At 59.1% G+C, this 56,544-nt stretch carries 50 protein-coding genes, 1 tRNA gene, 1 pseudogene and 1 riboswitch (2 of these 53 running past the window's edge); of the genes and pseudogenes, 25 read left to right on the forward strand and 27 right to left on the reverse strand.

The features are described from left to right. The 5 genes from CLU84_RS19985 to CLU84_RS20005 all read right to left on the reverse strand — a co-directional run. Positions 1-475: the start of a branched-chain amino acid ABC transporter permease gene (locus tag CLU84_RS19985; RefSeq protein ID WP_099739701.1), read on the reverse strand. The gene continues 608 nt to the left of window position 1, outside the view; 475 of the gene's 1,083 nt are visible here — the first part of the coding sequence; the start codon lies at positions 473-475; the stop codon falls past the left edge of the window. A 2-nt stretch (positions 476-477) separates the two neighbouring features. Continuing rightward, on the reverse strand, positions 478-1,350 hold the full coding sequence (locus tag CLU84_RS19990) for a branched-chain amino acid ABC transporter permease (protein WP_099739702.1): 873 nt from the start codon (positions 1,348-1,350) through the stop codon (positions 478-480). A 69-nt stretch (positions 1,351-1,419) separates the two neighbouring features. Next, a complete protein-coding gene (locus CLU84_RS19995; RefSeq protein ID WP_099739704.1) occupies positions 1,420-2,592 on the reverse strand; it encodes an ABC transporter substrate-binding protein in 1,173 nt (390 codons plus the stop codon). 202 nt (positions 2,593-2,794) lie between these two features. Continuing rightward, entirely contained in the window at positions 2,795-4,357 is a 1,563-nt protein-coding gene (locus CLU84_RS20000; protein ID WP_099739706.1) for a benzoate-CoA ligase family protein, read from the reverse strand. A 2-nt stretch (positions 4,358-4,359) separates the two neighbouring features. Further along, positions 4,360-5,922: a 3,4-dehydroadipyl-CoA semialdehyde dehydrogenase gene (locus CLU84_RS20005; RefSeq protein ID WP_099739708.1), complete on the reverse strand. Its 1,563-nt coding sequence runs from the start codon at positions 5,920-5,922 to the stop codon at positions 4,360-4,362. A 214-nt stretch (positions 5,923-6,136) separates the two neighbouring features. Here CLU84_RS20005 and CLU84_RS20010 point away from each other — a divergent pair, with 214 nt between their 5' ends. After that, positions 6,137-7,039, forward strand: coding sequence for a helix-turn-helix transcriptional regulator (locus tag CLU84_RS20010; protein WP_099739710.1), 903 nt, complete (start codon positions 6,137-6,139; stop codon positions 7,037-7,039). A 6-nt stretch (positions 7,040-7,045) separates the two neighbouring features. Here CLU84_RS20010 and CLU84_RS20015 read toward each other — a convergent pair whose 3' ends face one another. The 4 genes from CLU84_RS20015 to CLU84_RS20030 all read right to left on the reverse strand — a co-directional run bounded on the left by CLU84_RS20015 (position 7,046) and on the right by CLU84_RS20030 (position 11,351). Further along, the gene (locus CLU84_RS20015) at positions 7,046-8,722 is read right to left on the reverse strand and encodes an acyl-CoA dehydrogenase family protein (RefSeq protein WP_099739712.1); all 1,677 of its coding nucleotides are present in this window, start codon (positions 8,720-8,722) and stop codon (positions 7,046-7,048) included. Between the two features lie 75 nt (positions 8,723-8,797). Further along, positions 8,798-9,631, reverse strand: coding sequence for a M48 family metallopeptidase (locus tag CLU84_RS20020; RefSeq protein ID WP_099739714.1), 834 nt, complete (start codon positions 9,629-9,631; stop codon positions 8,798-8,800). 37 nt (positions 9,632-9,668) lie between these two features. Next, complete coding sequence (locus CLU84_RS20025; protein WP_099739715.1) at positions 9,669-10,586, reverse strand: DMT family transporter; 918 nt, start codon at positions 10,584-10,586, stop codon at positions 9,669-9,671. Positions 10,587-10,655: 69 nt separating this feature from the next. Beyond that, positions 10,656-11,351 carry an AraC family transcriptional regulator gene (locus CLU84_RS20030; RefSeq protein WP_099739717.1) on the reverse strand — a complete coding sequence of 232 codons (696 nt, stop codon included), beginning with the start codon at positions 11,349-11,351 and terminating at the stop codon, positions 10,656-10,658. 38 nt (positions 11,352-11,389) lie between these two features. On the opposite strand from CLU84_RS20030, the gene CLU84_RS20035 reads away from it, so the two are divergent. From CLU84_RS20035 to CLU84_RS20045, 3 genes are all read left to right on the forward strand, one after another. Next, the gene (locus CLU84_RS20035) at positions 11,390-12,817 is read left to right on the forward strand and encodes an MFS transporter (RefSeq protein ID WP_369826890.1); all 1,428 of its coding nucleotides are present in this window, start codon (positions 11,390-11,392) and stop codon (positions 12,815-12,817) included. A 126-nt stretch (positions 12,818-12,943) separates the two neighbouring features. Further along, positions 12,944-13,693 (forward strand): response regulator, encoded by a 750-nt coding sequence (locus CLU84_RS20040; RefSeq protein WP_099739719.1) that lies wholly within the window; start codon positions 12,944-12,946, stop codon positions 13,691-13,693. Positions 13,694-13,725: 32 nt separating this feature from the next. Next, complete coding sequence (locus CLU84_RS20045) at positions 13,726-14,946, forward strand: HAMP domain-containing sensor histidine kinase (RefSeq protein ID WP_099739721.1); 1,221 nt, start codon at positions 13,726-13,728, stop codon at positions 14,944-14,946. Between the two features lie 67 nt (positions 14,947-15,013). Here CLU84_RS20045 and CLU84_RS20050 read toward each other — a convergent pair whose 3' ends face one another. Genes CLU84_RS20050 through CLU84_RS20060 form a run of 3 tightly spaced genes read right to left on the reverse strand, consistent with a single transcriptional unit; the run spans position 15,014 to position 18,851 of the window. Next, positions 15,014-16,351, reverse strand: a complete 1,338-nt coding sequence (locus CLU84_RS20050; protein ID WP_099739723.1) for a UDP-glucose/GDP-mannose dehydrogenase family protein — start codon at positions 16,349-16,351, stop codon at positions 15,014-15,016. After that, on the reverse strand, positions 16,348-17,358 hold the full coding sequence (locus CLU84_RS20055; protein ID WP_099739725.1) for an NAD-dependent epimerase: 1,011 nt from the start codon (positions 17,356-17,358) through the stop codon (positions 16,348-16,350). Before CLU84_RS20055 ends, CLU84_RS20050 begins: the two co-directional genes overlap by 4 nt. Continuing rightward, the gene (locus CLU84_RS20060; RefSeq protein WP_233210318.1) at positions 17,355-18,851 is read right to left on the reverse strand and encodes a glycosyltransferase family 39 protein; all 1,497 of its coding nucleotides are present in this window, start codon (positions 18,849-18,851) and stop codon (positions 17,355-17,357) included. Before CLU84_RS20060 ends, CLU84_RS20055 begins: the two co-directional genes overlap by 4 nt. Before the next feature lie 155 nt (positions 18,852-19,006). Here CLU84_RS20060 and CLU84_RS20065 point away from each other — a divergent pair, with 155 nt between their 5' ends. Both CLU84_RS20065 and CLU84_RS20070 read left to right on the forward strand, forming a co-directional pair. Further along, complete coding sequence (locus CLU84_RS20065; RefSeq protein WP_099739727.1) at positions 19,007-20,023, forward strand: glycosyltransferase family 2 protein; 1,017 nt, start codon at positions 19,007-19,009, stop codon at positions 20,021-20,023. Positions 20,024-20,055: 32 nt separating this feature from the next. After that, positions 20,056-20,955, forward strand: coding sequence for a lysylphosphatidylglycerol synthase transmembrane domain-containing protein (locus tag CLU84_RS20070; protein ID WP_199173821.1), 900 nt, complete (start codon positions 20,056-20,058; stop codon positions 20,953-20,955). Here CLU84_RS20070 and CLU84_RS20075 read toward each other — a convergent pair. Then, positions 20,946-22,250: an O-antigen ligase gene (locus tag CLU84_RS20075; RefSeq protein ID WP_099739731.1), complete on the reverse strand. Its 1,305-nt coding sequence runs from the start codon at positions 22,248-22,250 to the stop codon at positions 20,946-20,948. The genes CLU84_RS20070 and CLU84_RS20075 overlap by 10 nt on opposite strands. Positions 22,251-22,326: 76 nt before the next feature. On the opposite strand from CLU84_RS20075, the gene CLU84_RS20080 reads away from it, so the two are divergent. Then, positions 22,327-23,091 carry a glycosyltransferase family 25 protein gene (locus tag CLU84_RS20080; RefSeq protein ID WP_099739733.1) on the forward strand — a complete coding sequence of 255 codons (765 nt, stop codon included), beginning with the start codon at positions 22,327-22,329 and terminating at the stop codon, positions 23,089-23,091. Here CLU84_RS20080 and CLU84_RS20085 read toward each other — a convergent pair. After that, positions 23,081-24,208, reverse strand: coding sequence for a glycosyltransferase (locus CLU84_RS20085; RefSeq protein ID WP_199173822.1), 1,128 nt, complete (start codon positions 24,206-24,208; stop codon positions 23,081-23,083). The genes CLU84_RS20080 and CLU84_RS20085 overlap by 11 nt on opposite strands. A 62-nt stretch (positions 24,209-24,270) precedes the next feature. On the opposite strand from CLU84_RS20085, the gene CLU84_RS20090 reads away from it, so the two are divergent. Further along, positions 24,271-25,215 carry a glycosyltransferase family 32 protein gene (locus tag CLU84_RS20090; RefSeq protein ID WP_099740075.1) on the forward strand — a complete coding sequence of 315 codons (945 nt, stop codon included), beginning with the start codon at positions 24,271-24,273 and terminating at the stop codon, positions 25,213-25,215. Positions 25,216-25,260: 45 nt separating this feature from the next. Here CLU84_RS20090 and CLU84_RS20095 read toward each other — a convergent pair whose 3' ends face one another. The 4 genes from CLU84_RS20095 to radA all read right to left on the reverse strand — a co-directional run bounded on the left by CLU84_RS20095 (position 25,261) and on the right by radA (position 28,584). Next, positions 25,261-25,470 (reverse strand): zinc-finger domain-containing protein, encoded by a 210-nt coding sequence (locus tag CLU84_RS20095; RefSeq protein ID WP_099739735.1) that lies wholly within the window; start codon positions 25,468-25,470, stop codon positions 25,261-25,263. 74 nt (positions 25,471-25,544) lie between these two features. After that, positions 25,545-26,483: a branched-chain amino acid transaminase gene (locus CLU84_RS20100; protein ID WP_099739737.1), complete on the reverse strand. Its 939-nt coding sequence runs from the start codon at positions 26,481-26,483 to the stop codon at positions 25,545-25,547. Positions 26,484-26,573: 90 nt separating this feature from the next. After that, positions 26,574-27,017 (reverse strand): glycerate kinase, encoded by a 444-nt coding sequence (locus CLU84_RS20105; RefSeq protein WP_099739739.1) that lies wholly within the window; start codon positions 27,015-27,017, stop codon positions 26,574-26,576. Between the two features lie 181 nt (positions 27,018-27,198). Further along, complete coding sequence (radA, locus tag CLU84_RS20110) at positions 27,199-28,584, reverse strand: DNA repair protein RadA (RefSeq protein ID WP_099739741.1); 1,386 nt, start codon at positions 28,582-28,584, stop codon at positions 27,199-27,201. Positions 28,585-28,763: 179 nt separating this feature from the next. Here radA and CLU84_RS20115 point away from each other — a divergent pair. After that, positions 28,764-28,840: transfer RNA gene (locus tag CLU84_RS20115), tRNA-Met, on the forward strand. Between the two features lie 167 nt (positions 28,841-29,007). On the opposite strand, the gene CLU84_RS20120 is transcribed toward CLU84_RS20115, so the two are convergent. Next, the gene (locus tag CLU84_RS20120) at positions 29,008-30,315 is read right to left on the reverse strand and encodes a Glu/Leu/Phe/Val dehydrogenase (RefSeq protein WP_099739743.1); all 1,308 of its coding nucleotides are present in this window, start codon (positions 30,313-30,315) and stop codon (positions 29,008-29,010) included. A 209-nt stretch (positions 30,316-30,524) separates the two neighbouring features. Here CLU84_RS20120 and CLU84_RS20125 point away from each other — a divergent pair, with 209 nt between their 5' ends. Next, positions 30,525-31,448: a fumarylacetoacetate hydrolase family protein gene (locus CLU84_RS20125; RefSeq protein ID WP_099739745.1), complete on the forward strand. Its 924-nt coding sequence runs from the start codon at positions 30,525-30,527 to the stop codon at positions 31,446-31,448. A gap of 204 nt (positions 31,449-31,652) precedes the next feature. Beyond that, positions 31,653-32,162 (forward strand): nuclear transport factor 2 family protein, encoded by a 510-nt coding sequence (locus CLU84_RS20130; RefSeq protein ID WP_233210319.1) that lies wholly within the window; start codon positions 31,653-31,655, stop codon positions 32,160-32,162. A 27-nt stretch (positions 32,163-32,189) separates the two neighbouring features. On the opposite strand, the gene CLU84_RS20135 is transcribed toward CLU84_RS20130, so the two are convergent. Next, positions 32,190-33,272: a PPK2 family polyphosphate kinase gene (locus CLU84_RS20135; protein WP_099739746.1), complete on the reverse strand. Its 1,083-nt coding sequence runs from the start codon at positions 33,270-33,272 to the stop codon at positions 32,190-32,192. A 108-nt stretch (positions 33,273-33,380) separates the two neighbouring features. Continuing rightward, entirely contained in the window at positions 33,381-34,295 is a 915-nt protein-coding gene (locus CLU84_RS20140; RefSeq protein ID WP_099739748.1) for a LysR family transcriptional regulator, read from the reverse strand. A gap of 92 nt (positions 34,296-34,387) precedes the next feature. Between CLU84_RS20140 and CLU84_RS20145 the strand changes: the two genes are divergently transcribed. Further along, a complete protein-coding gene (locus tag CLU84_RS20145; RefSeq protein ID WP_099739750.1) occupies positions 34,388-34,888 on the forward strand; it encodes a PACE efflux transporter in 501 nt (166 codons plus the stop codon). 111 nt (positions 34,889-34,999) lie between these two features. On the opposite strand, the gene gltS is transcribed toward CLU84_RS20145, so the two are convergent. Further along, positions 35,000-36,238 (reverse strand): sodium/glutamate symporter, encoded by a 1,239-nt coding sequence (gene gltS / locus CLU84_RS20150; RefSeq protein ID WP_099739751.1) that lies wholly within the window; start codon positions 36,236-36,238, stop codon positions 35,000-35,002. 407 nt (positions 36,239-36,645) lie between these two features. After that, positions 36,646-36,752: riboswitch (S-adenosyl-L-homocysteine riboswitch) on the forward strand. A 36-nt stretch (positions 36,753-36,788) separates the two neighbouring features. Between gltS and metH the strand changes: the two genes are divergently transcribed. Beyond that, on the forward strand, positions 36,789-39,542 hold the full coding sequence (gene metH, locus CLU84_RS20155) for a methionine synthase (protein ID WP_199173810.1): 2,754 nt from the start codon (positions 36,789-36,791) through the stop codon (positions 39,540-39,542). A 95-nt stretch (positions 39,543-39,637) separates the two neighbouring features. On the opposite strand, the gene cynS is transcribed toward metH, so the two are convergent. After that, positions 39,638-40,081 carry a cyanase gene (gene cynS, locus CLU84_RS20160; RefSeq protein WP_099739755.1) on the reverse strand — a complete coding sequence of 148 codons (444 nt, stop codon included), beginning with the start codon at positions 40,079-40,081 and terminating at the stop codon, positions 39,638-39,640. Positions 40,082-40,259: 178 nt separating this feature from the next. On the opposite strand from cynS, the gene CLU84_RS20165 reads away from it, so the two are divergent. Further along, positions 40,260-41,492 carry an ammonium transporter gene (locus tag CLU84_RS20165; protein ID WP_099739757.1) on the forward strand — a complete coding sequence of 411 codons (1,233 nt, stop codon included), beginning with the start codon at positions 40,260-40,262 and terminating at the stop codon, positions 41,490-41,492. A 49-nt stretch (positions 41,493-41,541) separates the two neighbouring features. Next, the gene (locus tag CLU84_RS20170) at positions 41,542-41,880 is read left to right on the forward strand and encodes a hypothetical protein (RefSeq protein ID WP_099739758.1); all 339 of its coding nucleotides are present in this window, start codon (positions 41,542-41,544) and stop codon (positions 41,878-41,880) included. Between the two features lie 150 nt (positions 41,881-42,030). On the opposite strand, the gene CLU84_RS20175 is transcribed toward CLU84_RS20170, so the two are convergent. Together CLU84_RS20175 and trpB are read right to left on the reverse strand one after the other, a co-directional pair. Continuing rightward, positions 42,031-43,410, reverse strand: coding sequence for a glycerophosphodiester phosphodiesterase family protein (locus CLU84_RS20175; RefSeq protein ID WP_099739760.1), 1,380 nt, complete (start codon positions 43,408-43,410; stop codon positions 42,031-42,033). Between the two features lie 121 nt (positions 43,411-43,531). Next, positions 43,532-44,734, reverse strand: a complete 1,203-nt coding sequence (gene trpB, locus CLU84_RS20180) for a tryptophan synthase subunit beta (RefSeq protein WP_099739762.1) — start codon at positions 44,732-44,734, stop codon at positions 43,532-43,534. A gap of 186 nt (positions 44,735-44,920) precedes the next feature. On the opposite strand from trpB, the gene CLU84_RS20185 reads away from it, so the two are divergent. Both CLU84_RS20185 and CLU84_RS20190 read left to right on the forward strand, forming a co-directional pair. Continuing rightward, positions 44,921-46,408 carry a DUF2868 domain-containing protein gene (locus CLU84_RS20185; RefSeq protein ID WP_099739764.1) on the forward strand — a complete coding sequence of 496 codons (1,488 nt, stop codon included), beginning with the start codon at positions 44,921-44,923 and terminating at the stop codon, positions 46,406-46,408. A 1-nt stretch (position 46,409) separates the two neighbouring features. After that, entirely contained in the window at positions 46,410-47,987 is a 1,578-nt protein-coding gene (locus tag CLU84_RS20190) for a DUF3482 domain-containing protein (RefSeq protein ID WP_099740077.1), read from the forward strand. Here the strand turns inward: CLU84_RS20190 and CLU84_RS20195 are convergent. Both CLU84_RS20195 and CLU84_RS20200 read right to left on the reverse strand, forming a co-directional pair. Then, positions 47,962-49,134 (reverse strand): cell wall metabolism sensor histidine kinase WalK, encoded by a 1,173-nt coding sequence (locus CLU84_RS20195; RefSeq protein WP_099739766.1) that lies wholly within the window; start codon positions 49,132-49,134, stop codon positions 47,962-47,964. The genes CLU84_RS20190 and CLU84_RS20195 overlap by 26 nt on opposite strands. Next, a pseudogene (locus CLU84_RS20200) lies at positions 49,119-49,867 on the reverse strand (response regulator). Before CLU84_RS20200 ends, CLU84_RS20195 begins: the two are co-directional and overlap by 16 nt. A gap of 258 nt (positions 49,868-50,125) precedes the next feature. Between CLU84_RS20200 and CLU84_RS20205 the strand changes: the two are divergent. The 8 genes in view from CLU84_RS20205 to CLU84_RS20240 are tightly spaced (at most 10 nt apart) and all read left to right on the forward strand, a layout consistent with a single transcriptional unit that may run on beyond the window. Continuing rightward, positions 50,126-51,484 carry an efflux transporter outer membrane subunit gene (locus tag CLU84_RS20205; RefSeq protein ID WP_099739768.1) on the forward strand — a complete coding sequence of 453 codons (1,359 nt, stop codon included), beginning with the start codon at positions 50,126-50,128 and terminating at the stop codon, positions 51,482-51,484. Beyond that, positions 51,481-52,629 carry an ABC transporter permease gene (locus tag CLU84_RS20210; RefSeq protein ID WP_099739770.1) on the forward strand — a complete coding sequence of 383 codons (1,149 nt, stop codon included), beginning with the start codon at positions 51,481-51,483 and terminating at the stop codon, positions 52,627-52,629. The genes CLU84_RS20205 and CLU84_RS20210 overlap by 4 nt, the downstream gene beginning before the upstream one ends. A gap of 10 nt (positions 52,630-52,639) precedes the next feature. Then, positions 52,640-53,395 (forward strand): ABC transporter ATP-binding protein, encoded by a 756-nt coding sequence (locus CLU84_RS20215; RefSeq protein WP_199173811.1) that lies wholly within the window; start codon positions 52,640-52,642, stop codon positions 53,393-53,395. Between the two features lie 3 nt (positions 53,396-53,398). Then, the gene (locus tag CLU84_RS20220; RefSeq protein ID WP_099739772.1) at positions 53,399-54,334 is read left to right on the forward strand and encodes an HlyD family secretion protein; all 936 of its coding nucleotides are present in this window, start codon (positions 53,399-53,401) and stop codon (positions 54,332-54,334) included. Next, complete coding sequence (locus tag CLU84_RS20225) at positions 54,327-55,040, forward strand: MtnX-like HAD-IB family phosphatase (RefSeq protein WP_099739774.1); 714 nt, start codon at positions 54,327-54,329, stop codon at positions 55,038-55,040. Before CLU84_RS20220 ends, CLU84_RS20225 begins: the two co-directional genes overlap by 8 nt. Further along, positions 55,037-55,948: a carboxylesterase gene (locus CLU84_RS20230; RefSeq protein WP_099739776.1), complete on the forward strand. Its 912-nt coding sequence runs from the start codon at positions 55,037-55,039 to the stop codon at positions 55,946-55,948. The genes CLU84_RS20225 and CLU84_RS20230 overlap by 4 nt, the downstream gene beginning before the upstream one ends. After that, a complete protein-coding gene (locus CLU84_RS20235) occupies positions 55,938-56,306 on the forward strand; it encodes an EamA family transporter (protein ID WP_099739777.1) in 369 nt (122 codons plus the stop codon). Before CLU84_RS20230 ends, CLU84_RS20235 begins: the two co-directional genes overlap by 11 nt. A gap of 1 nt (position 56,307) precedes the next feature. Continuing rightward, positions 56,308-56,544: the 5' portion of a multidrug efflux SMR transporter gene (locus tag CLU84_RS20240; protein ID WP_099739778.1), read on the forward strand. The gene runs 153 nt beyond the window's last position; 237 of the gene's 390 nt are visible here — the first part of the coding sequence; it begins with the start codon at positions 56,308-56,310; its stop codon lies beyond the right edge, outside the window.

Raw genomic sequence — 56,544 nt, forward strand, 5'->3', positions numbered from 1 at the left:
AGTAGCCCACGTCATGCACCACAAAAAACGCCAGCTGTGCAAACGCCAGCGTGACCATGATGAAGTACACGCCCTTGGTGCGCAGGCTGAGCGCGCCGACCACCAGCGCATACAGCCCTGATGCGCCAACGGCAGCGCCCAGCATGACGAGAAAGTTGCTGCCATCTGGTCCCGCGGCCTTTACCGCCGCATAAGCGCCCAGGCCAAAGTAAGCGGCATGTCCCAGACTCACCAGCCCCGCGCCGCCCACCAAAATATGCAGGCTTAGCGCGAAGATGGAAAGGATCATGATCTTGACGACCAGATCAGATAGATAGGCCGACCAGAAGGGCTGAGCGGCCGCCAGTAGTACGGCGCAGGCCAGCGGCAGTACAACGCCTACCCAGACGCTATTAGCGCGAATAGGGCGGCTCTGGCTGGTTACCGCGGGTGCCTCGGCATAGGCCTGATTGGTGTGGGGTAGCGGGTTGATCATGCTCAGCTCCGTTTACCCAGAAGACCTTCGGGTCGCCAGACGAGAATTACGGCCATCAGCAGGTAGATGCTCATGCCGCTGAGTTCCTGAAAAAACACCTTGCCGAAGGTATCGACAAAGCCCACCAGCAGCGAGGCAATCAGCGCACCCGTGATGGAGCCAATGCCGCCGATCACGACGACCACAAAGCAGATGATGAGCACGCTGGAGCCCATGTTGGGGTAGACCGAGCTCATGGGCGCGGCAATCATTCCGGCCAATGCAGCCAGTGCTACGCCAACGGCGAAAACGATGCGGTACAGGCGCTTGATATTGATACCCAGGCCGCGCACCATGTCGCGGTTGCTGGCACCGGCGCGAATCATCATTCCCAGCCGCGTGCGGTTGACGGTGTAGTACATCAGCAGCGCCACAACCAGGCAGGCCAGCGCTGCAAAAACGTTGTACCAGGGGTACTGCATCATGCCCATCAGCGGAAAGCTGCCAGCCAGCCACGCGGGCTTTTCCACGCCATGCACATCGTTGCCCACAAGGATGGCGCGCAGGCCTTCAAACACCAGAATCAGGCCATAGGTCATCAGCACCTGCTGCAGGTGATCACGCTCATAGAGAAAGCTGAAAAACGCCCATTCCAGCGCGTAGCCCAGCACCACGGTGATGAGCACGCCCACCAGCAGCATGGTGATGAAATGCTGGCCCAGATAGGGCGACAGCGCAAACGCCATATAGGCGCCAATCATGTAGAAGCTGCCATGGGCGAGATTGATCACGCCCATGATGCCGAAGATCAAGGTCAGGCCTGAGGCCAGCAGAAACAGCAGCAGCCCGTACTGAATCGAGTTCAGGCACTGCACCAAAAAGGTGGCGAGATCCACGGCAATCCTTGTCCTGGAGGAGGTCGGTTAAAGCGCGCATGGCCCGGTTTCACGGGCCATGCGTTGGTCTTACATGCGGCAGCCGCGGGCGGGGTCTGCCAGGCCCTTGACGGCAATGCCGATTTTCTTGTTCTCCTTGCCATCTACTTTGCGCAGATAGATGTCCTGCACCGGGTTGTGCGCCTTGCTCAGCGTGAAGTCACCGCGTGGGCTGGCAATCGTGGCTTTTTCGATGGCGGTACGGAAGGCGTCCTTCTTGCTGATGTCGCCACCGGCAGCCTTCAGACCCACGGCCAGCATCTGCGCTGCGTCATAGCCTTGCACGGCATAGACGTCGGGCTGCAGCTTGTAGCTCTTGGCGTAGTTGGTGCGGAAGGCTTTGTCGCGCGGCGTGCCCAGCTCGTCCGCATAGTGCAGCGTGGTCAGCATGCCTTGTGCGGCCTCGCCCTGGGCCTCCAGCGTGCCGTCGGTCAGGAAGCCGGGGCCGTAAAGCGGGATGGTCTTGGACAGGCCGGAGGCGTGATAGTCCTTGACGAATTTCACTGCGCCGGCACCGGCGAAGAAGGAGAACACGGCATCGGGTTTGGCCGCTGCAATTTCGGTCAGCAGGGCCTGAAATTCGACGTTGGGGAAGGGCAGCGTCAGCTGCTTGCTGACCTTGCCGCCGTTCTTTTCAAAGCCTTCCTTGAAACCGTTGACGGCCTCCTCACCGGCGGCGTACTTCCAGGTCAGGGTCATGGCATTTTTCTTGCCTTCCTTGGCGGCGACCACGCCCATGGGGTAGGCGGTCTGCCAGTTGGTGAAGGAACTGCGGAAGATATTGGGCGCGCACATGGGGCCGGTGACCGCGTCGGCCCCCGCATTGGGCACGATGAGTACGGTGCCGCTTTCCTTGGCGGCCTTGGCCATGGCCATGGCCACGCCCGAGTGCACGGTGCCGACGATCACATCGACCTTGTCGCGCTTGATCAGGCGGTTGACGTTATCGGTGGCCTTGGCGGGGTCGGATTCGTCATCGACCTTGAAGTACTCGATTTCGCGTCCACCCAGCTTTCCGCCTTGCTCGGCCACCTGCATGCGAAAGCCGTTTTCAATCGCCACGCCCAGTGCTGCATAAGTGCCACTGAAGGGCAGCATGAAGCCGACTTTGATCTTTTCCTGCGCCATGACACTGCCGCAGCTTGCGGCGGTGGCCAGTGCGATTGCTGTGGCTTTGCTCCATGTTGCCCATTGCTTGCTCATGCTTGTCTCCTGCTGGTTGATTGATGAAGGCCTGAGGTCTCTTGAATCACCGGTGCCGACTTGGCGGCGGGCGCTCTCGTACGTATCTTTCGCACGCATGTACGAGCGCACTCTAACAACTTTAGGTTTAAAGCAAAACCAGCGCTTGCCCTAGTCGGTGAATTCCTGTTTTCATAGCTGTATCCGATTGATGGACAAGGGCTCAGTGCGGTTTTGATTCCAATTCACGCAAACGAAAGCGCTGAATTTTTCCGGTGGCAGTCTTGGGAAGTTCGTCGACAAACTCGATAAAGCGTGGGTATTTGTAGGCAGCCAGACGGTCTTTGACGAATGCCTTGAGTTCTGCCTCGCTGGTGCTGTGACCGGGTTTGCAGACCACATAGGATTTGGTCTTGGTCAAGCCTTGGGTATCGGTCACACCGATGACTGCAGCCTCCAGCACGGCGGGGTGCAACTGCAGTGTGGACTCCACCTCGAAGGGCGAGACATAGATGCCGCTGACCTTGAGCATGTCGTCGCTGCGGCCCGCGTAGGTGTAGTAGCCATCGGCGTCGCGCACATATTTGTCGCCGCTCTTGAGCCATGCGCCCTGAAAGGTGTCGCGCGTCTTGTCGCGGTTGGCCCAGTACATCAGAGCTGCGCTGGGGCCTTTGATGAAAAGGTCGCCAATCTCGCCATCGGCAACGGGCTTTCCGTCTTCACCGCGCAGCTCAATCGCATAGCCAGGAACCGGCTTTCCGGTGCTGCCGTAGCGTATGTCGTCAGGCCGGTTGGAGATGAAGATATGCAGCATCTCGGTGGAGCCAATGCCATCCACAATGTCTGCGCCAAAGTGGCTCTTGAAGCGCTGCGCAATCTCGGCCGGCAAGGCCTCGCCTGCTGATGAACACATGCGCAGGCTGACCTGCTCGCGCGCTGGCAAGGCCGGGTGAGCCAGCATGCCAGCAAAGCCTGTGGGTGCACCAAAAAACACCGTGGGCTGGTGCTGCGTCCAGCGTGCAAAAACGGCCTCTGGTGTGGGGCGTTCGGCCATCAGAACCACGCTTGCACCCACGCTTAAAGGGAAGGTCAGCGCGTTGCCAAGGCCGTAGGCAAAGTAAAGCTTTGCGGCAGAAAAACAGACATCGTTTTCTTTCAAGCCCAGTACCGGTTTGCCATACAGCTCGGCTGTCCAGTACGGGTTGGCGTGGGTGTGAACTGCGCCCTTGGGTTTTCCGGTGGAGCCTGATGAATACAGCCAGAAGCCGGGATCATCACCCATGGTTCTGGCCGCATGAGGCAGTGCCGTCTGCGGCGCCAGCCAGGGCTGCAGGGGCTCGAATGCGGGGGGCAGACCCTGCGGCGCTTCTTCAGCTCTGGCGACCCAGATGTGGTTGACTTCGTGTTGCGCTTGCTTGAGTGCCTGCTGCACTACTGGAACCAGAGCGCCATTGGTCAGAATGGCCTGCGCGCGGCAGTGCTCAAGCATGTAGGCATAGTCAGCCGGTGTGAGCAAGGTATTGACCGCAACCGGCACCACGCCTGCGTACATGGCTCCTAAAAACGAGATGACCCACTCGCGCATATCGTGCATGACCAGCAGCACGCGCTCTTCGCGGTGAATGCCTGCGGCAAGCAGGCCATGGGCGATGCGGCGGGCTTGTTCCTGCAGCTGCGCATAGCTGAGCGTGCCTTGGTCATCGGTATAGGCAATCTTGTCAGCCCGGTCCTGATTGAGATCGAACAGATGCTGGGCGAGATTGAAGGGCTGGCTGAAATCAATCATGGTCAGACTCCCGTCGTTGCACTCAGTGCCTGCAGCACGCTGGGTGCGGCCTGCATGGCGCTTTTGCGGTGGTAGAAATCCAGTGCCCGTAAGCCGCCCAGCTCAGCACCGCCACCGGCGCGGCCCGGCCCGCCATGCATGGACTGGGGCATGACATTGCCGTGGCCTGTATGCAGCTTGGCGACATCCGGCGTGACCACATGCACGCGGCCATGGCTGGCAGCCAGATCGGCGCTGGCTGAAGCCAGTGCCGCTGCATCTTCGCCATACAGCGAGCAGACCAGCGAACCCTGACCCCGATGTGCAAGCGCCATACCGTGCTCGAGGTCGCGGTAGGGCATGAGCGTGGCTACAGGGCCAAAAACTTCCATGTCATGCACCAGCGCGCAGCCGTCGGGGTTTTGTGTGCCCAGCAGCACGGGCTGGGCGCAGGCGGCAATCATGGGATCGGCATCGACCAATGCATTGGCTCTGCCGTCATACAGTGCGGTGGTGTGGGCCAGTAACTGGCTCAGCCCTTGCTGCACGCTGTCGTACTGCGCACGGCTGACGAGCGAGCCCATGCGTACTGCTTCATTGCGCGGGTTGCCCACGGTGACTTTGGCAAGCTGCGCGGCGATGGCCTGCGCCACTTCGTCATACAGATTTTGCGGCACCAGAATGCGCCGTATGGCCGTGCATTTCTGACCTGATTTGACGGTCATTTCACGGGCCGCTTCACGCGCCAGCAGGGTCACGGCCTCGCTGCCGGCGGCGTGGCCGGGCAGCAGCAGTGCGCTGTTCAGGCTATCGGCTTCGATATTGCAGCGCACCGAATGGCGGGTGATGGCGTTGTGGCTGCGAATGGTGGCTGCGGTGTCGGCAGACCCGGTGAACGACACCACATCCATGGGCTGCAGCTGATCCATGAGTCCGGCAGCGCTGCCGCAGATGATGGACAAAGCGCCCGGTGGCAGCACGCCCGCATCGATCACATCCTTGACCATGCGTTGCGTGAGCCAGGCTGTGGCCGTGGCGGGTTTGATGATGATGGGCACGCCCGAGAGCAGAGCCGGGGCCGCTTTTTCCCACAGCCCCCAACCGGGGAAATTGAAGGCGTTGATGAACAGCGCCACGCCGCGCGTGGGCACCTGAATATGCAGGGACTGAAACGCCCCCTCTTTGGCCAGCGCCACGGCTGCGCCATCGCTCAGGTGCTTGGCATTGCCTAGCGCTGCGCCCCACTTGGCGTACTGGCCCAGCGTGTAGATTCCGCCATCCACATCGACGGCAGTGTCGTTCTTCACGGTGCCGCTGTTGGCGGTGGAAATTTCGTAATACGCATCGCGGTGGGCTTGCAGTACGGCGGCAACATCGGCCAGCAACTGGGCGCGCTGGGCATAGCTCATCGCCCGCAGAGCCCTGCCGCCCGTGTCACGAGCAAAGGCAAAGGCTGCGTGCAGATCAAGCCCGGTGGCATCGATGCGAACCAGCTCGGTGCCCAGAACCGGGTCCAGCAAGCGGTGGCCCGAGCCAGTGCCGGTTTGCCAGCGCCGGGCAACATGGTTGGCAAGTAGCTCGGTCATTTGCTCACCCCTTGGGTGGCAAATATGCGGGTCGTGAGGGCGGCCATAGGTGTCTCCTGAAGTGCGGCTTTGAGCTGCATCTAGTCTTCGATGAAACATGCAATATTGTGCGTGCATTCAAAAGATAAATACGGGACAATTCAGTGTCAAGCAATATATTGCATGTATGGCGTTAACCCCGACTGTTTATCATTCACCCCCTCTGAGGAGCTTTATGGATCAGTTAGTGACGGCACCAGAACTGGATATGCAAGAGGCCGAAGCAGGCAAGAGTGCGCTGCTGCAGGCGCTGGGTGAGCGGGTGCGCAATCTGCGCGCCAGCCGTGGTTTGACGCGCCGTGGGCTGGCGTCTGCCGCCGGGGTGTCGGAGCGCCATCTGGCCAATCTGGAATACGGCACGGGCAATGTCTCCATCCTGGTGCTGCAGCAGATTGCACAAGCCTTGCGTTGCAGCATGGCCGAGTTGCTGGGCGATGTAACCACCTCCAGCGCCGAATGGCTGCTGCTGCGTGAGCTGCTCGAAGGCCGCAGCGAAGCCGATCTGCAGCGCGTGCGACTTGCGGCGGGCGAGATTCTGGGTACGGCACCTAGCGGTGATCCGCATCGCGGCACCCGCATTGCATTGATCGGTTTGCGCGGTGCAGGCAAGTCCACGCTGGGACGCATGCTGGCCGATCAGCTGAACGTGCCATTTCTGGAGCTGAACCAGGAAATTGAGCGCGTAGCTGGTTGCAGCGTGCGCGAGATTTATGACCTCTACGGGGCTGGTGCCTATCGACGTTATGAGCGCCGTGCGCTTGAAGAAGCCGTGCAGATTTACAGCGATGTGGTGATCGCCACCCCGGGCGGCATCGTGTCAGACCCTGCGACCTTCAACGAGCTGCTCAGCCACTGCACCACCGTGTGGCTACAGGCCCAGCCCGAGGAGCATATGAGCCGTGTGGTGGAGCAGGGCGACACGCGCCCCATGGCCGCCAACCCTGAGGCCATGGACGATTTGCGCCGCATTTTGCAGGGTCGCGCGGCCTTTTATTCCAAGGCCGACCATCTGCTCGATACCAGCGGAAAGAGCCTGCAGCAAAGCTTTAAACAGCTGAAGTCTCTGGTGGTGCAGTGACGCGTTTCAGGCGGGCAGCGCGCGCTGCAATATCGCCGAGAGATCAAGCGCTGCCGAGTTGAAGGCACCAACCACCATCGCCCCGCTTTGCTCGCCCAGGCGGGTGTGGATAAAGCCATCGGCCATATAGCCGGGCGCATGTTTGCGTAGCAGGCAGGCCTGAGCCAGCAGAGCCAGGTCTTGCACCAGTCTGCGAGCCTGCGGCTCCAGCGCATCTGGCGCGGCAGACAGGCGCTGAGCCAGCGACTGAGCCAGCCGCGTCAGCGTGGGTTCCCCAGCTGCCATGTAGACGAGGTCCTGCAGCAGCAGGCGTGTGGCATCAGGATCGCGGCCCATGGCGCGCAGCACATCAAGGCACATCACGTTGCCCGATCCTTCCCAGATGGAGTTGACCGGCGCTTCGCGGAACAGGCGCGAGACAATGCTTTCCTGCACATAGCCGTTGCCGCCAAAAACCTCCATGGCTTCGCCCGTGATTTCGACCGAGCGTTTGCAGACCCAGAACTTGGCGGCAGGCGTCATGATGCGCTTCCAGGCACGGGCCAGCAGGTCGCCTTCGGCCTCGCGTTCATAGGCCTGCGCCAGATGCATTCCCAGTTGCATGGATGCTTCGCTTTCGAGAGCTAGATCCGCAAGTACACAGCGCATCAGAGGCTGATTTGAGAGTGTTTTTCCGAAGGCCGAGCGCTGGCGCGCATAGGCAATCGATTGCACGGTGGCGGTACGCAAAATGGCTGCGCTGCCCAGCACGCAGTTCAGCCGCGTGTAACTGGCCATCTCGATGATGGTGGGAATGCCCCTGCCTTCCTCACCCATGAGGATGCCCCAGGCGTCTTGTAGTTCTACCTCGGAGCTGGAGTTGCTGCGGTTGCCCACCTTGTCTTTGAGGCGCTGAACGCGCACCTGGTTCTTGCTGCCATCAGGCCGCCAGCGCGGCACAAAAAAGCAGGCGTGGCCGCCTGGCTCGCCATTGGGCGCAGCCATGCGCGCCACAACCAGGTGGGCATCGCACATGGGGGCCGAAAAAAACCATTTGTGGCCTCGCAGCAGATATTCGCCACCGCGTCCGCCTTCATGCACAGGGCGGGCCAGCGTGGTGTTGGCGCGTACGTCGGAGCCGCCCTGTTTTTCTGTCATGCCCATGCCTATCCAGATGGATTTTTTCTGGCTCAAAGGTACATCGCGGGCATCGTATTCATGGCTGTAAAGCTTGCTCTGCAACTGGCTCCAGAGCTGCGGCTCTTTTTGCAGCACAGGGATGGCTGCTGTGGTCATGGTGGCGGGGCATAGCGTGCCTTGCTCAACCTGCCCATGCAGATAAAAGCCTGCGGCCCATGCGCTCCAGCGGCCTTTATCAGCGCTCTCAAACGGCAGCGAGATCAGGCCTTGTTCGCGGTACAGCGCCATCAGGCTGTGCCAGCTGGGGTGGAATTCCACGGCGTCCAGCACGCGACCGCGTGCATCAAAGCGCTGTAGCTCTGGGGTGTGGCGGTTGGCCAGCTCGGCATGCTCCCAATTGGCCTTCTGGCCAAGCTGCTGGGAAAAACGGTCTAGTGCTGGCGTAAAGGCCTGCGCCTGCTGGCGTTGCAGCGCTTCTTGCAAGGCCATATCGGACTGAAGCAGGTTGATGTCGGTCAGCTCATCAACCTGATTGAAAACGTCATGGGTATCCAGGGCTTGCATGCAGAACCTCCGGTGGCAACAAACGACTATAGAGCGACTGCATGCGCTGGGGAAAGCGGGTTTTCAGCGCTGCACTTATCGCTTGCGCGCCTGCTCGTACAGGCCCATGACGCGCGGCACATTGCCTTCGAGCTGGCGAATGCGGCTGGGGCCCGTGGGGTGGGTGGAGAGAAAGCCTATGCCGCCTTCGCCCGTGGCTTCACCCATCTTGCGCCACAGGCTCACGGCGGCCTGCGGGTTGTAGCCCGCACGGGCGGCCAGCTCAAGGCCCACCAGGTCGGCATCGCTTTCATCGTTGCGGCTGAACTTGAGGCTCAGTAACTGCCCGCCAAGGCGCGCTGCCGTGCTGCCAATATCGCCCAGACCCAGTAGCTGCGCACCCAGTGATATGCCAATGCTGGTGGCCTGATTTTTGGCCAGTTGCTCACGCGAATGCTCGCGCAGCGCATGTGCCATTTCATGGCCCATGATCATGGCGATTTCATCGTCCGTCAGCTTGAGCTGGTCGATGATGCCGGTGTAGAAAGCGATCTTGCCGCCGGGCATGCAAAACGCATTGATCTGCTTGCTGGCGATGAGGTTGACCTCCCATTTCCATTGGCTGGCGCGTGGGTTCCATTGCGCCGCGTATGGGATGAGGCGCTGTGCAATGGTGCGAATGCGCTGCAACTGGGCGTTGTTGCCGTCTGCCAGTGCTCCTTTAGCCTTGGCTTGCTGCAGCAGCTCCTGGTACTGCTGCGCGGCTGAGTTTTCAAGCGTTTCTGCCGGTACCAGCTGGCGCATCACCGATGCCTTACCTACATCGACCTGAGCCTGCGCAGGCGCGTGCATCAGCGCGGCGCAGGCAAGGGCCACCAGCAGAGAGTGGCGAGTGGCGTACCGGCGCAGGAGGGAAGTGGTGGCATGCATAAGCGCCAAGTCTATGCGAGCCGTAGCAGGCCAGAGGTCAGACGGCTTCTGCAGACTTTCTCTCCGCCTGCACTACCAGCCACAGGCCTCCAATCACGCCCAGCAGGCCGAACACCGACCACCATGCAGGGCGCTCACCCACGATCAGCAGCGACAGCGCAAAGGCCGTAATGGGCTCTGCCTTGCTGAGTGCCACGCCAGTAGCTGCAGACATGCCGCGTAAACCCACGGAGAACAGCAGATAGGCCACACCTGTCGCTACGATGCCCAGATAGATCACGACGGCCCAGCCGCTGGTGCTGATTTGTAGCGGGCCACCCAGCCATGAGGCAAACGGCAGCGACAGCAGCGCGGCGCAGCCAAACACCCAGGCGTTGACTGTGGCCACACGCGCCTGCATGACCAGCGCCTGATTGACCAGTGCATAGGCCGCATAAGAAAGCCCCGCCAGCAGGCATAGCGCCATGCCTACCCATGGCAGGTGTTGCCTGTCCGCCGTGGCCAGCGCCATGACAATGCCGCCGCCCACGCCTATGCAGGTTCCCAGCCACCACTGCGGGCTGGGCATGCGCTTTTGCACCACAGCCTGCATCAGTCCCGCCCAGAAGGGGCCGCTGCCAATGGCCAGTGCGGTACCCAGGGCTACGCCACTGGCTTTGATGCCTGCAAAAAAGCTCAGGTTGTAGAGCGCCATACACAGCCCGCAAAATACTAGGCGACCCCAGTGCAGGGGGGATGATCGGTGGCCTTTGTCCATCACCAAAGCCAGCGCTATAAAAAACAGCGCTGCCATCATCATGCGCAGCCCACCGACCCAATAGGGCGATAGCTGTGCCGGTGCAAAGTGCTGTGCTGTGCCCGTGGTGCCCCAGAGCATGGCGGCGGCCAGCACCAGGCCCACAGGCCCTAATGAGGCGGTGGCGGAGTGGAGAGAAAGAGTGGTGGGGGAGGACATGAGAGAGTCATCATGCGTCGTAGCAAGCGTGGCAACTATCGAGGAACGCTTGTGGTGTTGGGGGCGGAGTCAGCGCTGCTCACGCAGCTGGCGCGACGTCACGCCACGCTCGCGCCGCAGAGCGTAGACCAATGCGCTGGCCGATGCATAGCCACAGCGCAGCGCCGTGGCCTCCAGCGCAGCGCCTTGCTTGAGTTGCTGCACTGCCGCATCAAGGCGCAGGCCGCGCAGCCAGTTTTGCGGTGTGTGGCCTGTCAGTTCTACAAAGCGGGCATGGAACTGGGCCACGCTCAAATGCATCAAGGCTGCCAGTCGCGCAGTGGGCCAGTTTTCATGCAATGTGGCCTGCACTTGGTATTGCAAGCATTGCAAGTCCAGCCCGCGGCGTTGCAGCAGCGTTGGGGCTTGCAGCACCAGCGCCATTTGTGCAGCGGCAGACAGGCTGGACTGGGGATAGCGCAGCGGCGGCGGTACGGCAAAGCGGCGCAGCTTATCGAGTCCATGCGCCACGGGGGCATCAATTACCAGTATCTGAGTTTGCGGCTGCGCCAGATAACCATGGTCGGTGCCCGCAGGGATGACCATGCCGCAGGCGCTGTCGACAAAGGTTGGCCTGCCAGCTACCTCCAGTTCCATGCGGCCTTGCAGTGCAAACAGAATCTGCGCATAGCCATGGGCATGGGCCTGATGCTCGCCGTGATAGCTGCGCACCGAGGCCTGTGCTTGATCAAGCACAGGTCGTAGAGGTGCGGTGTCACGGCTCATGGGTAAATCTTGCTTACAGAAGGAGGGCAGGCTCGCCGATGGTAGCTTCTGCCCCTGCGCACGGGCAACCGATAATGCCCACAGCCTTAAAGAATCAGACCATGACCGAGTCGACCAAAACAAGCAGCAACCTCTCCGACATCACCCCCACGGCAACGCCAGAGCCCAAGCGCAGCTGGGGCCAGGCCCTGAAGGTCTATGTACAGCCCACCAGCTTGCGCATGCTGGCTTTGGGCTTCTCGGCCGGGCTGCCACTGCTGCTGGTGCTAGGTACTTTGAGCTTCTGGCTGCGTGAGGCCGGTATTGACCGCAGCACGATTGGCTTTTTGAGCTGGGTTGGGCTGGCTTATGCCTTCAAGTGGGTCTGGTCACCCCTGGTGGACAGGCTGCCCCTGCCTATCGCGACAAGACTGCTGGGCCGGCGCCGCAGCTGGCTGCTGTTTTCGCAGCTGCTGATTGTTGCGGGACTGCTGGGCATGTCCTTTATGGACCCCAAGCAGGCTTTGCAGCCGCTGGTGATCTGCGCGGTGCTGGTGGCTTTTGGTTCGGCTACGCAAGACATTGCCCTTGATGCCTACCGCATCGAGTCTGCCAAGGTGGACGATCAGGCCGCGCTGGCCGCCACCTACCAGACCGGTTATCGCCTGGCCATGATATGGGCCGGTGCGGGTGTGCTGTGGGTTGCCTCCAAGGTGCAGGGCGATGTGCAGGGCTATGTGGTGCAGGCCTGGCATGTGGCCTATACGGCCATGGCGGCCAGCATGCTGGTGGGCATGATTACGGTGCTGCTCTCGCCAGAGCCTGAGGCCCGCCCCATGGCCCCTGCGCGCAATGCATCGGAGTGGATTCAAGGTGCGCTGATTGCGCCGTTTTCTGACTTTATTGGCCGCTACCGCTGGCAGGCGCTGCTGCTGCTGGCGTTGATTGGCCTGTATCGTGTGAGTGACGTGGTCATGGGCATCATGGCCAATCCCTTCTATGTTGACATGGGCTACACCAAGGAAGAAGTGGCTGCCGTGACCAAGGTGTTCGGCGTCATCATGACGCTGGTGGGCGGTTTTGTCGGTGGCACCATGGCCGTGCGCTGGGGCGTGATGCGCGTGCTGATGCTGGGCGCGGTGCTGTCGGCTGGAACCAACCTGCTGTTTGCCTGGTTGGCTACGCGTGGCCACGATGTATCGGCACTGGTCTGGGTGGTCAGTGCAGACAACCTAGCGGGTGGTATTGCCTCGGCGGCCTTCATCGCCTATCTCTCGGGTCTGACCAATGTGCAGTACTCGGCTACGCAATACGCGCTGTTCAGCTCCATGATGCTGTTGGCGCCCAAGTGGCTGGCCGGCTACTCCGGCGTGTTTGTAGATGCCTTTGGTTACCAGGCATTCTTCCACACCACGGCGCTGATGGGCTTCCCTGTGCTGTTGCTGATCTATCTGGCATCCAGGGTAAAAATGGGTTCTGTCGTTTGATGGATAAGCGCTGGTAGCTATTGTTTTTGTGGTTCTAAGGCGGTTTACCCAACTTTACGCGCCAGACAAGAGCAGATCACCTACGTGTTGCAGCATGGGGCATTGAAGAAAAATTAAGGCGCGAGCATGACTACACTGCCCCCTATGAGCACGCACCAACTTCTGATGATTGAGGACGACGTTCGCCTGGCGCAAATGGTGAGCGACTATCTGGGCAATAACGGCCTGGAAGTGACCCATAAGGCTGACGGCAAAAGCGGTCTGGACCAGCTGCAGCCAGCAGATGGCGGGTCGGCGGAGCAGCCGGACCTGGTGATCCTGGATTTGATGCTGCCTGACATGGACGGCCTCGAAGTCTGCCGCCGCATCCGTTCCATGCCCGGCGCAGCCGCTCAGGTTCCCGTACTGATGCTGACCGCCAAGGGCGACCCCATGGACCGCATCATCGGCCTAGAACTTGGCGCTGATGATTACCTGCCAAAACCCTTTGAGCCGCGCGAGCTGCTGGCCCGCATTCGCGCCATCTTGCGCCGCAAAGGCAGTGAAAGTCAGGCTGCGCCATCGACGGCTGTAATGCGCTTTGGAGCCCTTGAAATTGACCGCGATGCACGTACCGTTTCAGTCGGTGAGCAGGTGGCCGATCTCACCTCCTACCAGTTCGATTTGCTGGTAGCGCTGGCTGAACGCGCAGGCCGCGTGCTGACGCGCGACCAGATCATGGAAGCCGTGCGCGGCCGAGAGCTGGAAGCCTTTGACCGCTCTATCGACGTGCACATGGGGCGTATTCGTGCCGCGATTGAAGCGGACCCCAAAGCCCCCAAACGCATTTTGACGGTGCGTGGTGTGGGCTATGTCTTCGCTAAACAGCAGGATTGATTTTCGGTGCCTGTGATGATGGAAATGTCCCAATGAAGCTGCTGCATGTTTTCTCTCAGCGTCTGTACCTGCGCATCTGGCTGGCCGTTGTGATCGGTGTGGCCGTGCTGACGCTGTGCGTGGCATGGGCCTGGAATATCGCCGAAGAGCAGCGCGTGCAGAACAGCGCTGCGGCACCATCGCGTGAAATGGCGGTGCGTGGCCCTGATGGTGATGTGCTGATTGAAGGGCGTGGCAACCGCATTTCCGGCTCGCCAGTGGATGGTGTGCGCTTTGAGATCGCCGCCAAAGATGGGCAAACCTATGAGCTTTGGATGGCCCCACGCGAATGGCGCGACGGCCGCCCGCCGCCGCGTGATGGTGCTGTTGCGTTCTGGTTGCGCCCGCCCTTTGGCTTTTTGTGGATGCTGGGGCTGGTGGGCGTTGCCGTGATCGTGGGCGTGTTCCCTATCATTCGCCGCTTGCTCAAGCGCCTTGAAAACCTGCAGCGCGGCGTGAAGCGTTTTGGTGAGGGTGATCTATCGGTGCGCGTTCCAGAGCACGGCCATGATGAAGTTGCGGATCTGGCCCACCAATTCAACGCGGCTGCCGAGCGCATCGAAACCTTGATGACATCGCACAAATCCTTGCTGGCCAACGCTTCGCACGAGCTGCGCTCGCCGCTGACGCGTATCCGCATGGGGCTGGAATTCATGGGCAATGACCCGGCCAGTGCTCGTGCCAAGGTCGAAATTCAGCGCAATATCACCGAGCTGGATCAACTGGTCGATGAGATCTTGCTGGCCAGCCGGCTGGACTCTAGCGAGGTGGATGTGGGTACGGTGGAGTGCGTCGATTTGATCGGCCTTTGCGCCGAAGAGTGCGCGCGCATTGATGCGGATCTAGACATGCAAGCCGACGGCCCGCTGGAGGTGCAAGGCATTGCCAAACTGCTGCGCCGCGCGGTGCGCAATCTGCTGGAAAACGCCCGCCGTTACAGCGCTGGTGAGATCACGCTGTCGCTCGCCAAGCAGGGCAATATGGCGCTGATTTGTGTCGCAGATCACGGACCTGGCGTGCCCGAGGCGCAGCGTGAGCGCATTTTCGAGAAGTTTTACCGTTTGCCCGGCGCCAGCGAGCGATCTGGCGGGGTGGGTCTGGGTCTGTCGCTGGTACGCTCGATTGCAGAGCGCCATGGCGGTACTGTGCGCTGTGAAGATCGACAGGATGGCGGTAAAGGCGCACGCTTTGTAATTTCGCTGCCGCTGGTTTAAGTGGTGAGTGGATACCTAATAAAAAGCCCCGCAGGTTTTGGCCTGCGGGGCTTTTTATTAGGTGCTCTCAGCGAGGAAGCTGCATGGGGCGGCCAATGGAGACATAGCCCAGACCATGGCTGGCTGGCAGTGATGGCTCAAACAGGTTGCGGCCATCAAAGATCATCTTGTCAGCCAGAGTCTGCGCCAGCAGGCTGAAGTCCGGTGCGCGGAAGATCTGCCACTCAGTCACGATAGTCAGGCAGTCTGCATCCTTTGCGGCAGAGAGCGGGCTGTCGACCAGCTGCAGATCGGCGCGTTCACCGTAAATGCGGCGTGCTTCCTTCATGGCCACTGGGTCATAAGCCTGAACCTTGGCTCCTGCGGCCCATAGCGACTCCAGCAAGTTGCGGCTGGGCGCTTCCCGCATGTCATCGGTGTTGGGCTTGAAGGCCAGGCCCCAGACGGCAATGGTCTTACCCTTGAGGTCGCCGTTGTAGAACGCGCTGATACGCTCAAACAGTACGTTGCGCTGGGCCTGGTTGCGGTCTTCTACTGCGTTGAGCAGCAGGGGCTCGAAGTCCACCGCCTTTGCAGTGTGGATGAGTGCTTTCACATCCTTGGGAAAGCAGCTGCCGCCATAGCCCACGCCGGGGTAGATGAAGTGGTATCCAATGCGTGGATCGCTGCCAATGCCACGGCGCACGGCTTCTACATCGGCACCCAGACGTTCGGCCAGGTTGGCGATCTCGTTCATGAAACTGATCTTGGTCGCCAGCATGGCATTGGCTGCGTACTTGGTGAGTTCGGCGCTCTTCACGTCCATCATCACGATCTTGTCGTGATTGCGGTTGAAGGGTGCATACAGCTCGCGCAGCTTGGCTTCAGACGCAGGGTTGCTGGTGCCAATGATGATGCGGTCCGGGCGCTGGCAGTCTCCAACCGCAGCCCCTTCCTTGAGGAATTCGGGGTTGGAAACCACATCGAACGTGTAGGGTACATCGCGCTTAGCAAGGCCTTTAGCGATGACTGCCGTGACCTTATCGGCCGTGCCTACGGGCACTGTTGATTTGTTGATGACGATGCGTGGGCCGTCCATGTGCTGAGCAATGGTGCGAGCTACCGCCAGCACATATTGCAGGTCAGCGCTGCCATCTTCATCGGGCGGCGTGCCCACGGCCAGAAAGATCAGTTCACTATGCGCTACGCCTTCTGCGGCATTGGTGGTGAACTGCAGGCGACCGAGCTGCTGGTTGTTGATGACCAGGGCATCCAGACCGGGCTCATGAATGGGGATCTGTCCTGCCTTGAGGGCGGCGACTTTTTTCTCATCCACATCCACGCACAGAACCTGATGACCGACATCGGCCAGCACGGCTCCTTGTACGAGACCTACATAGCCGGTACCAAAAACAGTAACTTTCATACGCGATAAAAGGAGCGGTACCAGTCCACAAAACGCTGCACGCCGGTGGTGATGGGCATGGCCGGTGAGAAGCCAACCCAGGACTGCAGGGCACGGGTGTCAGCCGATGTACTGTGCATATCGCCGGGCTGAATAGGCAGCATTTGCTTGTGGGCGGTGGTTTGCAGGGCACCCTCCAGTGCGGCGATGTAGTCCATCAGCACGGTGGGTGAGTTGTTGCCAATATTGAAGATGCGATAGGGCGCAGTGCTGGTGCCGGGGTTGGGCCGCTGGCTGTCATAGCTGGCGTCCGCAGTGGCCGGCTTGTCCAGAACACGCATGATGCCTTCGACGATGTCGTCGATATAGGTGAAGTCGCGCACCAGCTTGCCTTCGCCGTAGACATCAATGGTCTCGCCCGCCAGGATGGCCTTGGTGAATTTGAACAAAGCCATGTCAGGGCGGCCCCAAGGTCCATAGACCGTGAAAAAGCGCAGGCCTGTGGTGGGAATCCCGTACAGGTGCGAATAGGTGTGAGCCATCAGCTCATTGGCCTTTTTGGTGGCCGCGTAGTAGCTGATAGGGTGATCCACGGCATCGCTTTCGGCAAAGGGCATCTTGGTATTGCCGCCATAGACGCTGGAGCTGCTGGCATAGACCAGATGCTCTACCTTGTGCTTGCGGCAGCCCTGCAAGATATTGCCAAAGCCCAGCAGATTGGAGTCTGTGTAGTCGTCAGGCTGGTCGATGGAGTAGCGCACGCCAGCTTGTGCAGCCAGGTGCAGAACCTTGCTGGGGGCGACTTCTGTAAACAGGTCGGCCATGCCTTGGCGATCAGCAACATCCAGCGCTACAAACCGGAAGTTGGCATGGTGGCGCAGCTCATCCAGGCGGGCGTGCTTGAGCGTCACATCGTAGTAGTTGTTGAGGTTGTCAATGCCGACGACGGACACGCCTTGCTCAAGCAGTCGCTTGGCGCAATGCATACCGATAAAGCCGGCACAGCCGGTGATCAGAACGCGATTCATGGGGCAATCCAGAGATATTGGTACTGCGCAGGCGTTGCGCTGGCTGGCATTTTCTCGAAAGGGATGGTCAGCTCTTGTGGGGTGGTTGTAGCCTGCGTGGTGAAGATGCCATCCCACCAGCCGGGAACCGGCTTGTCGGCGCGGGTAATCAGAAGTAGTCCGCCCGCAGCGTCAGCCTTGGCTTGAGATAGGCATTGCTGCAGCTGTGCGCCATTTGCGCAGCCAAGTGCATAGCTTTGAGGGAATTGTGAATGCAGCATGGCTGCGATCATGTGGTCAGAGCCAACGATCACGCCATTGCCGGTGTAGCCAGCGCCGCGCAACTGTTGTGCCAATTCCTTGACGGGGTGGTTCAGCTCATCAGGATCATTCTTGAGGCTGCCTTGCCAGGGGCGTAACGTTGCCATGGTCAGAAAGATCAGCGCAAAGACAATGACGAAGTTGGTGAACATACGTCCCACACCTGGCTCCAGCAAAGCAGGGCGCCAGACATACAGGGCCATGGGGGCGATGGCGGTTAGTGGCAGCATCCAGCGCTGTTTGAAGTCGGTGACATCAGCCGCGATCACCATGGCCAGCAGGCAAACGGCAACAATGAGCAGATAGCGCTGCAGCAGCGGTTTGGCCCATATGCGTGAAGGCACTAAGGCCGTCTTTTGAGGTGCAGGGGTCCAGAGCTTGGAGCGATAGCTGGCTAATACGGCAATCAGCCATAGACCGAGGGTAGAGAGCAAGGCCTTGAACAGGTTGCCCAGACCGTTGAGGTGCGATGCCTCGGTAGAGATGGACATTTTCTGTACCGTCTCGGCCGTTGCCATTCCCCAGTGCGAAGCTAGCCAAGAGGCATGGGGTGCAAAGATTAGAGTTCCCATCAGCGGAGCCAGCCACCAGCCTTTGGCAAAGATGGCCGAACGAACCTGCGCCACCGTCATCGATGCCACAAACAAGGCACCAATCAACATGGCGTAGCTGTATTTGGAGAGCATACCCAGCCCGCAGAACAGGCCAATCAATATGAAATTAATAGCTTGCGGTCTTTGTACTTGGCGCAGTACGGCGAACCACAGGCCCATGGTCATGGCTGTGACCATTACTGTGTGAGTCTGGTCACGAAGGGAGTCCCAGCCAAAGGGGGGCATCAGCAGCAGGCCTGCCGCAACCCACCATGCGCCTTTGTCAGTGAGGATTTGTCGGCCTGCCAGCCATGCCAGACAGTAGGTCAGCGCAATCAGCGAGTGCTTGAGTAAAGCCAGAGCCAGAACCGAGGGGCCGAAAAGCTGACAAATCGCCCACTGCATCCATGTATAGAGCGGCGGCTGGGGGCCGTAGCCCAGTTGCAGGTGCTGGGCCCAGAGAATCTGTTCCGACTCGTCCCATTTCATGCCTGCAGAAATGGTGATACGCGAGACGATATGCGCACAGACCAGAAGTGCGAGACATATCCATGGTTTGGAATAAAGAGTTTGCTGCCAGTCTTTGGAAAAAGAGGACATAGAACTTGATGCCATTGGTTTTTGCAGGTGAGCAAATGATGAGGTGTATGTACTCACGTTTGCGATTGACTTTGCAAGCCAAGCAATGTGTTTGGCGAAAATGGCATCTAGGGTATTCAGTTAGTATAGGTGACTGTTATTTAAACTCATTGAGCATGACGTCCGTGCACGATTTAAGTCCTGAAGTTTCTATCGTTGTACCTATTTATAACGAGTTTGATAATCTGCCCGATCTGGTGGCCCGCATTGACGAGGCCATGCGTACCCAGCCGCTGAGTTATGAATTGATCGCGGTGGACGATGGGTCAACTGACGGTAGTGCCAAGCGTCTGCGCGAACTGGCGCAGCAGAACCCTTGGGTGCGAGCCGTGTGTCTGGTGCGTAACTACGGTCAGTCCAGCGCCCTGCAAGCAGGCTTTGATCGTGTGCGTGGCCGCTATGTAGTGACGCTGGATGCGGATTTGCAGAACGAGCCTGGTGATATTCCGCTGCTGCTAGAGCGTCTGGAAAATGAGCCTGATCTAGACATGATTTCAGGCTGGCGCAAGAACCGTCAGGATAAGGCTTTGTCGCGTCGTCTGCCATCGGTGCTGGCCAATCGCCTGATCTCCAAGCTCACCAATGTGCAGTTGCATGATTACGGCTGTGCTCTCAAAGCTTACCGCCGCGAGATCATTGACCGCATTCGCCTCTATGGCGAGATGCACCGCTTCATCCCCTCTCTGGCCCGCGATGCCGGTGCTCGTATTGCCGAAGTGCCCGTGCGCCACCATGCGCGCACTCATGGGGTTTCTAAATACGGGATTGATCGCACCTTCCGTGTGATTCTGGATCTGATCTTTATCGTCTTCTTCATGCGCTTCCGTCAGCGCCCCCTGCACGCCTTTGGAGGCATGGGGTTGTGGATGGCAACACCCGGCGTATTCATTCTGCTGTGGCTGCTGGTGCAGAAGCTCATGGGCGAATCCATTGGCGGGCGCCCCCTGTTGATGGCGGGGGTCATGCTGGTGTTGATGGGAATGCAGTTCATCGCCGCCGGCCTGATTGGTGAGCTGCTGACACGTATTTATTACGAGTCTGGTAGTGGCTTGCAATACTACGCCAAGGACTATGGCGTAGTTGAGCACAAGCTCGAAGAGAAAACGACCAAAGCAGAACCTGCTGCATTGTGAGCAAGACGCGTAAAGCGCTTATCCGTGCCTTGATGGGCATGGCTTTGCTGGGGGCAGTCATTTACTTTGCAAACCCTCGGCAGCTTTTTGCGCAGCTGCAACAAGCCAGCCTATGGTGGCTGCTGGCGGGTTTTGTGGTTGCTATCGCTTCCAATGTTGTATCGGCTTGGCGTTGGCGAGCCATAGCGCAGTGGCTTGGGGCAGAGATGTCTGTGGCATCTGGAATGCGTTGGTATTTTCAGGCGATTGGCTTGAATGTACTGCTGCCCGGTGCCGTGGTCGGTGGCGATGTCTATCGTGCAATCGCACTCCAGAAAATGGGGCAGGCCAAGGCGGCAAGCAATCTGTCAGTCATTCTGGATCGCGTCAGTGGCTTGTGGATGCTTTGCGCTATTGGCTGTCTGGGTGCGTTCGCTTGCGCTCCGACCTTGGCACCGTGGGTGCACATGACCGAGAGCGTATTCGGTGCCTCGCTGCTGGCAATCACAGTGTTGTGGGTGCTGTTGCCCTGTGTGCTGTTACAAGGGCTGCGCAGTGGCTGGATCAAGCTGCCTGGCACTTGGCTGGATCCTATTCGCGTGGCAGCTAACAGTCCTGACTTTGTGCGCCAGCTGTTAGTACAGGCCGCGTCATCAGCGGTGGTGCAACTCTTGTCTGCGACAGCTCTGGCTTGCGGTGCCATTGCCCTGGGTGTTCAGTTGCCGCTAGCCGTGTGGACCTTTGCGATTGCCCCAGTATTTTTGATGGCTGCATTGCCTGTCAGTGTGGGTGGCTGGGGAACACGCGAAGCTGCCGCTGTGGCGGCTCTGGCTCCGTTCGGGGTGTCTGCTGTTCTGGCTGTGGGTGTGGGGCTGCTTTATGGCGTGTTCGCACTGGGCCAGGGCGCTTTGGGCGCGCTGGCGTTCGGCTTACCCAGCAAGAGTCAAGACTGAGGGGCGGGGGCGGCTTGGGATTCAAGTCTGCAAATGCCACCCCAAAGCACAGCAAGACTAAAGATATAAAACATGTTGCCGCTGTTGTGCGCGAAGAAGACCTGGGTCCAGCCAAATCCAAAGTAGGCCAGCGGCAGCAGCGTTGCAGCAGCTCGCAGGGCCAGCAGCTTTGAGCGTTGTTCAGCATTGACGCGTGCTATGCGGCTTTGTGTAGGCCAGAAGATGGCTGCGGGTATCGTATAAAACAACAGTAGCAAGATCAGACCCAGTAGCCCGCGCTTGACCCACATATCCAGAATTTCATTGTGCGCATGTCCATACTCCATCACCGAGGGGTGAGCGAGGCCTTGATCCACCATTTGCTGCTTGGCAGCCGGGTAGCCAGCCAGGCCCCAGCCTGTTAGAGGGCGCTGTTCGATCAAATGGATGGCAAGTCGCCATTGCTCTAGTCGCTGGCCGACGGAGGTGACTGCATATTTTTGAGGGTCTTGCAGGTATTGCGAAATCTCTTGTGTTGCTTCGCTGCTGCGCTGCTCAAGCTTTTGGTAGGCTGGCACAGCCACGATCAAGCCAAGAATGAGAATGCCCCCTGCCGCAAGGCTGGCCAGACGCTTATAGCCATTGAGCCAAGCCATCAACCAGATGGCGGCAATCAGCAATGGGATGACAACCCAGGAACCGCGGGAATCTGAAATAAAGGATGCGTAAATACCGCACGCTCCCAGCAACCCCAAGGCAACTGTTTGACGCTTGCTCCGGCCGCCCAGCAAGGCCAGCGCCAAAGTGGCAAAACCCAGATACATGGCAATGCCACCATATTGGATGGCATTCGTAAACCCGGAAACTCTTGGCATCTTTAAGATGCCAGCTTGATAAGCGGCAATCGCGAGAGCGCCGGCAGAGCCCAAAGCGATACCCCAGACGATTGCGGAGAGCCGGACTCCCGTTTTGCTCAGATACCAGAGGCTGAGAGCGGCCAAACCATATTTCGCACCGTATCCCCAACCTGCAGCGGAGAGCCAGCGATCCAATGACAGACTCCATAGCAAGCCCATGGTCACAAGCATTCCAACGAGAACCAGAGTATCTCGTTGTGTTGGCTTTTTTGATCGAGCGGCAAAGCAGCCAATCAGCGAAAAAAGTGCGAGAGCTGTGGACCCGTAGGAGTAACCGGACGGCACACAAAGGCTTAGGGCAAAGAATGCAAAGCAGGCGGCATCCAGTGCATAGGGTAGGCCTGAGGCTAGCTTGCCGCGCGACGGCTGTGTAGCTTGAATTTTCGTTTGCAAATTCATGATTCGGTATTAAGTGCTGCAACGAGGAGATTGGCTTCAACCTACACTGGAGTCGTTGTATTTGGTGCCGAAGTGTATGTCGTCATTACCCGTTGTCTATATCAATTTATCCAAGGATGTGGAGCGTCGTGAGCGGATGACGACCCAGTTGGCGGAAATGGGGCTGGCAGGGTCTCGCTTGCCGGCTGTATGGTGGGCCGACCTGCCAGAGACTGAGCAACAGCGCTATTTTTGCTCACCGCAGAGTCATGGGCGTTATTTCAAGCCTTTGAGCAACGGAGAAAAAGGCTGCTATGCCAGTCATTTGCTGGCATGGCAGCAATTGATTGATAGCGATTCTTCTGCGCTGGTTGTTTTTGAAGATGACGTGCGATTGCTCCCAACTTTGCCTCAGGCACTTGAAGCGATTGAAGCTTTGCCTGCCAATGGCAGGTGGGACATGATCAAGCTCTATGGGAGGGCGCAAGAGAAAATTGCCAATCAGGCGCCACTAGGGCCCGATTCTTTGCAGCTGATTTCGTATCAACGCGTGCCTAGTTTTGCCGCGGGTTACGTTATTAGTCGTGCAGGTGCCAAAAAAATGCTCGAAACCCGTATTCCGTTCGATAGACCAGTCGATGTGGATATTCGCTTCTGGTTTGAAAACGGCTTGCATGTTTTTGGCGTCTATCCTTCGGTCATTGCGCTCGATGACACGAGTGAAGTCAGCAGTATCTGGGCGCAAAAAGAGGCTCCGATGAGCCTTCTTCAAAAAATCCGCAAATTCAAAATGAAGCTTGCGTTGAATTGGGGCAACTTGCTGACCAAGGCGCCTCATGTTTCTGACGTTCTCAGGCGTTAGTTTCCAAGAGCTTTTGGTACTGCTCCCACATATGCTCACGCCCGTAATGATATGAGGCGTAGTCGCGGGCTGCATGCCCAAGGCTCTGAGCAAGGTCTGGATTTTCCAGTAGTTTCTGCAGAGCATCTGCCATGGCTTCCGCGTTGGCCTCTGGCACACGCAGGCCATTAACGTCAGACTCAATGACTTCCCGAGCGCCGATGACGTCGGAAGCCACACAGGCACATCCTGCAGCCATACCCTCTACCAAAGCCAGAGGCATTCCTTCCCAATGTGTCGCCAGAACAAAAAATCGGGCTTGCATGAGGCGCTGCGGAAGGTCTGACACATTGCCCAGGAAATGGACTTGTTGATCAAGGCCCAATTGCATCACCAATCGTTCGGCTTTGGCCCTCAGAGAGTTTTTGCCTGCTCCAGCCAAATACAGGGTGGGAGTCAGCCCTCGTTGCTTGAGTAGTGACAACGCTTTGATGAGCGTGTCATGATCTTTTTGGCGAGCAAAGCGTGAAGCCATGTAAATGACAGGCTCCCGATCTTCCCAGCGTTGAGGGAGCGCGCTTTGAGGAAAGCGAGTCAGGTCAATTCCATTGCAGATGGCAACGCATTTTTCTGCGGGAAATCCACGCTCTATCAGACTGGTCTTGACTCCTTCAGAGACACCGATATGTGCTTGAGTAAAGGGCTCTAAAGCCAGAGCTTGACGCAGGCGGCGCGGCGTATAGCGTTCGCGGGAGTTGTGCTCCACATGGAAGATATGCGGAACGCCTTCAGCTGCTGCTGCCCTGCGGCCCCAGATATGGTCGCTGAAACCGTGAGCGAACATGGCGTCCGGCCTGAACTCGCGAATGATTTTGCGTAGCTCCCAGATGGTGAGGGCGTGCAGCCAGTTTGAGACCACGATCACCTGCAGGCCCTGAGCGCGCAAGGCCTGGATCTTTTTTTCATCAGTACTGGGTTTGCGACGCAGCACCAGTAGTACTTCAAAATTTGTGGTGCGCTTGGCGGCTAGGCAGAGATCCACTGCAACCTGAGTTGCACCGGAAAAACCGCCCGTCACGAAGTGGAGTATGCGCAGCGTGCCAGCAGTCTTTTGCTGGACAGAAGAGTGTGAGTTCATCGTTCTGATAGACAATGGATTTGAATTATTTTGTGTCTTTTTCTTGTTTTATTGACGATGCCATGACCCGGATTCCCGCCCATTTGTTCAAAAGTGTATTGAAGCTGGTTCAGCCGCAGACACTGAAGTCTTCAGCGATCTATAGCGATGCTAAACCGGTCAGCATCATGGGCGCGGCAGCCGCCACTGAGGTCGGAGCAATTCCAAAAATACTTTGGACTTACTGGAACCAGTCGCAGCCTGATCCGTTTGTCCTTGAATGTATCCAAAGCTGGCGCTTGCAGTGTCCGGATTATGAGGTACGCCTTGTACATCCCGGCAATCTGTCTGAGTTCGTGGAGCAAGGCGCTTTGCCTGCCCAGTTTCAGGATCTGCACCCCACCAAGCAGTCTGATTGGATACGGCTGTATCTCGTTGCAATGCATGGCGGATTCTGGCTGGATGCAAGCACTTTGCTGACCCGCTCTTTGAACTGGATGCAGGCGACAGCCAGCACTCATGCCGAGTTTGTTGGCTTCTATCTTGAAAAATTCACAACCAATGTGCACATGCCTGTGATTGAAAGCTGGGCTTTCGGTGCTTTGGCGGGCTCAGGGTTTGTTACAGCCTGGCAGCGTGAATTTCATCAAGCGTTGATTGTCGAAGGGACTGAGGCGTATCTGCAGAGGCTTCAGGCTCAGCCCGACTGGGATGAGATTCGCCAGAGTATTGGCGACCCTCACTATCTGCTGATTCATATCACTGCACAGCAAGTGCTCAGGCGCAAGCAATATTCATCTTTGGCCGTATTCAAAGCGGAGGACTCCGCCTATTACTATCACCATGCTCTGCGCTGGAAGTGGTACTTGCTGTATCCCCAGCTGTGCAGGGCGCAAGGACCGAAGATCAGTGCCCCTATCGTCAAGCTCAGAGGGGGGGAGCGTAGACACTTTGCGGAGATGTTCAAGTCGCATGGCGGTGCAGTACCTGGAAGCACATGGCATCGGGCACTGAACCCAGAGCAATAAAAAGAGGCTCCATGTGGAGCCTCTTTTTATGTACAAGCATTGAACTCAATGCCCGCCCGCAAACACCTCGCCTGCCTTCAGGCGGTAGAGGGTGCCGCAGTAGGGGCACTTGGCTTCGCCGGTCTTGGCGACATCCAGATAGACCTTGGGGTGGCTGTTCCACAGCTTCATGTCGGCTTTGGGACTGGGGCAGAACACGCCTCCTTGGGCGTTCAGGTCTTTGGCGGCCAGTTCGACGACGGCGTTCGTGGTCATTTCTCGTATCTTTCTCGTGATTTTCAATGATGCCTATCCCTGACACTGGCGACGCCACCCAGGGATAGTGATTGTCACACCTTGGTGAGCCAGTGTGAATATTTTGGGTTTCGGCCGTTGACGATGTCAAAGTAGGCCGCTTGAATCTTTTCGGTAATCGGGCCGCGTTGACCGGCACCGATCTGGATGCGGTCCACCTCGCGGATGGGCGTCACTTCGGCGGCGGTGCCGGTGAAGAACAACTCGTCCGAGATATACAGCTCGTCGCGGGTGATGCGCTTTTGCACCACCTCCAGGCCCAGGTCCTTGCAGATATGGAGCACGGTGTTGCGGGTGATGCCGTTGAGCGCGCCGGCCGAGAGGTCAGGGGTGTAGACCACGCCATCCTTGATCACAAAGATGTTCTCGCCCGAGCCTTCGGACACAAAGCCCGATGCATCCAGCAGGATGGCTTCGTCGTAGCCATCGTCCAGTGCCTCGGTGTTGGCCAGGATGGAATTGGTGTAGTTGCTCACCGCCTTGGCCTGGCTCATGGTGATGTTCACATGGTGGCGGGTGTAGCTGGAGATCTTGGTGCGGATGCCGCGCTGCATGCCCTCTTCACCCAGATAGGCACCCCAGGCCCAGGCTGCGACCATCAGGTGGATGGTATTGCCCTTGGGGCTGACGCCCAGCTTGCGGTCGCCAATCCAGGTCAGAGGGCGCAGATAGCAGGACTTCAGTGCGTTGGCCTTGACTACATCAACCTGCGCCTGATTCACCTGCTCATGGGTGAATGGGATCTGCATGCGCAGAATCTTGGCGCTGTTGAACAGTCGCTTGGTGTGATCTTCAAGGCGGAAGATGGCCGAGCCCTGCTCCGTCTCGTAGGCGCGCACGCCTTCAAAGGCGCCGCAGCCGTAGTGCAGGGTATGGGTCAGCACATGGATTTTTGCGTCGCGCCAGTCCACCAGCTGGCCATCCATCCAGATTTTGCCGTCGCGGTCGGACATCGAGGGAACAACAGGGCTCATATAACCATCCTCTAATGGGCTGTCAGTGGTCGCCGCCGCGGTTTGAGCGGCTGGCGCCTGTCTCCTGAAGCAACCATTCTAGAGCGAGGTTTACGTCGGCGTCTGGGTGCTTGTATCAGGTGCGTCCTGGGCTGCATCATCCGTTTGCTGAGGGCGCTGCAGCTCCCACTTCATCAGGCGACCATTGACAAATTCGCAGGTCACGGATGAGTTGGTGCCGTCGGTCCAGCGATAGATTTCAGGCGACTGGCCTTCTTCGGACAGTCTCTGGCCCAGCGAACGCGTCATGGCAATCACATGCACCAGCGCGACCTTGGGCCTGAGCTTGACGTTGAGCATCACGGCGCTGCCCACATAGCCAATGGGTCGGTCTGAGGCCTTCTTCATGATGGACATCAGGCGTGTGAAGTGCAGCAGCCCCCACATGATGATGCCGCCTGCCACGGCTGCAACGCCGGGCCAGCTGGCGGACTGATAGGCCGCGATCATCAGCACGATCAAGCCAATGGGAACCAAAATATTGCGCAAATTCATGGGCTTATTGTCTTACGAGGGGGCGGTCCGGCGCTTGCGGACAGTGCGTATGCCCGTGCGACTTGGTCAATTCAAAGAGTTGTTAAAAACAATAGCTGTTAGCGCTATTGAATGAAGCATTTCAAGTAATTTATAGGTTGATTTGTATGAAGAACAAATGCAAGCAGCTATCAAAACAATATTAACCAATGCCCCGCACGATGTTCATGGCTTCGTCCACGCGCTCTACGGGATGAATGGTCAGGCCGGGTATGGGCTTCTTGGGTGTATTGGCCTTGGGGACAATGGCGACAGTGAATCCTAACTTTGCAGCTTCCTTTAAGCGCTCCTGCCCGCGTGGGGCGGGGCGTACTTCGCCAGCCAGACCGACTTCGCCAAAGGCGATGAACCCTTTGGGTAGTGCCTTGCCGCGCAAACTAGAAGTGATTGCCAACATCACGGCCAAGTCAGCTGCAGGCTCATTAATGCGAACACCACCCACGGCATTGACGAACACATCCTGATCGGCACAGGCTACGCCCGCATGGCGGTTCAGCACGGCCAGCAGCATGGCCAGTCGGTCCTTGTCCAAACCCACAGACAGCCTGCGGGCCTGCGGGCCGCCTTGGTCGACCAGTGCCTGAATCTCTACCAGCAATGGGCGTGTGCCTTCCAGCGTCACCATCACGCAGCTGCCGGGCACGGGCTCGCTGTGTTGGCTTAAAAAGATGGCGCTGGGATTGGTCACGCCCTTGAGGCCTTTTTCCGTCATGGCGAAGACGCCAATCTCGTTGACGGCGCCAAAGCGGTTCTTGATGGCGCGCACCAAGCGGAAATTGCTGTGCGTGTCGCCCTCAAAGTACAGCACCGTGTCCACCATGTGTTCCAGCACGCGGGGGCCGGCCAGCGCGCCGTCCTTGGTTACGTGGCCCACCAGAATGATGGTGATACCCGTGGTCTTGGCCGCACGCGTCAAGTGCGCTGCACATTCGCGCACTTGAGCAACAGAGCCGGGGGCGGAGGAGAGCTGGTCCGAATACACCGTCTGAATCGAGTCGATCACCACCACGGCGGGCTGGGTGGCTTCTACGGTCGCCAGAATTTTTTCCAGCTGAATCTCGGCCAGCACATTGACCTGGCTGTTATCCAGCCCCAGCCGACGCGATCGCAGCGCCACCTGTGCGCCGCTTTCCTCGCCCGTCACGTACAGCGTGGGCAGGCCAATGCGGTGCAAGGCATCCATGGCCTGCAAAAGAAGTGTGGACTTACCTATTCCCGGATCTCCGCCAATCAAGACCACGCCACCTTCGACCACGCCGCCGCCCAGCACGCGGTCCAGCTCCTCAATGCCGCTGGGGGTGCGGGCAACATCTTGCGCCTCGATGGCCGACAGCGGGGTGACCGGCTGGGCATTGGCCAGACCGGCATAGCCTTGAGGCTGGCTCAGCCGGTTCTTGCCGCCCGAGGCCGATTCGGCCACGGTCTCGATCAGCGTGTTCCAGGCCCCGCAGCTGGGGCATTTTCCCAGCCAGCGCGGGCTGGTGCCGCCGCAGGCATTGCAGGTGAAAGTGGTTTTCTCTTTGGCCATGGGCGGCAACTATACCGATAGCCTTGCGCCCCAATTGCCAGCCTGCACTGATAAGCGGGCGACAAATTAAAGAGCAAATAACCATGAAAGAAGAAGATTTTTATAACTTCTTTGCATGAGGCTAGTATTTGCGCTACAATTCACTCATCGACACAGACACTGTGTTGCGAAAAAATTACCGCGCGATGGAGCAGTCTGGTAGCTCGTTGGGCTCATAACCCAAAGGTCGGAGGTTCAAATCCTTCTCGCGCAACCATCAAAAAAGCCTTCTGGAAACAGAAGGCTTTTTTCGTTGTGGCGGTGAAAAGCCACCACAACCTAATCCAGAGATACCGAGGAAGCGCCGCCGCGCACCGAGGGTGTCGTCCCCCTCCGGAGCGAAGCTCCAGAGAGGGGGAAGCGGCGAAGCCGCTCAGGGGGAGCTTACGGATACAGTCCGCGCATCTCACGGGCGTGGAGGATGCGCTTGCAGGCCACGATGAAGGTGGCGGTGCGCAGCGACACCTTGTTTTCCTGCGCCACGGCCCAGACGCCGGCAAAGGCTTCTTGCATGATGCGCACCAGGCGGGCGTTGATCTCGTCTTCGCTCCAGAAGAAGCTGGAGAAATCCTGCACCCACTCAAAGTAGCTCACGGTCACGCCGCCGGCGTTGGCAATAACGTCGGGCAGCACTAGCACGCCCTTGCCAGTCAGGATGTCGTCGGCCTCGGGAGTGGTGGGGCCGTTGGCACCTTCGATCACCAGCTTGGCCTTGATCTGGTCTGCGTTGTCCTTGGTGATCTGGCTTTCCAGTGCCGCAGGGATCAGGATTTCGCAATCCACGCCCCAGAAGGCCTGGTTGTCTATGCTTTCGCCACCGCTGAAGCCGCCCACGCCGCCGTTCTTCTGCACATGCTCCAGCAGTGCATTCACATCAAAGCCTGCTGCGTTGTAGATGCTGCCGGTGTGATCCTGCACGGCCACCACCTTGGCACCTGCCTCGGCAAACAGCTTGCCGGCGGTACCGCCCACATTGCCAAAGCCTTGCACGGCTACGCGTGCGCCTTGAATGGTCAGGCCGCTGAGCTTGGCGGCTTCAATACCCACGGTAAAGACGCCGCGGCCTGTGGCTTCCACACGGCCCAGCGAGCCACCCAAGTCCACTGGCTTACCCGTGACCACGCCGGTTGCCGTAGCGCCGGTGTTCATGGAATAGGTGTCCATCATCCAGGCCATGATCTGACCGTTGGTGTTCACGTCAGGAGCCGGAATGTCCTTGGATGGGCCAATCAGCAGGCCGATTTCGCTGGTGTAGCGGCGCGTCAGGCGCTCCAGTTCGCCTTTGGACAAGGTGCGCGGATCAACACGGATACCGCCCTTGGCACCGCCGTAAGGCACGTTGACCGCCGCGTTCTTGATGCTCATCCAGGCCGACAGCGCCATTACTTCCGACAGCGTCACATCCTGGTGAAAGCGCACGCCGCCCTTGCCGGGTCCGCGGCTCAGGTTGTGCTGCACGCGGTAGCCTTCAAAGTGGGCGATGGTGCCGTTGTCCATCTCGATGGGCACGTCCACGATCAGAATGCGCTTGGGGCGCTTGAGTGTTTCCACCCAGCGGGCCAGCGAACCGAGATAGGGAGTGACCCGATCTACCTGCTGAAGGTAGTTACCCCAGGGGCCGATATGGTCGGAGTTGAGGTAAGAGGGCAGAGCGTGCGCCGAGAGGGACGCGGAAGAGTCTTTGGCTTGCATGGTGAATGCCTAGTTGACTGAATGTGAGCAAGTACTTTGTAAGTCCTTGCTATCTGGGACTTCAAGTGTGCGCGTGGCGGGTTTTTCTGTCCAAGGCTTGATGTGAACTGCTCTATGCGTTTTATGCATAACCACGTAAAAGGTCAGAGTACTCGGCCTAAAGTGCTGGATTTACGACATGGAAATACGAAATTTGCCATCATCCCTTCATGTCTGAAAACAAAGATAGCCATAGCGGCTGGAACGGCCCCGCGCCATTTGCCAACACCCCGCCTATCGGGCTTGCACCTGAATTGCAGGCGCAAGAAGACGTGCTGCCTGGCTGGAATACGCTGTGGCCCGATCTGCCCGAAGACAGCTATGCGGCGGCCGATGCGCTGTGGTGGTCGCGCAAGCTGGGCACGCCGCAGGCGCTGGGCGCTGATGTGGCGCCGCTGATGGCTGATGAGTCTGATGCCCGCGCCGTGCAAAGCGCACTGGCCCGCACCTGGGGCTGGTGGCCTGCTGACCGCGCACCGCGCTACTGGAAGTCCGGCGGCCCCAGCCGCGCTGCTGCGCTGCTGCATGTGCCCCTGCCCGAGAACGGCATTCACCAAGGCGTGGCGCTGGCACCTGTGCCACAAGCCGTCTTCAATCTGCGCGGCGCCGAGGCAGAAATCGCCCTGCGCATTGGTCAGGACATCAGTGCCGAGCAGGCCGCCGCACTCGATTACGACAGTGCACTGGCGCTGGTGGATGGCGTGACCGTCGCTGTGGAATGGGTCGATGTGCGCTGGCGCGATGGCCTCAAAGCCCCGGCGCTGGCCTTGCTGGCAGACGGCCAGTGCCACGGCGGGCTGGCGCTGGGCGAGTGGCTGCCTGCATCCACCATCACCGGGCGTGACTGGGCCAAGCAGCTTTGCACCGTGAGCGTGAATGACGGCGAGCCGCAGCGCTTTACCGGCACGCACAGTCTGGGCGACCCCGCCTGGCTGCTGCTGGACTGGCTGCAGCATGTGGCGCGCGAATACGGTAGCGTGCCCGCTGGCACGGTGGTGACCACGGGTACCTGGTGCGGCTGCATGCCACTCAACGCAGGTGACCGTTTTGAGATGCAGTTTGAAGGTCTGGGACAGCTGGGCTGGCAGTTTTAAAAAGCAGCGCTAAGTGCTTTCTAAAAACTCCTGATTTAATAGCTGCAAGCGCTTGTATTTATTGGTGATAGGCCTGTTTGTTTTAAAAAAATAGCAGCCATACTGTGACTACTGCTCCTTTTTGAAAAGCAGGTAATTCCGGGGGCGTGAACGGGCCAAAGAACTCTCCAATTGGGCGCTTGATCGTCAAAGGGAGTTCAAAAAGTGAGCGACACCGCAATCGCTGCATTGCAGCAAAGACTGGAGCTGGCCGAGGCACGCCTGGAAATCATGGATCTGGAGGCTGAATACGCCAGGGCCTGGGATTCGGGTGATGCAGCGGGCTGGGCGGCAGTCTTTACGGAAGACGGCGTTTTTGACCTAGCCGCAGTAGGCCAGGGGCCGCGACTGGTTCACACGGGCCGCGAGGAACTACAGGCCTTTTGCACGCAGGTGGACGCGTTCTACAAAGGCCTGCACTTCATGCATCTGCCGCGTCTGCAGATTGATGGCGACACGGCGCAGGCGCGCGTGCATTTCCAGTGGCAGGGCCTTTTTAACGCGTCGGCCCAATACTTTGGCCAGCGCATTGTGCTGGGTTACTACGATGTGCGCTATCAGCGTGTGCAGGGCTGCTGGCTGATGAAGCATAGGTTGGAAAAAGCCGTCAGCGGCGTGACGACCGAGCACTACGACGTGTATCAGTCCGCCAGTCTGGCGCAGGGCCAGTCCTGACGGCCATGAGCCGCAGTCGCGGCAGGCTTACTTCACCTTGATCTTATCCAGCGCAGGCGCACCGGGCGGGTACTTCAGGTCCAGATTGCCCAGCACCTCACTCAGCATGGTGGCAATCATCAGGTTGCGGTGCGTTTTTGAATCGGCGGGCACGATGGTCCACGGTGCCCAGGGCGTGTGTGTGGCGGCCAGCAGCTGCTCGTAGGCCTGCTGGTAGTCATCCCACTGGGCGCGCACTTTCAAGTCATTTTCATCAAACTTCCAGTGCTTGCACGGGTCATCCAGCCGCTCCTGAAGCCGCTGGCGCTGCTCGTCTTTGCTGATGTGCAGCATGAACTTGAGGATGATGGTCCCCGTCTCGCTGAGCATGCGCTCGAAGTCGTTGATCTGGGCGTAGCGCTGCGCCTGCTGCTCGGGTGTGATGAAGCGGTTGACCACGGGCACCAGGACATCTTCGTATTGGCTGCGGTTGAAGACCACCACCTCCCCCGCACCAGGCACCAGCTGGTGAATGCGCCACAGATAGTCGTGCGCCTTTTCCACCTCGGTCGGCGCTTTCCAGCCCACGGTGCGCACGCCCAGCGGCGTCATCTGGCCGAACACGCCGCGCAGTGTGCCGTCCTTACCTGCTGCGTCCATGCCTTGCAAAATGACCAGTAGTTTGAAGCTGCGGTCGGCATAAAAAATGTTCTGCAGACCATCTAGCTCCGTGGCCAGCTGAGCGGCAGTGTCCTTGTCGTGCTGCTTGCCTTTATTGGCGGAAAAAGGTTTGGCGGCAGGGTCAAACTTTTGCAGATTGACAGGCGCAGGCGGGGGCTCTGCGGAGAGGCGACTGTCGCACGGCTCGCCCGGTTGCCATTGCTGCCAGAGCTTGCGCAGCGCCTTGTTCTGAATCTCGAACGGATAGACGCTGTGTGCCGTCGGTGCTACGACCGGCGCTGCTGCCGAAGCTTTTGTCGGCACTTCTGCTGCGGGCTTGGGCGGCGCTTTGCGGGCTGATTGAGCGGCTGGTTTTTTGACGGCAGGCGCTGCAGGTGCGGCGGTCTTGCCTGCGTCTACAGATTCACGGGTAGGAAAGGGCAGGCTGGGCTTAGAGGGCTGACGGGGCATACGAAAAACTCCTGTTCAGTTCGGGTTGATGCTATGAAATATCTAGCTGTAAGCGCTTAAATATTCAGTGCTAAAGCCATTTTTGCCTGTAAACCGGTTCTGTCCATGTCAGTCTTTCCCTGCTTCGCGTTCGCGCAACAGCTGCACAAAACGTCGCGCGGCAAGGCCTTGTGTGCGCTCTTTGGACCAGACCCAGTCTACAAACAAGGTCGTGCCGTTGCTGATGTTCTGCACCGGTATTTCCATCAGCGCACCGGCGTTGATATGTGCCTCTATCAGCCCCTTGGGCAACCAGCCCCATGCCATGCCCGCTCCGATGAGTGAAAGTGCGGCCTGGTGGCTGTCGGTACGCCACAACTGGCGGGCAAATACAAAGCGTGGGTCGGTCTGTTGCGGGTCGCGGCTGGCGACCAGAACCTGGCGCGTGGCGGCCAGTTGCTCTACCGACAGGCGCGCCTGCGGGCCATGCTCGCCCAGTGCCTGCTGCCAGGGGGCGAATTGGGGCGACATCACGGCCACCAGCGTCTCGCGTCCCATTTCCTGAAAGCCCTCGCGGCCATCCATGGCCGGGCGCTCAAACACCAGCGCCAAGTGGGCGCGGCCTGCGTGCAGCAGCTCCAGCGCATCGGTCTGCGGGGCGGCCAGCACCTCGATAGCAAGGGCCGGAAATTCCTGCACCAATTGGTTCAGCGGCTCGCTCCAATGCGTGGCCAGTAGCTCTGGCGCAATGGCCAGCGTCAGCCGCTCCTCAAGCCCCGCATGCAGGGCTTGTGCCTGCCAGTTCAGCAGCTGCAATTGTTCGGCCAGCAGGCGGGCCTGCGGCTCCAGCGCGCGGGCGGCAGCGGTGGGCACAGGCTCGCGGCCACGGCGGTCAAACAGTTGCAGGTCCAGCTCGGCCTCCAGCTGGGCAATGGCCATGCTGATGGCGGATGGAACGCGCCCCAGCTTGCGGGCAGCGGCGGAAAACGAGCCCTCATCAAGCACGGCAAGAAACAGGGGAACCTGATCGGCGGCGAAGGGCATGGAGGTATCTGTCAGAAAAATTGAAAGGAGATGACTTTTATCTTCAGTTTTCAGAACATACACTGCAGTCCATGTCTCAACAAGCCTCCGCGATGGCATCCGCTTCTTCTTCTGCCGCTCACCCTGTTCATTCTTCTTCGGCTGCGCCCCGCAAGGCCACCGGCCTGCAAGGCGCCAAGCGCCGTATCATCTATGTGTCTCTGTACGAGGCGATTGCCATCGCCGTCTCCAGTCTGATCTTTATTGCCATAGGCCAGAAGGCCAGCGACTCCGGCATCATGGCCGTGGCCGCATCGGTGATTGCGATCTGCTGGAACCTGAGCTTCAACCACCTGTTTGAAAAGTGGGAAGCGCGCCAGACTGTCAAGGGCCGCTCCGTGCTGCGCCGAGTAGTGCATGCCATCGGCTTTGAGGGCGGTATTGCCGCCATGCTGATCCCGCTGATGGCCTGGTGGTTCAACATCACGCTGTGGGAAGCAGCTGTGATGGAAGCCGGCCTGCTGGTGTTCTTCATGGTCTACACCTTCGCCTTCAACTGGGCGTTTGACCGCTTGTTTGGTCTGCCCGCATCAGCACAGGCACTGACACAGTAAATTTGTATTAAATCGGCCTCTGGCGCTTGTCTATAAAGCGCAAGCAGCTATAAAAAAAGCGTGTTCCCGGTTTGCGAGAACACGCTTTTTTGTGGGCGAAGCCCAGGGCTATCAGCGCAGCAGGCTGAGCATGCCCTGCAGCAGGAAGGCGTTGATGATGTCGATAAAGAACGCGCCGACCAGCGGCACGATCAGGAAAGCCTTGTGCGATGGACCGTACTGATTGGTAATGGCCTGCATATTGGCCACAGCCGTGGGTGTAGCACCCATGCCAAAGCCGCAGTGGCCGGCGGCCAGCACAGCTGCGTCGTAGTTCTTGCCCATGACGCGGAAGGTCACGAAGACCGCATACAGCGCCATGACGACGGTTTGCGCGGCCAGAATAATCATCAGTGGGCCAGCCAGATCGGTCAGCTCCCACAGCTTGAGCGAGAGCAGGGCAATGGCCAGGTAGATGGACAGGGCGGCGTTGCCGAATACGTCGATGGCGCGGTCAAAGACCTTGAAGCCGAAGACGTAGTCCAGCACATTGCGGATAAGCACGCCACTGCCCAGTGCCCAGACAAAAGTGGGCAACTGAACGGCCGTGCCTTTGGTCAGACCGGTCATGAACTCGGCAAAGGCCAGGCAGGCGGCAAACAGGGCCAGTGTTTCCACAGCTGCGTCGGCCGTAATCAGGCGCGGAGCGTTGCTGGGGGATTCGAAATTGGCAACCTCGCTGCCTTCGCTCACGGTGGGGGATGCATCGCGCAACTGCTCGGACTCGGTCAGCGGCTGGGCCAGCTGGTTGCGGGTGATGAGGCGCTTGGCCAGTGGGCCGCCCAGCAGGCCGCCAATGACCAGGCCAAAGGTGGCGCAGGCAATACCCAACGTGGTGGCGCCGGTCAGGCCGTACTGGTTCTCCAGTACCGAACCCCATGCACCGGCTGTGCCGTGGCCGCCCACCAGCGTGATGGAGCCTGCGACCAGACCAATCAGCGGATCAAGCCCCAGCAGCGAAGCCAGACCCACGCCGACGATGTTCTGCATCGATATGAAGACAGCAATCACACCCAAAAAGATGAACAGACCCGAGCCGCCTTCGCGCAGCTTGCTGAAGTTGGCGCTCAGGCCAATGGATGAGAAAAACACCAGCATGAAGGCCGATTGCAGACCGCCCTCAAAACTCAGAGACAGGCCCGTGAACTCGTGCAGAGCAAAAATGGTGGCCGCCACAAGCAGGCCGCCAGATACGGGCTCTGGGATGTTGAAGTCACGCAGGAAGCGGATGTGCCGTGTCATGAGCTTGCCAAGCAGCAGGACCAGCACGGCCATGATGAGTGTGTAGTACGCGCCGAAGGTCACGTTCATAAAAATCTCCAGAGAATTTCACGCGGCGACTGGGTGAGCTGCCTGAGCGGCGGGCGCAAACGTCTGTGCGTGGGTGAGCACGATGGACAGCATCACTTGAAGGTGATGGTGCCAAGGTCTCCAAAATACGGACTGTCGGTACTTGTCCCGTCATGGCGACAGCAGGGCCGCGAATGGAGTCGCCGGAGCCAGTTGGAACGTCGTGCGCGTCGCATACGGGCGCGCACCATGCCCGAAATATGCTTGAAATGAGATGTCTGCATTCGTGGTTGACGAAATCACCTTATGCCCGCTTGATTTTTCCGAGGCCAAATGCTCACATCTGGTATAGCAGTGTGTGACAAGACAAGGCGAAGCAGCCTGCTTTGGAGTCACGATTCAGCGCCTCGCTTTAGAATGACGGGCTTCGCCCCGAGGAGCGCTGCAGCTTGTCATCTTCATGCATGACCTGTCAGGCTCGGGGCCGCAGATCCTGCATGCGATCTGCCCGTATGTGCAACGGCGCTCACCTGTTTTCGATTCTGTTTCTGGTTTTCTCACAGGTGAGCTGATGTCTGCTGCTGTCCCCGCTACTGGTGTTTCTTCCGTGCCCCCCATGCGCCTTTCGGGCCTGGAACCCGTCTTCATTGGCGACGACACGCTGTTCGTCAATGTGGGCGAGCGCACCAACGTCACCGGCTCCAAAGCCTTTGCGCGCCTGATCCTGAACGAGCAGTACGAAGAAGCGCTTGCGGTTGCCCGTCAGCAGGTGGAAAACGGTGCTCAGGTCATCGATGTGAACATGGACGAGGCCATGCTGGACAGCAAGGCCGCCATGGTGCGTTTTCTGAACCTGATCGCCTCTGAGCCGGATATCGCCCGCGTGCCCATCATGGTGGACAGCTCCAAGTGGGAAGTGATTGAAGCCGGTCTGCGCTGCATCCAGGGCAAGGGCATCGTCAACTCCATCTCTATGAAGGAAGGCGTTGACGAGTTCAAGAAGCACGCCAAGCTGGTCAAACGCTACGGCGCCGCTGCCGTGGTGATGGCGTTTGACGAAAAAGGCCAGGCCGACACTTTTGCCCGCAAGATCGAAATTTGCGAGCGTGCTTATCGCATCCTGGTGGACGAGGTGGGCTTCCCGCCCGAGGACATCATCTTCGACCCCAACATCTTTGCTGTGGCCACCGGCATTGAAGAGCACAACAACTACGGCGTGGACTTCATCGAAGCCACGCGCTGGATCAAGCAGAACCTGCCGGGTGCCAAAGTGAGTGGCGGCGTGTCCAACGTGTCCTTCTCCTTCCGTGGCAACGACCCGGTGCGCGAGGCCATCCACACCGTGTTCCTGTACCACGCGATTGCTGCGGGCATGGACATGGGCATCGTCAACGCCGGCATGGTGGGGGTGTACGACGACCTCGAGCCAACGCTTCGTGAGCGCGTGGAAGATGTGGTGCTGAACCGCCGCCCAGACGCCGGTGAGCGCTTGGTTGAAGTGGCCGACAGCGCCAAGAGTGGCGCCAAGGATGAGAGCAAGAAGCTTGAATGGCGTGGCACGCCTGATGCTCCGAAGACGGTGGGCGAGCGCTTGTCGCATGCACTGGTGCATGGCATTACCGACTTCATTACCGAAGACACAGAAGAGGCGTATCAGCAGCTCGTGGTGCAAGGTGGCGGTCGCCCGTTGCACGTGATTGAAGGCCCGCTGATGGATGGCATGAACGTGGTGGGCGACCTGTTTGGTGCAGGCAAGATGTTCCTGCCGCAGGTGGTCAAATCGGCCCGCGTGATGAAGCAGGCCGTGGCTCACCTGGTGCCCTATATCGAGGAAGAAAAGCGCCAGCAAGAAGCGGCGGGCCTGGACGTGACCAGCCGCGGCAAGATCGTGATCGCCACCGTCAAGGGCGACGTGCACGACATCGGCAAGAACATCGTCACTGTGGTGCTGCAGTGCAATAACTTCGAAGTCATCAACATGGGCGTGATGGTGCCTTGCCACGAAATTCTGGCGCGTGCCAAGGCCGAGGGCGCAGACATCATCGGTTTGTCGGGGCTGATCACCCCCAGCCTGGAAGAGATGCAGTACGTGGCCGGCGAGATGCACAAGGACGACTACTTCCGCATCAAGAAGATTCCGCTGCTGATCGGTGGCGCCACCTGCTCGCGCGTGCACACGGCCGTGAAGATCGCGCCCAAGTACGAAGGCCCGGTGCTCTACGTGCCCGATGCCTCGCGTTCGGTCAGCGTGGCGCAGAGTCTGCTGGGCGAGAACAAGGACGCCTATCTGCAGGAGGTGGAGGCTGACTACGACAAGGTACGCACTCAGCATGCCAACAAAAAGAAAACACCGCTGTGGACGCTGGCGCAAATCCGCGCCAATGCCACCGTGGTCAACCACGCACCCGTGGCGCCGCGCACCATGGGCCGCCGCGTGTTCAAGAACTTTGACCTGGCCGAGATCGCTCAGTACATCGACTGGGGCCCGTTCTTCCAGACCTGGGATCTGGCAGGCGCTTACCCCGCCATCCTCGACGATGAAATCGTGGGTGAGCAAGCGCGCAATGTGCAAGCCGATGCCAAGGCCATGCTCAAGAAAATCATCAAAGGCCGCTGGCTGCAGGCCAATGGCGTGATGGGCTTGTTCCCCGCCAACCGCGTGGGCGACGACATTGAGTTCTACACCGACGAGTCGCGCAGCGAAGTGCTAATGACCTGGTACGGCATGCGCCAGCAGACCGAAAAGCAGATGGTGGATGGCGTGATGCGCCCCAGCCGTTGCCTGAGCGATTTTGTCGCCACCAAGGAATCAGGCATCAAAGACTACGCCGGCATGTTTGCCGTGACCGCCGGCATTGGTGCCGAGAAGAAGGACAAGGAATTTGAAGCCGCGCTGGACGACTACAGCGGCATCATGTTCAAGGCCCTGGCTGACCGCCTGGCCGAAGCCTTTGCCGAATGCCTGCACCAGCGCGTGCGCAAGGATTTGTGGGGGTACGCCGAAGATGAAACCCTCAGCAACGAGGAACTCATCAAAGAGCAGTACAAGGGCATTCGCCCGGCTCCCGGCTACCCCGCATGTCCCGACCACACGGCCAAGATCGATCTGTTCAAGGCGCTGCAGGCCGACGACATTGGCATGACGCTGACCGAGAGTCTGGCGATGAACCCTGCATCGAGTGTGAGCGGCTTCTACATCGGCAACCCTGAAGCGGTGTACTTCAACGTGGGCCAGATTGGCGAAGACCAGTTGGCCGACATGGCCGAGCGCCGCGGCATGGATATTGAGGAACTGCGCCGCTTCCTGGCGCCCAATCTGGGCTAAGGCCACATTGGCTTCCTTCAAAGGCCGTGCATGCATGGCCTTTTTGTTTGACGCTTGTAGTCAGCCCCAAAGCCGTGGCGCTGAGCTAAAGCCGCTCAAGAGGACTTGTAGGGCAGGAATTTGCCTGAAAGCAGCACTTGCACGCGGTCGCCATTGGCATGGGGTTCGCGCTGTATGTCCATGCTGAAATCGATGGCGCTCATGATGCCGTCGCCGAATTCTTCGTGAATCAGTTCCTTGATGGTGCTGCCGTAAACGCTGACGATTTCATACCAGCGATAGATCAATGGATCGGTGGGCACGGCGGTTGGCAAGGAGCCCTTGTAAGGCACGACCTGAAGCCATCGCGTCTCTTCCTCGGTGAGCGAAAAAATACCGGCCAGCGTGGCCGCCTGCGCTGCATTGAACGTCATCTGGCCCAGGCAGCCTGCGGTGACCCACTCCTTGCTCAGGCCTACGGCCTTGGCAATGTCCTCCCATTTCAGGCCTTGATTCACTTTGGTGTCAATGATTTTCTCGGTAACGTCGTTGCGATTCATAAAAGTCTCCTCAGACAGTGGAATCTGTGAGTGACAGGCGCGGCACGCGAATCGTGCCTGCCGTCACCAGCCAGACAAATGAATGCAAGAACCGGGCCTGTAGTAGTGTGGCTTCGTTACTCTTTGGCACAAAAGCTGCTTACCTCCTGTCAAAACTACTGACCGAGGGAGGGAGTGCATGGAAATGGTGCCGTTTTCTGCCATCGACAAGGCAGACACAGCGTGGGTGATGATTTCTGCAGCCCTGGTGCTGTTGATGACGCTGCCGGGGATTGCGCTTTTCTACGCGGGGCTGGTGCGCCGCAAGAATGTGGTCAATACCCTGGCAGCGGTCTTTGCCGTAGCCTGCATCGTGACGCTGACCTGGTTCGCATTGGGCTACTCGCTGGCCTTCTCTGCAGACTCTCCGTGGCTGGGCAATCTAAGCCGCGCCTGGTTCTCTTCGCTGCATTACGACGGCAAGCGAAGCATGCTCTCCGTCAGCCATCTGGCGCCGCATTTGCCAGAGGCAGCCTATGCGCTGTTTCAGGCCGCCTTTGCCATCATCACCACCTGTCTGATTGTGGGTGCCGTGGTGGAGCGCATGCGTTTTGCCGCGTTGCTGGTGTTTGCCGCGCTGTGGAGTGTGGTGGTCTATGCCCCTGTCGCCCACTGGGTGTGGGAGGGTGGCGGCTGGTTGAACCAACTTGGTGCACTTGATTTTGCTGGGGGCGCTGTGGTGCATGTGAATGCTGGTGTGGCGGCCTTGGTCTGCGCCACCATGCTGGGGCGCAGACGTGGTTATGGAACCGAGGCTTTTGAGCCGCATAGCCTGGGCTGGACAGCCATTGGTACTGCGCTGCTGCTGTTTGGCTGGTTTGGCTTTAACGCGGGCTCTGCCCTTTCTGCCGATGGGCGTGCGGCACTGGCTTTTGTAGTCACTTTAGTGGCCGCCGCTGCGGGTGGCCTGGCATGGATGCTGATGGAGTGGGTGGTGCGAGGAGCCCCCACGTTGCTGGGGCTGCTGTCGGGTCTGATTGGCGGTCTGGTGGCCATTACGCCAGCTGCGGGTTTCGTGCAAGTAGGTAGCGCTGCCTTGATGGGTTTGATTGCTGGCGTGGTCTGCTTTTGGGGCGCGACCTGGCTTAAGCGCCGTCTGGGTGCCGATGATTCGCTGGACGTGTTTGGTGTGCATGGTGTGGGCGGTATCGTCGGGTCGGTGCTGACCGCCGTGTTTGCTGATCCAGTGATCGCAGGCACCAGCCCCACCGTGCTCAATCAGCTGGTCGCCGTATTGGCCGTCGCTGCCTACAGCGCGATGGGAACGGCCGTCTTGTTGTTTTTGATTCGCCTGGTCATGCCACTGCGGGTGGATTCTGTACAGGAAATGGAAGGGCTGGACATCAGCCTGCATCTGGAGCGTCAGCACTGAAACAGCTGTACGCGCGCTTTGCTTGAGTCAAACGTCAGGAGGTGCTTGTATGGAGGACAGCGAACGGCTGGCAATAGCCGCCCATCTGCATGTGGTTTTGCGCCGCAAGACGGGGAGGGTGACAGATACCGAATGGATGGCTGGCAATCAGCTCTATGCGCAGGCCATGGCGGATTTTGCGCTGGCGCATGCCCATGAAAAAGCCGACGAGGAATTGGCCAGACTGGCCCAGCGCTTGCAGGGCAGCTGGAGTAGTCCTGGAACGCCTAGGCGTGGTGGTACATCAAGCCCTGCTCCTGTGGCGGCAAGTGCCTCTGCACCCGCTCTTGCGCAGGAGCCGCAGATACTGCCGCGCAGCGCACCGCGCTATGTCGGAGGGTTGCGCTGAGAAAGCGCAGGCCGAAAGGCGGATGCAATGCCGGCTATGGTGGGGCAGGTGCAAGAAAAAACCCAAGGCACCGAAGTGCCTTGGGCGTTGGGCCGCGGTGCTTGATGCGCCGCGCAAGAGTGCAGGAAAAAAGTGGCCAGGGATACCGGCTTACTTTTTCAGCTCTTTTTCATAAGCCTCACGCGCTTTGATGCCTGTGGCGGTGAAATCGGTGAAGACACCATCAATGCCCAGGCGGAAGTAGGCGAGGAATTCCTGCACCGGATCGCCCTTGTAAATGCCTGCCAGGCGCGCCGCTTCATCACGGAAGGTAAAGCTGTGCACCACCAGTCCCGCCTTGTGCGCATTGGCAATCAGGCCAGTGTCTTTCAGCGTATTCACATCCTTTAGGCTTGCACCGGCAAGGTATGGCACGACAGAGTGGGCCAGCACCTGGGGCTTCCAGGGGCCAATGCCATCGGCATAGGTCTTGATCTCGGCCAGGCCGGGTGTGGTCAGCATGGCGCCAAAGGTGCGGGCGTCACCGGCCAATGTCCAGCTGTAAGGTCGGCCGCTGATGAAGGTCCATTCATCATTGGTGATGTAGACCATGGAGCCGTCCTGGAAGTTGATGTCATTGCCATCTACCAGCTGCACTCCCTTGGCCTTCATGCCGGCCTTGCGCAGGTATTTGAGGCTTTCCGGGTCAAAGCTCTGGATATAGATGGGGGCACTCTGGCTGTTGAGCTGGTTCTTCTCCAGTAGAGCCATCACGGCGTCCTCCAGAGGGTGTGAGCCGGGCAATCCACAGCCATTGGCAATGGCTTGCTGGTTGTTCCAGTATGGGTTCTTGGTCTCTGCGTAAACGGGAATTGTGCGCTTGAGTTCTTTGCTCTTGGCGGCCGCAATATCCAGCACATCCTGCGCGCTGATCAGGGGCAGCTTGCCATTCAGGTCCGTGGGTCTGTCTTTGGCGTTGTCCAGAATCTTGCCCGCCAGCAGGGTCTTGAGCTCGTTGAGTGAGAAGTCGCTGACGGACCAGTCGCCCGTATGGTCTTCACCATCGACAACCAAGGGCTTGAGCACCGAACGCGGGTCGTTGAGGTCAATTTGGTCACTCAGATACTTGGCGGGACCGTTGGCGACTGTGGGCGGGTACTTCACACTCACCAGCACGCCGGGTGTGGTGCGCTTGAGGGCAGCTACCGCGGCATTGGCCTTGGCGACTTCCTCCACATTGGTGCTGTCGCTTAGCCACGCGTTGTGGCGCGCCACCAGCTGGCAGTCCCGCGTGAGGTGCATGTCCAGCTCCAGCATGTCGGCACCGGCATCGGCAGCCTTTTCATAGGCCATGCGTGTCTGCTCTGGATACAGGCCGGAGTAGCCCCGGTGCGCAATCACCTGGGGTGGTTTGCCGTCCAGCGTCAGGTATTTGGGAATGATTTCCAGCGGGGGGCCGTCACCCCCGCCGCCACATGCGCTGAGTGTCAGGGCCAGTATCACAGCGGTACTCAGCGAAGACAGGCGAAACAGGATGTGAGATGCATGCATAGGTAGATGGTTTGAAGAAGCGGGATGGTGGTCGTGATGCTCACCAGTCGCTGTGTCAGTGATATGACGCATGGAGCCAGAGATGCATGCAATGGCATGCATCTCTGGGCTTTGCTGCGGCTTACAGACCTAGTTTCTTGGCCACGTAATCGGCGTCCTTGTCGCCGCGGCCTGAGAGGTTGACCAGGATGTGCTGGTCCTTGCCCAGCTTGGGGGCTTCGCGTATGGCCCAGGCCACGGCGTGCGCACTTTCCAGTGCTGGGATGATTCCTTCCACGCGCGACAACGTCATGAAGGCATCCAGGCATTCCTGATCGTTCACGGACTGGTAGTCCACGCGGCCGATATCCTTGAGATAGCTGTGCTGCGGACCCACGCCAGGGTAGTCCAGACCCGAGGCAATGCTGTGCACGGCAGCGGGCGTGCCATCGCCGTTTTCCAGTACATAGCACTTCATGCCGTGAATCTCGCCAGGTTTGCCCATGGTGAGGGTGGCGGCATGGCGGCCGGGTTTGTCCACGCCTTCGCCGGCAGGCTCCACGCCGACCAGATGCACGGCTTCATCCTTGAGGAAGGCCGTGAAGATGCCCATGGCGTTGCTACCGCCGCCTACGCAGGCCGCCACATGGTCGGGGAGCTTGTCATGTTTGTGCTGGAACTGCTCGCGTGCCTCGCGCCCGACGATGGACTGGAAGTCGCGCACCATCATGGGGAACGGGTGGGGACCAACCACGGAGCCAATGGCGTAGATGGTGTTGACGGGGTCTTGCAGATAGACCTCAAAGGCGCTGTCCACCGCCTCCTTGAGTGTTGCTGCGCCGCGCGTCACAGGCACCAGGGTGCAGCCTAGAATGCGCATCTTGGTGACGTTGGGATGCTCCTTTTCGATATCCACCTGGCCCATGTGAATCTCGCAGGGAATGCCCACCAGCGCGCAGGCCGTGGCAAGTGCCACACCATGCTGTCCAGCGCCGGTTTCGGCAATGACTTTTTTCTTGCCCATGAACTTGGCCAGCAGTGCCTCACCCAGGCAGTGGTTGATCTTGTGCGCGCCGGTGTGATTCAGGTCTTCACGCTTGAGATGAATCTGTGCGCCGCGCAGTTGGTCGGACAGGCGCTTGGCGTGAAAGATGGGGCTGGGGCGGCCCACATAGTCGGCAAACAGCGATGCCAGCTCATCCTGAAAATCTTTGCGCTTGACGATCTCTTCGTAGGCCGCAGAAATTTCATCCATGCACTTCTTTAGATCGGGCGGGACCAGCTGGCCGCCATAAGGGCCGAAGAAGCCGTTGGCATCAGGCATGGCCTGTGGATTGAGGGTCATGGCTTGTTTCCTTGTGTGTTTTGCAGCAAAGCAGCATTCATAGCACACAGTGGGCCAAACGTACGTTCAGGCAAGCCCGAATGGAGTCTCAATGAAATAGGCCTGCAGCCCTTTCTTGAAAAGCGCTTACAGCTATTGTTTTTATATTTTTAGAGCCAATATCTTGGGCTGAAACACAATAGAGACATGAAAGCCAGCTCTGCCCGCGACATTGTTTTTGCCCACGCTCTGGAAACTGCAGCTCCGCACGAAGCGCTGCCCACGCCAGAGCGTTGTACCGCTATCACCCAGGAATGCCTGCACGCCCAAGGCAATGCCAAAGGCAGTGGTCGCGCCGCCTTTGAGCGTTTTTTACATGAGCGTGCCAAACGCGTGATTGCCGCGGCGCAGCTGCCTGCCGATATCCGCGCAGTGGCACTGCAGGGTGCAGGTGTTTCGAGTTGGATGGTGCTGGCCGTTTTGCTGGGTGCGTTTGCACTGGGCTTTACCGGCCATGCGATTATGGATCCGCATCGTGTGGACCTGCTCTCGCCGTCGTTAATCGGCATTGTTGTGTGGAATGTGCTGGTCTATGTGCTGCTGTTGGTGAACTGGGTGCGCAGCCTTATCAAGCGCAGAAAAACGGTGGTGATGCCGCTTGAGCCCATGAAGGGCCAGACCACACAGGCAGAGCAGGCTACGGCCGCGCCCAGTGGCTGGCTGCAGAAATTGCAAGCCAGAAAATGGAGTGTTTCGCGCGGGACAGGGCTGCGAAAAATGGCGCTGAATTTTGAGCGCAACTGGTGGCAGATCAATCAGCGACCACGCCATGCGCAATGGGCTTTAACCATCCATCTGGGCGCGGCCATGTTGGCGCTAGGCGCGCTGTCATCGCTGTGGCTGACAGGGCTGACCAACGCCTATCAGGTGGGCTGGGAAAGTACGTTTCTCTCGCCATCCGCAGTGCAGACCTGCCTGAATATTCTGTTTGCACCCCTGCAGCATCTGCTTGGTACAGCGCCTTGGACTCTGGACGAAATCACGGCGCTGCAAGGCTGGGCGACAGATGGCAAGCCTGAGTTTGCGGCGGGCATCAGCCAGTTTCTTGAGCAGCCCACGGTGGGCCAGCGCTGGGTGCAGCTCTACAGCCTGCTGCTGGGTCTGATGGTGATTGCGCCGCGCCTTGTGCTGGCGCTGTGGCAGGGCATCAAGGTCTGGTGGCTGAACCAGCATCTGGCTCTGCCGCTGCAGCAGTCCTATTTTCAGAAGCTGCAGCGCGACTGGGCGGGGCGTGCCACCGCCTTGCAAGTACAGCCCTATAGCCTGGATATCACGCCAGAGCGCGAGGCTGCTTTGCGCAGCCATGTCGCACAAAACTATGGTGCGGGTGCTCAGCTCACAGCGCTGCCCACGCTAGCTTATGGATCGCCTTTGCCCGATGCCTCGAATGGCAATGCTCAGCAAGTGCTGTTGTTGAACTTAGCGGCCACGCCTGAGGTGGAAATTCACGGCGCCCTGCTGGCGCAGGTACTTAACCTCTGGGGGCCGCAGACCGACGTCTGGCTGTGGGCTGCAGACTTTCGCACCCGCAACACGGGTGCCCCGGCGCGGGTGCAAGAGCGAGAGCAGCTGTGGAAAGAATTTGTGCGCAGCGCCGGCCTGAATGCCACCCTGGTGCCTGCTGCAGGAGCTTGAGATGACTGACGGCCATGATCTGGTTCTGGGTGACAACAGCATTCAGTGGTGCCTGCTTTCGCACACCAATATCGGAAAAACCACGCTGACGCGAACCTTGATGGCGGACGATGTGGGTGAGATTGCTGATGCAGCCCATGTGACCTGTCAATCCAAGCGTTACCTGTTGCAAAAAACGCAGCAAAACGATGAGCTCTGGCTGTGGGATACACCGGGCTTTGGTGATTCGGTCAGGCTGTACGAACGCCTGCGGCAGCAGGGCAATCCGCTGGGCTGGTTTCTCAGCAATGTCTGGGACCGCTGGCGTGACAAGCCGTTTTATCTAAGCCAGCGTGCATTGCTCGCAGCTCGCGACCATGCGGATGTGATGCTGTATGTCGTCAATGCTGCAGAAGACCCGGCGGATGCGGGTTACTGGAGTGCCGAGATGAATATTCTGGCTTGGCTGAACAAGCCGGTCATTGTGCTGCTCAATCAGGTTGGCAGCGACACTACGCAAGAGCAGACGCTGCGTGATTTGCAGCGATGGCAGAAGGCGACGCAAAGCTTTCAGACCGTGGTGCGCGATGTTTTGGTGCTGGATGCCTTTACGCGCAGCTGGTGGCATGAACGCAAGATGATGCAGAGCATCGCGCCGCTGTTGCCGCAGGCCAAACAAGCTGCCTATCAGCGCTTGCTCGATCAGCGTGCCCTGCAGCAACAGCAGCGCGAGCAGGCCAGTCTTGAGGTCATGGTCACCCAATTGCTGGCTGCGGCCCGCTTGAATGAACAACTGGAGCCTGAACAAAGGATGCTGCTGGAGCGTGCCTGGCAGAGCCTGAGTCAGCTCACCAGCAAGCTGGGGAAGACGGCTGCAGATGAAGACCGTTTGAGCGCGCCCGCCAAAGCGGCGGTGCAACGCTCGATACAGAATCTGCGCCAAGCCGATGTGCAGGCCACTCAGCGCCTGCTTGAGATTCATCAGCTTGATGGCCAAGCCGCCAGTCAGATACAGGAGCAGCTACGTAGCCAGCTGAAGATCAATACGCCCGTAGATGCACAGGCCGCAAGCCTGTGGGGGGCACTGACGGCAGGCGCCGCCACAGGGTTGGGGGCTGATTTGATGGCCGGGGGCTTGACGCTGGGCGCCGGTGCCTTGGTGGGCGCACTGGTCGGTGCCATCACTTTTGGTGGTGCAGCATGGGGTGCGAATAAGGTGTTCGATCAGGAAAAGCAGAGTTTTCAGCTCTCGGCCGACTATCTGAATGCCACGGTCAGTCAGGTGCTGCTCAAGTACCTGCTGGTTTCGCATTTTGGTCGTGGCCGGGGCCGTTACACCAGCCCGGCAGTGCCGCAGCAGTGGAGCGTTCTGACACAAGCCGTGGTTCAGTCACAGGCTGAACAATGGGCGGCAATCTGGACGCTGGCGTGTGATGAAGCAGGGGCTAAACCAGCGACAGAAGCGACAACCGAAACAGCGGCTGAACTGCATCGCGCCACGCATGATCTGTTGCAGCAAAGCTTGCAGCAGATCATGACCAAGCTCTACCCTATGCTGAGTGATGAGGATGCGTTTAAAGGCGAGGAAAGCGCACCGTAAAACGCGCTCCGCCGCGATCTGATATACCAGCACTGACATTGCCGCCTTGCGAGGTGACCAAGGCCTTAACGATGGAAAGGCCCAGTCCCGAACCTTCTCTGCGGCGCTTTCCCGGTGCCTGCGCAAAGCGCTGGAAGGGGTTGGCCTGCAGGTCTGCGTCAAGGCCAGGCCCGGCATCGCTGACGCCGAGTGTGACCCAGTGCCGACCTTGTTGATCGGGCTCGGCGTAGACCTGAATGCCCAGCCAGTGGCCGCTGCTGGCGTGGCGCAGCACATTGCCGATCAGGTTGGTGGTGATCTGGCGCAGCCGGTCTGCATCGGCGCGAATGTCCGTGCTGCCGTCGCCGTCCTGCATGGGCAGATCCAGCGACAACGCCATGTCGAATTTTTGCAGCTGCGGGTGCAGTTCTTCCACCACTTCTCCAACCAGCGTTGCTAGGTCAATGCGCTCTTTGCGCAGGGACAGCTGCCCTGCATCAGCCATGGAGAGGGTGTGCAGATCGCCCACCAGTCGGCCTAGATGCTCCACCTGGGCCAGCAGCATCTTCATCTCAGATTGGCTGGTGTCGATCACACCGTCGCAGATGGCATGCAGTCTTGCCTGCAGAACGGTCAGGGGGGTGCGTAGTTCGTGGGAGATAGATGCTGCCGTGGCCAGTCGTTCAGCTTCAAATGACTCCAGCGAATCGACCATGCCATTGAAGGCATCGATCATCTCTGCCATCTCACCATGGGCATTGCCTTTGACTGCGCGGTAGCCCAGCTCGCCACGCTTCACATGGGTGGCGACTTCGACCATGGAGGCGAGTGGGCTGGTGATGCGGCGCGAAATCCAGAATCCCATGGCCATGCCGAATGGCAGACTCACAGCAAGACCGATAACCAGAGACCATTTCTCTCCAAAAAGGCGGTCGCCTTCCCAGTATTCAGAATAGATTTGTAAGGCTCTGGGGCTGTCTTCCAGATCGTGAGACTTCAGTGTTTCCAGCTCGGCCTTGATGGGGCTTGGTAGTTGGCGGTAGAACTCGCGGTACTGCAGCTCAGAAAACGCCAGTACGCCAATGGCCAGAGAGGCAATGGCCAGCAGGACCGCAGCAGTGATCCACAGGCCAAAGCGAACCCAGATGCGGTTCAGTCCCAGGGCCATAGACGGTAACCAATGCCACGCACGGTTTCGATTAGGCCGTCCTGGCCAGCCAGTTGCAGCTTGCGCCGGAGCTTGGAGAGGTGAGAGTCGATAACCCGCTCCAGCGCATCGCTTTCAGGCAGGCAATTTTCAATCAGGTAAGAGCGTGAAAAGCAGCGGCGTGGCTGGGCGGCTAGGCAGGCCAGAAGGCGAAACTCTGTGAGTGTGAGTGACAGCGAAACAGGATTGCCTTGATCGTCATAAACAGCGGCGCTGTGGGCTTCGACATCAATTTCGATGGGGCCGACGCGGATGGGGGCTGCGACTGGCGCAGGCTTGGCCTGTGTACGGCGCAGCACGGCACGCACGCGTGCTACGACTTCGGGGGGGTGAAGGGCTTGACCACGTAGTCATCCGCCCCCATGCGCAGAGCCAGCAGCTTGTCCACATCGTCAGCCAGTGCGGTGACCATGATGACCGGCACATCGCCGTCGCTGCGGATCATCTTCAGCACATCTACGCCATCGACCTTGGGCAGGTGGATGTCGAGCAGCACCAGATCGGGGCGCAACTGGCGAAAGCTCTGCAGCGCTTCTTCCCCATCATGCGCCATGCGAATGCGCAGGCCGTCGCGTTCCAGATAAGCGCTGAGTACACCGGCGATATTTGGCTCATCCTCGACGACGAGAACCAGCGGTGTCGAAGTGGGCTGAGAAAAGCTTGTCATGGTTTTGTGTGCAGAAAAGTCATGCATCTAGCGGACCCACTGAAACTTGTTATCCAGACATTATGGTCTCAGCGGCTGCAATAAGAAAATGCAGACCTATCTCCATAATTCCTCCATAAATCCTGCAATCAGGCGAAAACTTTTTACCGTTCAATGGCGAAATGGATAGTTGTTTCTGCCTTCCACGGGTTTTCTGGATGAGAACCCATAGCTTGATCTAGCAGCGCTGTGAAATCTCCCTTCCAAGCTTCGCGTCTTCGTCTCAGTAGTTTGTGCCTGTGCGCCATGTCATTGCTGGCAGGGTGCGCTGTGCCTATCGAGGTACGACTGGATTCGGCTGCACCAGCGCAGTGGCAGCAAGCATCTGCCAGAAAAACGAGTAATTCCGAGCTGGCGCAATGGTGGCGGGGCTGGAATGATCCGGCGCTGAATGCGCTGGTTGATGAGGCGTTGGCCGAGAATCTCGATGTGACTCAGGCCGTTTTGCGGTTGCGTCAGCAGCGCCTGCTGGCGGATACGGCGGGCTCGGCATTTCTTCCTGTAGTTGGCGCTGGTGCGCGAACGCTTCAGGACATCGCTGCAGTTGATACCTACTTCCATGCCAGCATTGATGTGAGCTGGGACTTGGGCCTGTTTGGTGACGCAGAGGCTGCGCGCCGCTCCGGCTCGGCGAGCGTCCTGGATGCTGCTGCGCAGTTGCACGCAGCCCGGGTGGCCTTGGTGGCAGATGTGGTTCATCGCTATCTCGACATCAGGCTGGCCCAGATTCAACGCAACCTGGCGCAAAAGCAGTTGCAACAAGCGCAACGACAACTGCAGCTGCTAGAGATTCGCCGTGATCAGCGCTTGACGGATACCCAGACACTGGAGCAGCAGCAGTTGCAACTGCGTACCCAGGAGGCGCAGTTGGCACTGTTGAATGAAAGCCAGAAGCGCGCAGCCCATGCATTGGCTGCCCTGCTGGGGCGAGATCGCCCTGAGGCGCAGTGGCTGCAGCCCAAGGTTGATGCAGCGTTACCCACTTTGCAGGCCATAGAGGTGCTGCCAGCCGATTTGCTGCGCAAACGGCCCGATATTCAGAGTGCTGAAGCTGCTGTAGAGCAGGCTGCTGCCGAGGTGGGTGTGGCACGCGCCGCTCTCTACCCGCGCCTGATGCTGACGGGCTCGCTGCTGTACTCATACAACCTCACCCGAAACCACCGCTCGACTTCGGACTCCATCCCCATGGTAGGCCCGCAGATTGATATTCCGCTGTTTGACTGGAGCCGCCGCCGTGCGGTGGCCGATGGCAAGGAGCTGGCGCTGCAGTCCAGCATCAAGGCTTATCGGCAGGCAGTGCTCAATGGCATTGCTGAGGCAGAAGGCTCGCTGGCAGCAGTGGCCGCCCAGCAGCAGCGACAGCAATCATTGCTCTCAGCCCAGCAAATTCACCAATCGCGCGATAAAGCTCAGGCGGTGCGTCAGCAACTCGGTCTGTCCAGTGAACTGGGCGGTGCTGAAAACGCACGCGCCAGCTTGCAGCTGCAAAGCGAGATGGCAACGGCCAAGGCTGCCGAGGCACTGGCTTATGTCGCACTCTACAAAGCCGTAGGTGCTGCGCCACTGGATCCCGTCGTCACTCAGACTGCCGAGGTGAAGCCTTGATTGCTCTGGCGCGCAAGACGCTGATCCATGAATGGCGACGCTTTGTCCCATCGGTGTTTGCCGTGGGTTTTTCAGGCGTTCTGCTGGCTATGCAGGCAGCGCTGGTGCTGGGGATTTTTGGCTCAGCTGCAGTTTATGTGACGTCCTCATCGGCCGATCTATGGGTTGGTTATCCGGGTACGCAGAGTGTCAACTTCGGCCGCAACATTGGTAGCGATGTTGAAATGCGCTTGCGCATGGATTCTGAAGTGGAGGCGGTGGAGCCTTACGTCTGGGTCGATGGCGACTGGCGCGCTCGCACCCGTGCACAAGGCTCGGCAGGCGGTGGCGTTTCAGTCTATCTGTCGGGCATCAGCGCGATGGATCAATCCATGATGTTCACCAAGGTGCTTACCTCCTGGCAGCGTCAACTGTTGCGCGAGCCGGGCGCCGTGATTGTGGATCGCGCTGATCTGGGTACTCTGGGTGCGCAGGAAGGCAGCGTTGCCTGGATCAACAACCATGCTGTGAAGATCGTGGCGGCCGTTGATGGCCTGCGCGGGCTGGGCGGCGTCAACGTGCTGGCTTCACTCAGCACGGCCCGTGAGATTGCAGAAACCACGGAGGCAAACGGCAGCACCTATTTTGTAGCCCGCCTCAAGCCGGGCGCCAAACCGCAAGAGGCTCAGCTGCGCTTGAGTGAAACCGGCAGCAGCTTTGGCCCTTATGAGGTGTGGACTGCCGACACCTTTGCCCGGCGCTCGCAGCGCTACTGGATGCTGGATACCGGCGCTGGCGCTGGCGTGCTCTTTATGGCCGTCATCGTGTGTTTGGTGGGTGCCATTGTGACCAGCCAGTCGCTGAAGGCCGTGGTTGCCGGTTCAGCGCGTGAATATGCGGTGCTTAATGCGCTGGGCGTCAGCCGTGCAGCGCTGGGCCGTGTGGTGGTCGAGCAAGCCTGCTGGATTGGCGGTCTGGGCTTTGTGCTGGCGGCCTTGACCAGCGCTGTGTTGCTGAGCGTTGCAGCAACCTATCGTGTGCCGGTGGCTCTCAATATGGCTGCGGTGCTTGCCTGCGCCATTTTGATCGCGGTGCTGTCCCTGCTGTCCGGCTTGGGCGCGATGCGCAGCTTGCTGCGTGCCGACCCGGCCACCTTGCTGCGCTGAGGGAGCAAGCATGCAAGCCATGACGAACGAACGTCCTCATACTCCGTCTGCGGCGAATATGGCCGCCCCCAGTCTTGAGGCCGTGCGCCTTGAAAAATCCTTTGTCTCCGGCATCGTTCAGGTGCATGTCCTGCAAGGGCTTTCTGTCAGTCTTCAACCCGGTGAGCTGAGCCTGATTTCGGGTCCATCAGGTTGCGGCAAGAGCACTTTGCTGTCTCTTATGTCCGGCCTGCAAAAGCCCGATGGTGGCCGTGCCATGGCGCTGGGGCAGGACCTGGCAAAGATGAGCATTGGGGCACTGGAAAAGTTTCGCCTGCGCCATACCGGATTTGTCTTTCAGGGCTTCAATCTGTTCCCGGCGCTGACGGCGCTGGAGCAGGTGCAACTGCCTCTGGGCTATATGGGGCTCAATAACAGCGCGACATTACGCCGCGCCAAAGATGCGCTGGATGAAGTTGGCTTGTCGCACCGCAGTCATATGCGTCCCGCGCAACTCTCCGGCGGTGAAAAGCAGCGCGTCGCGATTGCCAGAGCCATTGCCAAGCAGCCCCAGCTTTTGTTTGCCGATGAGCCCACTAGCGCGCTGGATGCGGAAAGCGGCCAGCGCGTCATTGATCTGCTGCACCGTGCGGCTCGCAGCCATGGCACGACGGTGCTGTGCGTCAGTCACGACCCACGGCTGGTGCGCCACGCCGATCGTGTGCTGGGTATGGAAGACGGCGCAATCCGCAGCGACTGGCGCCAGAACAGCCCCATCAAGGAATAATTCATGAACCGTAGCCAATTGTGTCTTAGCCTCAGTTTGGGTGTGCCGCTGCTTGCGGCGGCTCTGCTGTCGCTGGGTGGGTGCTCGCCAGTGCAGGATTCTGCGTCACTCGTTTCTGTGGCGGCGGCGCAGGCCAAGCCGCAAAATCAGGTCGCCGTTGCCCGCGGCAAGATTGATGTGGAGGGCGGTTTGCTTGACCTCGCATCACCGGCCGCTGGTGTGGTCCAGCAGTTGCTGATCAAGGAAGGCCAGAGCGTGCAAAAGGGCCAGGTCTTGCTGCGATTGGCCGATGATGCCGCTCGAGCCGATCTGGCCGTAGCCGAATCTGAGCAGCAACTGGCGCAAACCAGGCTCAAGGCCAGGCAAGAGCGCTTGCCTGCACTCAAGACAACGCTGACGCGCTGGCAGGCTGCGGCCAAGCAAGGTGCGGCTGATTTGCAGAATGTGGATGAAGCCGCTCACTCTTTGCGCGATGCGCAGGCTGAAGTGGATATTGCCGCTGCCGAGGCATCAGTGGCCAAACACAAGGTCGAGCAACTGCGCGCCCTGCAACAGCGCCACGAGTTGCGCGCACCTGAAGCTGCAACCGTCATCCGCCTGACGGCACACACTGGCAGCATGCTGCAAAGCGGAAGTCCCGTGGCGGTGCTATTGCCCCAGCGCCCGCTGATCGTGCGCGCTGAAGTCAACGAGAGCTTTGTGGCTGCCATTCGTGAAGGCATGAAGGCCCATGTTGCCGTGGATGGCGACGGCGGCGCAGCCCGGCTTGAATTTCCATCGGCCACGGTGCTGCGAGTCAGCCCCGTTTACGGCCCGGCGCGTCTGCAGGATGACACCCAGCGCGGCCCGGTACGGGTCGTCGAATCAGTGCTGGTGTTTGACCAGCCACCTGTCAATGCCAAAGTGGGCCAGAACGTGAGGGTTAGTTTCCATGAATAAGCGTATTCAAATTTTCCCATCGTCCTCGGGGACTGCTTTGACCGGCTGGATGGTGCAAAGCGATTTCGACGGCACCATCAGCCTGCTGGACGTGACCGACACCTTGCTCAACCGCTTTGGCAAGCCGGGCTGGCAGGAGCTGGAAGACGCATGGGAGCGTGGTGACATCGGCTCACGCGAATGCATGAAGGGTCAAGTGGCTTTGCTGGATATGAGTGAGAGTGAGCTGCAAACCCATCTGGATACGATTGAGATTGACGGGTACTTCGTCCGCTTTGTGCAAGAAGCGAAAGCGTTGGGCATCAAGGTTCAGGTCGTCAGCGACGGCATTGACTATGCCATTCGTCATGTGCTGGAACACAATGGTCTGGGTGATCTGGAAGTCATCGCCAACCATCTGGTGCAAACCGGTGAGCGCAGCTGGCGCCTTGACTCCCCCTGGGCCAGCAACCACTGTGCACGCGCCAGTGGTAACTGCAAGTGCGAACGCTTGGCAGAGCAACAGGCCGTGCATGGTCGCGTGCTCTATATCGGCGACAGCACCTCAGATTTTTGCGTATCTGGCAAGGCCGACTTTGTGCTGGCCAAGTACAAGCTCATCGCCTATTGCGAGAGCAATGGCATTGCCCATGCGCGATTTGAGCATTTTGGTCAGGCGACTCAGTTGCTGGAGCAAGTCGTTCTCGGTATGGAGCAAGTGGCATGAGTGCTGCCGATGGTCTCGTTCAGATACAGCAAAGTTCTTTGCAGGAGGTTTGCCTGACGCCGAATGAGTTCGTCATGCCCGGTGAAGGCCAGAATGCGCGCATTGGCGTGTTGCTGATTCACGGTCTGACGGGAACTCCTGCCGAGATGCGATTGCTGGGAAAGGGCTTGAACAAGCAAGGCTTCACCATTTACGGTGTGCAACTGGCGGGCCACTGTGCAGCGATGGAAGACCTCGTGGCATCACGCTGGACTGACTGGTTGAGCAGTGTGGAGTCTGGCCTGCAGCGCTTTGGCAGACATGTCGATCATGTGGTGGTTGCGGGTCTGTCCATGGGCTCGCTGCTGTCGCTGGCAGTTGCGCAAAAGCACCCGGACAAAGTGGCCGGTGTGGGCGCGTTGTCGACCACCTTCCGCTATGACGGCTGGAGCATTCCTTCATACACGCGGCTTGCATTCTTGCTGCCGCTGTTTCGCCTGCTGGGTATTGGCCGCAACAGCGTGTTCATGGAAGCACCGCCTTATGGCATCAAGGATGAAGCCTTGCGCGCCCGCGTTGTGGAGCAGATGAACAGTGGCGACAGCTCTGCCGCTGGCCTGCCGGGCAACCCGTGGTGGAGCGTGATTGAGCTGCGTGCGCTGTCGGCGGATGTGATGAAAAACCTGCCTCAGCTGCGCTCGCCCTGTCTGGTACTGCATGCCAAGGAAGACGATATTTCTTCGGTCAGCAATGCCCATGATATTGAGCGAATTGCCGTGAATTCGAAGGTCGAGCTGGTGCTGCTGGACAACTGTTATCACATGATCACCATCGACCGTGAGCGTCGTACCGTGATCGCCAAGTTGAACGAATTCATAGCGCGTATCGCTTATGCGGCAGCGCCTGTCAGAGGTTTTAATGGGCAGTGATCTCTCGCCACTGGTGGTGACGCTGTGGGTGCTGAATGTATTGGTAGACAGCGGTGGTCAACTCGCCTTCAAGGCCGCAGCCAGTGAACCGGGCGATCGCGATGGCATGGAGCGCTGGCGCTTCATGCTGGCCCGTCCCTGGCTGTGGGTAGGCATTGCCTGCTATGTGGCTGAGTTTGTGGTATGGCTGGCATTTTTGTCGCTGGTTCCGCTGTCGGATGGCGTGTTGCTGGGCTCTATCAACATCGTTGCCATCATGATTCTGGGCCGGGTTCTGTTCCGCGAAAAACTCGCGCCCATGCGGGTTGCGGGCATTGTGCTGGTCTCCATCGGTGTGGCCATAGTGGGACTGCATTGAGATGAAGCGCTTCTACATCATCGGCTTTATGGTGCTCATGGCTTTTGACACGCTGGCCCAGCTGAGTTTCAAGATGGCAGGAGAGTCCGCCTTGCCGCTGGAGTTCTCTCCCGCATGGCTGGTTCGCGTGTTTGGACAGCCCTGGATTTATGGTGCCTTTGTTGGCTATATCGGCGCCTTTTTTACCTGGATGAGTCTGCTCAAGCACGCTCCTATCGGACCCGCTTTTGCAGCGTCG

Source organism: Comamonas sp. 26, from assembly GCF_002754475.1.
Lineage (GTDB): Bacteria > Pseudomonadota > Gammaproteobacteria > Burkholderiales > Burkholderiaceae_C > Comamonas.

Bases quoted from the DNA above. Each gene is read 5' to 3' on its own strand.
- CLU84_RS20015 (WP_099739712.1), bottom strand. From the start codon at position 8,722: ATGCAAGCCCTGGATACCCATGACGTTTTCAATCAGGTTGATGAGCTG.
- CLU84_RS20140 (WP_099739748.1), bottom strand. From the start codon at position 34,295: ATGCCCTTCGCCGCCGATCAGGTTCCCCTGTTTCTTGCCGTGCTTGAT.
- CLU84_RS20020 (WP_099739714.1), bottom strand. From the start codon at position 9,631: ATGCATGCCACCACTTCCCTCCTGCGCCGGTACGCCACTCGCCACTCT.
- CLU84_RS20080 (WP_099739733.1), top strand. From the start codon at position 22,327: ATGTCGTCATTACCCGTTGTCTATATCAATTTATCCAAGGATGTGGAG.
- CLU84_RS20000 (WP_099739706.1), bottom strand. From the start codon at position 4,357: ATGATTGATTTCAGCCAGCCCTTCAATCTCGCCCAGCATCTGTTCGAT.
- cynS (WP_099739755.1), bottom strand. From the start codon at position 40,081: ATGAATCGCAACGACGTTACCGAGAAAATCATTGACACCAAAGTGAAT.
- CLU84_RS20105 (WP_099739739.1), bottom strand. From the start codon at position 27,017: ATGAATTTGCGCAATATTTTGGTTCCCATTGGCTTGATCGTGCTGATG.
- CLU84_RS20070 (WP_199173821.1), top strand. From the start codon at position 20,056: ATGGGCATGGCTTTGCTGGGGGCAGTCATTTACTTTGCAAACCCTCGG.
- metH (WP_199173810.1), top strand. From the start codon at position 36,789: ATGTCTGCTGCTGTCCCCGCTACTGGTGTTTCTTCCGTGCCCCCCATG.
- CLU84_RS20040 (WP_099739719.1), top strand. From the start codon at position 12,944: ATGACTACACTGCCCCCTATGAGCACGCACCAACTTCTGATGATTGAG.
- CLU84_RS20060 (WP_233210318.1), bottom strand. From the start codon at position 18,851: ATGTCCTCTTTTTCCAAAGACTGGCAGCAAACTCTTTATTCCAAACCA.
- CLU84_RS20215 (WP_199173811.1), top strand. From the start codon at position 52,640: ATGCAAGCCATGACGAACGAACGTCCTCATACTCCGTCTGCGGCGAAT.
- CLU84_RS20235 (WP_099739777.1), top strand. From the start codon at position 55,938: ATGGGCAGTGATCTCTCGCCACTGGTGGTGACGCTGTGGGTGCTGAAT.
- CLU84_RS20120 (WP_099739743.1), bottom strand. From the start codon at position 30,315: ATGCAAGCCAAAGACTCTTCCGCGTCCCTCTCGGCGCACGCTCTGCCC.
- CLU84_RS20185 (WP_099739764.1), top strand. From the start codon at position 44,921: ATGAAAGCCAGCTCTGCCCGCGACATTGTTTTTGCCCACGCTCTGGAA.
- CLU84_RS20010 (WP_099739710.1), top strand. From the start codon at position 6,137: ATGGATCAGTTAGTGACGGCACCAGAACTGGATATGCAAGAGGCCGAA.
- trpB (WP_099739762.1), bottom strand. From the start codon at position 44,734: ATGACCCTCAATCCACAGGCCATGCCTGATGCCAACGGCTTCTTCGGC.
- CLU84_RS20005 (WP_099739708.1), bottom strand. From the start codon at position 5,922: ATGACCGAGCTACTTGCCAACCATGTTGCCCGGCGCTGGCAAACCGGC.
- CLU84_RS20195 (WP_099739766.1), bottom strand. From the start codon at position 49,134: ATGGCCCTGGGACTGAACCGCATCTGGGTTCGCTTTGGCCTGTGGATC.
- CLU84_RS20035 (WP_369826890.1), top strand. From the start codon at position 11,390: ATGGTAGCTTCTGCCCCTGCGCACGGGCAACCGATAATGCCCACAGCC.
- CLU84_RS20095 (WP_099739735.1), bottom strand. From the start codon at position 25,470: ATGACCACGAACGCCGTCGTCGAACTGGCCGCCAAAGACCTGAACGCC.
- CLU84_RS20085 (WP_199173822.1), bottom strand. From the start codon at position 24,208: ATGAACTCACACTCTTCTGTCCAGCAAAAGACTGCTGGCACGCTGCGC.
- CLU84_RS20220 (WP_099739772.1), top strand. From the start codon at position 53,399: ATGAACCGTAGCCAATTGTGTCTTAGCCTCAGTTTGGGTGTGCCGCTG.
- CLU84_RS20205 (WP_099739768.1), top strand. From the start codon at position 50,126: ATGTCATTGCTGGCAGGGTGCGCTGTGCCTATCGAGGTACGACTGGAT.
- CLU84_RS20055 (WP_099739725.1), bottom strand. From the start codon at position 17,358: ATGAATCGCGTTCTGATCACCGGCTGTGCCGGCTTTATCGGTATGCAT.
- CLU84_RS20045 (WP_099739721.1), top strand. From the start codon at position 13,726: ATGAAGCTGCTGCATGTTTTCTCTCAGCGTCTGTACCTGCGCATCTGG.
- CLU84_RS20025 (WP_099739715.1), bottom strand. From the start codon at position 10,586: ATGTCCTCCCCCACCACTCTTTCTCTCCACTCCGCCACCGCCTCATTA.
- CLU84_RS20090 (WP_099740075.1), top strand. From the start codon at position 24,271: ATGACCCGGATTCCCGCCCATTTGTTCAAAAGTGTATTGAAGCTGGTT.
- gltS (WP_099739751.1), bottom strand. From the start codon at position 36,238: ATGAACGTGACCTTCGGCGCGTACTACACACTCATCATGGCCGTGCTG.
- CLU84_RS20165 (WP_099739757.1), top strand. From the start codon at position 40,260: ATGGAAATGGTGCCGTTTTCTGCCATCGACAAGGCAGACACAGCGTGG.
- CLU84_RS20100 (WP_099739737.1), bottom strand. From the start codon at position 26,483: ATGAGCCCTGTTGTTCCCTCGATGTCCGACCGCGACGGCAAAATCTGG.
- CLU84_RS20135 (WP_099739746.1), bottom strand. From the start codon at position 33,272: ATGCCCCGTCAGCCCTCTAAGCCCAGCCTGCCCTTTCCTACCCGTGAA.
- CLU84_RS20125 (WP_099739745.1), top strand. From the start codon at position 30,525: ATGTCTGAAAACAAAGATAGCCATAGCGGCTGGAACGGCCCCGCGCCA.
- CLU84_RS20175 (WP_099739760.1), bottom strand. From the start codon at position 43,410: ATGCATGCATCTCACATCCTGTTTCGCCTGTCTTCGCTGAGTACCGCT.
- CLU84_RS20065 (WP_099739727.1), top strand. From the start codon at position 19,007: ATGACGTCCGTGCACGATTTAAGTCCTGAAGTTTCTATCGTTGTACCT.
- CLU84_RS20170 (WP_099739758.1), top strand. From the start codon at position 41,542: ATGGAGGACAGCGAACGGCTGGCAATAGCCGCCCATCTGCATGTGGTT.
- CLU84_RS20075 (WP_099739731.1), bottom strand. From the start codon at position 22,250: ATGAATTTGCAAACGAAAATTCAAGCTACACAGCCGTCGCGCGGCAAG.
- CLU84_RS20030 (WP_099739717.1), bottom strand. From the start codon at position 11,351: ATGAGCCGTGACACCGCACCTCTACGACCTGTGCTTGATCAAGCACAG.
- CLU84_RS20145 (WP_099739750.1), top strand. From the start codon at position 34,388: ATGGCATCCGCTTCTTCTTCTGCCGCTCACCCTGTTCATTCTTCTTCG.
- CLU84_RS20050 (WP_099739723.1), bottom strand. From the start codon at position 16,351: ATGAAAGTTACTGTTTTTGGTACCGGCTATGTAGGTCTCGTACAAGGA.
- CLU84_RS20190 (WP_099740077.1), top strand. From the start codon at position 46,410: ATGACTGACGGCCATGATCTGGTTCTGGGTGACAACAGCATTCAGTGG.
- CLU84_RS20230 (WP_099739776.1), top strand. From the start codon at position 55,037: ATGAGTGCTGCCGATGGTCTCGTTCAGATACAGCAAAGTTCTTTGCAG.
- radA (WP_099739741.1), bottom strand. From the start codon at position 28,584: ATGGCCAAAGAGAAAACCACTTTCACCTGCAATGCCTGCGGCGGCACC.
- CLU84_RS19995 (WP_099739704.1), bottom strand. From the start codon at position 2,592: ATGAGCAAGCAATGGGCAACATGGAGCAAAGCCACAGCAATCGCACTG.
- CLU84_RS20225 (WP_099739774.1), top strand. From the start codon at position 54,327: ATGAATAAGCGTATTCAAATTTTCCCATCGTCCTCGGGGACTGCTTTG.